Below are 57,671 nucleotides of genomic sequence, written 5' to 3'. Positions count from 1 at the left end.
ATTCGAATTGAGTTGCCGGTTTTCTGCCCGACCCGAGGGTGCCGTACCTTCATTTGCCTCCTCCCGCGAAAACAGCCAGAAAGCCTGGAAAGCCTATTGGACCAGCGGCGGAGCTGTGGATTTTGGTACTACCACCGACCCCAGAGCCAAGGAGTTAGAGCGTCGCGTGGTGTTGTCGCAGTACCTGATTAAGGCCCAGACTACCGGCAACTTCCCACCCCAGGAAACCGGCCTGACCTACAACAGCTGGTTTGGCAAGCCCCACCTGGAAATGCACTGGTGGCACTCCATGCACCACGCGCTTTGGGGCCGAGTTGATTTAATGGAAAAAAGCCTCGACTGGTACCTGCGCCCCGAAATCGTGGCCGGGGCCAAGGCTATTGCCCAGCGCCAGGGCTACGAGGGCATCCGGTGGCAGAAGATGACCGACAACCAAGGTAAGGAAGCCCCTTCCTCAGTCGGAGCCTTCCTGATCTGGCAGCAGCCCCACTTTATCTACATGGCCGACCTGGTGTACCGCGACCGGAAAAACGCCGCCACCCAGAAGAAGTACCAAGACTTAGTGTTTGCCACCGCCGACTTCATGGCTTCTTACCCCTTTTATGAGAAGGACAAGAACCGTTACATCCTCGGCAAAGGCCTGATACCAGCCCAAGAGCGCTTCAAGGCCGAAGAAACCTTCAACCCCACCTATGAGCTGGTGTACTGGAACTGGGCTCTCAACGTAGCCCAGGAGTGGCGCAAACGGGCTGGCCTGGCCCGCAACCCCAAGTGGGATGAGGTCTTGAAGAAACTCTCCAAGCTGCCCCAGGCCAATGGCGTGTACCTGGCCACCGAAAGTGCCCCCGACTCCTACACCAACCCCGAGTTCAAAACTGACCATCCCTCGGTACTAGGCGCCCTAGGCATGATGCCTGTCACTGGCCAGCAGGACATGGCCACCATGCGCCGCACCTTCGATCTAGTCTGGACCGATTGGACCTGGGACAAAACCTGGGGCTGGGACTTCCCCATGACTTCCATGACCGCCACCCGCCTGGGCCTGCCAGAGAAAGCCGTCGATGCCCTCCTGATGAAAGTGCACACCAATACCTACCTACCCAACGGCCACAACTTCCAAGACGACCGCCTGCGCCTCTACCTGCCCGGCAACGGTGGCCTACTAGCCGCAGTAGCCCTCATGTGCGCCGGCTATGAGGGTGGCAAAGACGCCAACCCCGGCATCCCCAAAAGCTGGAACGTGAAGTGGGAAGGCCTGCAGAAAATGCCCTAGGCCACTACCCGTCGCCCAGCTAGCTCCTACCTCCTCGTGCAGCTTTCTTCTTATCCCGCCTTCTGTTGACCCATGATAAAGACTCTTTGCTCCTTAGGCCTGCTCGCGCTACCCGCAATGGCTTCAGCCCAAACCGCATTTAAGCCCAACCTGCCCGCAGTAAAAACCACCTCCTTCAATGCTGATACTACCTCCATTGCCAAACTAGGGGCGCAAGCCGATGGTGTAACAATGAACACCTCCTTTATTCAGCAAGCCATTGATGCCTGCTCTCAGAAGGGCGGCGGGGTAGTGCTGATTCCGCGCGGGCACTGGCGCACCGGGCCGCTGGAAATGCGCTCCAACGTGAACTTGCACGTGGCCACGGGTGCCCTGGTGCAGTTCAGTAACCAGCGCTCCGACTTCAAGCTGATCAAAACCAACTGGGAAGGCCTGGATGCCGTGCGCAACCAACCCCTGATTTACGGCAAAAACCTGGAGAACGTGGCCATCACCGGCCGCGGCATTCTCGACGGAGCCGGGGAGGCCTGGCACATGGTGCAGAAGGGCCGCAGCCTGGAAGGCGAGTGGAAGCAACTCGTAGCGTCCGGCGGAGCCCTGAACGAGAAGCAGGACCGTTGGTATCCCACGGCTCAGTCGCTGAAGGGCACCACAGTAAAGGAGGCTGGCGTGCTGACCGAGGAAAAGCAGAACATTCAGGACTTTGAAGATATCAAGGACTACTTGCGCCCCGATTTCCTGGTGCTGGATGGCTGCAAGCGCCTGCTACTAGAGGGCGTCACGTTCCAAAACTCCCCGGCTTGGACAGTGCACCCGATGATGAGTCAGGATATCATCATCCGCAATGTGAACGTGCTTAACGGCCCCTACACGCCTAACACCGACGCGCTGGATCTGGAGTCCTGCAAAAACGGCGTGGTGGAAGGCTGCACCTTCAGCGCCGGTGATGATGCTATTTGTATAAAGTCGGGGCGTAATGAGCAGGGGCGCAAACGTGCCATGCCTACGGAGAACTTCATTATCCGCAACTGCACGGTGTACCGGGGCCACGGCGGCTTCGTGATTGGCTCGGAAATGTCGGGCGGGGCGCGCAACATCTACGCCTCCAACCTCACCTTTATCGGCACCGATATTGGCATTCGGTTTAAAACAACCCGCGGGCGGGGAGGGGTAGTGGAAGACATCTTCCTGGAAAACATCGACATGAAGGACATTCGCGGCGAGGCCATCCTCTTCGACATGTACTACATGATCAAGGACCCTACGCCCCAGGTGGCCGGCTCCAAAGAGCGGCCCGTGTCGCCAGCCAAGCCGGTGGATGAAACCACCCCACAGTTTCGCAAAATTCAGATGCGCAACGTGACCTGCAACGGTGCCCGCACCGCCATGATGGTGCGCGGCCTACCGGAAATGGCTATCAAGGATATCAGCCTGGAAAATGCCACGCTGCAAAGCGACAAAGGCCTGGTGTGTATTGAAGCTGACAACATCCGCCTGAAAAACGTGACCCTGCTACCCACCAGCACCGACCCCGTGATGGAAGTTCACAACAGTCAGAACATCACCCTCGACGGCATCCGCTACCCTGCGCAAGCCGCCGTGCTGCTGCGCGTATCCGGCGCCGAAAAAGCCAAAGACGTGCGCCTCCTGAACACCGACATATCCAAAGCCAAACAAGCCCTGGAGCTAGGCCAGAACGTCAAGAAAAAAGCCGTTACAGTTTCAAAGCGGTAAGCTTAAACTCCTGCCGTCATGTCGAGCTTGCCGAGGCATCTCGCGTGCTGACGATGCTATGCTATCTGTCATGCTGAGCTTGTCGAAGCATCTCTACCGCTGGCTAATCAACAGGCCTAGGCCACTGCAACGAAGCAGTAGAGATGCTTCGACAAGCTCAGCATGACGGGCTGTAGGATTCGTTCTAGGCCACTTTAACCACCCTAACCCCTCTCTGCTTAATGCGCAGAATCATCTGAGGAGGGGAGCTTTGTTCTACTGAAAAACGCTACCATGCTTCTTCGTTTCCGCTTTCTTCTTTGCAGCCTCTTGCTAGTGGCCTACCAGGTTTCGGCGCAACCCAAATCCAATGCGGGTAAGCCGCTTTCACAGCAGATGACTGACTCATTTATGAAGTGGTTTCCAGATTCGTTGGGGCTGGAGCAGAACAAGGCGGCGCGCTGGGGCTATGAGCAGGGGCTGATGCTGAAAGCTGTGGAGCGGGTATGGCAGCGCACCGGCGAGAGGAAGTACTTCGACTACATCGTGCGCACCATCAATTATTCCCTGCCTCCGGATGGCAGCAGTATTGCCCGCTTTAAGCTTGAAGACTACAACCTCGACAACATCAATACGGGCCGCGTGCTGCTTACCTTAAGCCAGCAGCCGGGCCTGGAGCAGCAGCGCTACCACACGGCGGCGCAATTGCTGCATAAGCAGCTGGAAGGCCAGCCTACCACTAAGGAAGGCGGCTATTGGCACAAGAAGCGCTACACCCACCAAATGTGGCTCGATGGCCTGTACATGGCGGAGCCCTTTGCCGCCGAATACAGCAAACTGTTCAACAAGCCCACCGGCTTCGACCATGTGGCCCTGCAGTTTGCACAGGTAGAAAAGCACCTCGTGGATGCCAAGACTGGCCTACTGTACCACGGCTACGATGAAAGCCGGGAACAGCAGTGGGCCAATAAAACCACGGGCCAGTCGCCGAACTTCTGGGGGCGCGGCATGGGCTGGTACGCCATGGCCCTGGTAGATGTGCTGGATTATTTCCCTAAAAACCACCCGCAGCGCCAGAACTTAATCAAGTACTTGCAGCGGCTGGCGCCGGTGCTAGCCAAGTACCAGGATCCCAAAACCGGGGGCTGGTGGCAGGTGTCGGATCAGGCGGGCCGGGCTGGCAACTACATTGAAACCTCGGCTTCCTGCATGTTTGTGTACGCCCTCCAGAAAGGCGTGCGCCTTGGCTACCTCGATAAAAAGTATGTCGCCGTGGCCCGGAGAGGGTACCAGGGCATTGTGAAGCAGTTTGTGCAGCCAGAACCCGACGGCACGCTGGCCCTTAACGGCACCGTGAGCGTGGGTGGCCTGGGCGGCACGCCCTACCGCGACGGCAGCTACGAGTACTACCTATCGGAACCCCTCAAGAAGAATGATTTTAAGGGCGTTGGGCCTTTCATTATGGCCAGTGTAGAGATGGAAATGGCGAAGTAAAAGTTAGCCAATGGGGCACTAGGCCTATTCCTAGCGACATTGCTCTGTGCTGTTAGCCGCAAGAGGGTAGTGGAGCTTTCGTACGACGGCCCCAAAAAACCAGAAGAGCAAGAGCCAGCATAATGAAGTTGAAAGGAGTGTTGCTGGCCTCCCCGCGCGATAGGTGAAAGGCAATGGCGCCTAGCTGCAGCAGGGCCAGCCCAGCAGCAGCAGCTACCGTAAGGTAAGGCCTGATGTGCGTAAGTGCTGGCAGCACAATGCCAATACCACCCACTAAATCCAGCATGCCCGTGCCGCGCAACAAGGTTGGGTATTCTCCGGCCCACGGCCACATGCCGGCCACAGTGGCAATGGGCGTACCCAGCTTGAATAGGCCGGTACCGATGTACAGGAGAGCCAGCACCGACTGGGTAATCCACAGCGCAACGCGTAGGAGCTTCGATTTCTTAGGTTGGTTGTTCATACGGCTTACTTGGTTAGGCTAACAAAGCTCCTACCTTTCCTCTTTCAAAAAGTAAGCAGTTACCTTAAAGTAAGTGGTATGATTCTGACCGAAGGAACTACGAAGCGCGTTGCCTGCATCGAGCAGATGATGCCCATTCGGGACGCCCTGGAAGTAATCAGCGGCAAGTGGAAGATGTTGATTTTGACTTCCATCATGCATGGCAACCGCCGTTTCACGGAAATACAGGCGAGCATTCCCAAAATCAACCCAAAAGGTGCTAGCCAAAGAACTCAAAGACATGGAGCAGCACCAGCTGGTCAAGCGCACTGTGCACGACGAATACCCCGTGTTGATTGAATATACTGCTACAGAGTACTCGAAGACGCTGAAGCAAGTAATGCTGGAATTACACGCCTGGGGTGTCAATCACCGCAAACAAATCCTGGGGAAATAACCCCGGATGCAAACTCACCGGTGGCAACTCATGCAACGTTCGGCCGCTAAAACAGCTCGTCTTTGGCGGGCGCAGTGTAGGGCTGGGGTGTGCTGGTAGTTTTTGGGAGACCGAAGTAGAAATACAGCGTGCGTTTAGTGGTGCCCTGCACGTGGTTCAGTTCGCCGCTGGGGCCCAAGTTCTCGGTGTTGGCGTCGATGTTCAAGGCCAGCTTTGTGCCCAGGGGTGGAATAGCGTCAAGGAAAGACAGATTACCTAGGGGAAGTGCTGGGTGAGGTTTCACGCCGGAAAGTCCGTAGAAATCGAACAGGCGCACATACAGGCCGGCGTCGGGAGTGGCTACTAAAAACTTGCCTTCCACGGTGTTCATTTCCAACCAAGCAATGTCAGCGAAGTAACCCTTGAACTCGGGGTAAATCCAGGGGGCGGCGCCGGTTTGGGTGTTATTATAGGCGTTTTCCCACACGTTTAGGCCCACGCCTTGCAGCCGGTTTTTCCAGGCCCGGTAAGGCCCTTTCCCCAGCCATTTAGCTCCGATTACGTAGTTCTCGGGGTAAGTGAAGCTGATGCCGGTGAAGGGATAATCGCCTTGCAGGGTGTAGGCGTAGTCTAGGCGCAGCCAGCCGCTGCCGTTCATCGTCCAGCGTACGGTGTTCAGGGCGCCACTGTAGCGGGCCTCTACTATTTCCTGCTGGCCTTCGCGGCGGTGGGAGAGGCCTAGGAAACTTGCGGTACCACTTACCAGCACGGGCCCGTTGGCAAAAGACAGCTTGTCGCCGTTGTTGCCCTTTACTTGGGTGATGTGGCCGTTAGTTTTATTGAACGTCACGGCAATGCTGCTGGCCGTCAGGGTAAGGGTAGAGTCGGTTTCGGTAGTTTCTACGGGCTGTTGGTCCGTCATGTCCACTATGCCATCCAGCAGCGGGGCCGGGCCGCTCGTTTTCCAGGTCCATTTGTACACCAGCTGCTTCTGCGGGTCGTAGGCTGAGAGCACCAGGGCATCGTAGCTACGCCAGTTTTTGGGTAGGTCCAGCTTGAGCTTGCCGGTAGCTGATGGCGCTACTGTGGGGCTTTTTACGCGACTTTTCTGCTGGGTGATGGCGCCCGCAAACCCGTCGGTGGGTTTGCGGAAGTTGACCAGCTCCCACTGAAAAAAGCACTGGCCTAGGTTCGTGAAATGGTAGCGGTTCTCTACTTCCACTGTGCCAGTAAACTTGGCGGGCAGCTCTTGTAGCGAAATTTTGATGGGCGAGAAAATCTCCCGGATAGCGTAAAAGCTGCCTTCCTTCTCGCGGTGCGGACCCACTACGCCATCGGGGGCATTCACGCCGTTTACGTCAATGATATTACGCTGATCGGTGCGGACCACGCCTTCATCCACCAGCGCCCAAAGGAAGCCGCCGCCCGAGCGCTTTGACTTCCAGTGCAGCTCCCAGAAATCGGAGAGGCCTACGGCACCCCCGCCATCGTCCTGGCAGTGCAGGAACTCGGTGGGCATGTAGATCAGTGAGTCTGCGAGGATTTTCTGAGTGCTGTAGTAGTTTTCGTAGTGGTTGCAGTCGATGCCGTTGTGCTGGTTGCCGGGGCGGTGGTGGGCATGAATGACGGGTCGGTTGGAGAGGTCGTACTGGGCGAAATCATCGTCGAGCTCTTTGTTGGTACCGCCCTCATTGCCGTTGCTCCAGAAGATGATGCTAGGGTGGTTGACGTCCTTTTCTACCATCTCCCGCACAAGCGGGGAGCCTGCTTTAGTGCTATATGCTTTCTGCCAGCCCGCCAATTCATCGAGCACGTAGAGGCCTAGCGAGTCGCAGAGCTCCAGAAACTTGGCGTCGGGCGGGTAGTGCGACATGCGCACGGCGTTCATGTTCATTTCCTTCAGCAGCTTCACGTCCAGCAGCTGAATGGAGTCGTTGAGGGTGCGGCCGGTTTCGGGCCACCAGCTGTGCCGGTTGCTGCCCTTCATCTTGACCTTGGTGCCATTGACATAAATCCCGTCGCCCCGCCGGATTTCAATGGTGCGGAACCCAAACTTCTCCTGCGTCTGATACAGGATCTGTTCTCCGGCCCGCAAGCTCACCCTGGCGCGGTACATATTCGGTGTTTCTGAGGTCCAGTGCAGGGGCTTGTTTAGTGTGGTCCGCACCTGAACCAGTGTGTCGTTGGAGCCTGCGGTGCCACGGGTGGTGCCTACCACTTTGCCGGCTGCGTCCAGAATATCAGCCTGCACCTGGGTAGGCTGTTGCAGGCCCCGCACGAACACATTCATGGAAAACGAACCGTTGGCCTTCGCATCGATGGCGAGGTGCTTGATAAACTGCTTTGGGTAGGCCTCCAGATACACCGGCCGAAAAATGCCGCCAAAGACCCAGTAGTCGGCCAGCCGCTCGGCGTTGTTCACCGACTTATCGGCCGACATTTTGCTGACCGTAGCTTCCAGTAAGTTGCTTTCGCCAAGCTTTAATTTGTCGGTAATATCATATTTGAAACGGTAGAAGGCTCCCTGGTGAGTTGGGCCGGCTGCTTGCCCGTTAACCTTGACGTCCGTGTCCGTCATGGAGCCCTCGAACACCAGAAAAACTTGCTTGTCTTTCCAGCTGGCTGGCACCTGAAAGGCATGCTTATAACGGCCCTGCTCGTCGGCGAAGCGGAAGTTCTTGCCGTAGGTTTTGTAGTCGCGCCCGTAGTTGTAGGCGCCAAAACCTTGCTGCTCCCAGCAGGAGGGCACCGCAATCTTGGTCCAGTAGCCGCTCTTACGTCCGCCGGTGCAATAGAAGTCCCACTGTACCGTCGGCTTGTTGTCGCGGCCCGAGAGGTAATATACCTGCTTCTGGGTGGCTGGTTGGGCCACTATGGGCATTGCCCAGAGCAACTGGCCTAGAAGGCAGCTGAGAAACGCAAACGAGCGGAGTAGACAGTAGGGCATGGGCACAAGGAGGCTGGCAGTATAAAAACTGGAACCAGCCGTTAACCTAGCTACTCTTTTTCAGGTGGCTCCCCTGTAGTTTCCTGCTCAGCCCAGGGCGCAAGTGGCCTACGGAAGCATGCACATGTACTGCGGATACAGGAGAGGAGTCCGTAGCCCTTGTCTAAAATGATCATAACAGGGGTGGTAATAGCAGCTGTCGAGCTTGAAAAACAGCCAGATAATTCCTCAGGAGGTCAGCAGAACGTTTAGTAAAATAGCTGTATAGCGCTGCCTGAGAATAGCTGACTTTTAGGGCACTTAGAAGGCGCAACGGTTGTTGAAACAAGAATGCCCGAAACCGGGCAAACGGTGGCAAAAACCGGATATTTTCGGTATCTTTGCCTACTTAGACAGTTAGCGCTGAACCTCCCGCACTATGAGTGAAACGAAAGAGACATTAGCCCCCGCAGAGTACTCCGCCGATAGTATTCAGGTACTGGAAGGATTGGAAGCCGTGCGCAAGCGGCCCTCCATGTACATCGGGGATACCGGCGTGAAAGGCCTGCACCATTTGGTGTGGGAAGTAGTCGACAATTCCATTGACGAGGCCCTGGCCGGTCAGTGTGACCATATTGAAGTAACCATTCATCCTGGCAATGCCATTTCCGTGCAAGACAACGGTCGTGGTATTCCAGTGGGCATTAACCAGAAGTTTGGCAAGTCGGCCCTAGAAATTGCCCTCACCGTGCTGCACGCCGGTGGCAAGTTCGACAAGAACAGCTACAAGACGTCAGGCGGTCTGCACGGCGTAGGTGTTAGCTGCGTGAATGCGTTGAGCACCCACACGCACGTTACCGTTAAGCGCGACGGCCATATCTACGAGCAGGAGTACAACATTGGGGTACCTGAGTACGATGTGCGTCAGATCGGGGATACTACTGAGCGCGGTACCACCGTATGGTTCCAGCCCGATCCTTCCATTTTCGACGAGACCCTTGTTTACTCGTACGAGCGCATTGCTACCCGTCTGCGTGAGTTGGCCTACCTTAACCGGGGTATCCGCATCATCTTGACGGACCTGCGTCCGGTGGAAGATGGGGGCGAGGCTGAGCCCGTTCGCAACGAGTACTACTCGGAAGGTGGCCTAGCCGAATACGTGCAGTACCTCGATAACAGCCGGACTGTGCTAATGGCCACGCCCGTGTACGTATCGACAGAGCGCGGCATTCCGGTAGAAGTAGCCTTCCAGTACAATGACTCATACCAGGAGCACATCTTCTCCTACGTCAATAACATCAACACCCACGAGGGTGGTACGCACGTGGCGGGCTTCCGCTCGGCCATCACGCGGGTCTTGAAAGCCTACGCCGAGAAGTCGGGTGAGGTAGCTAAGGCTAAAGTGGAAATCCAGGGCGACGACTTCCGGGAGGGCCTCACGGCCATCATCTCGGTGAAAGTGGCCGAGCCTAAGTTTGAAGGTCAGACCAAAGGCAAGCTAGGCAACTCCGAGGTAAACGGGGCCGTGAACCAGGTGGTAGGCGAAATCCTGAACCAGTACCTGGAGGAAAACCCTAAGGAAGCCCGCATCATCATTGATAAGGTGATTCTGGCTGCCAAGGCCCGCATTGCGGCCCGCAAAGCCCGCGAGATGGTGCAGCGCAAAACCGTGCTGGGCTCCAACTCCCTGCCTGGCAAGCTAGCCGACTGCTCCGAATCGGACCCCGAAATCTGCGAGCTGTACCTGGTGGAAGGTGACTCAGCCGGTGGTACTGCTAAGCAGGGCCGCAACCGAGCTTTCCAGGCTATTCTCCCGCTTCGTGGTAAGATCCTGAACGTAGAGAAGGCACAGGAGCACCGCATTCTGGAGAACGAAGAAATTCGGAACATGATTACGGCCTTGGGGGTAACCTTTGGGGTAAATGCTGATCCGGAAAGAGGTATCGAAGCCGACGATAAGGCCCTGAATACGGCCAAGCTCCGCTACCACAAGATCATCATCATGACCGACGCCGACATCGACGGCTCGCACATCCGGACGCTGATCCTGACCTTCTTCTTCCGCTACATGCGGGAGCTGGTTGACAACGGCTATATCTACATTGCCCTGCCGCCGCTCTACCTCGTGAAGCGTGGCAAAGAAGAGCGCTACTGCTGGACCGAAGCCGAGCGCCAGCAGGCGCAGGAGGACTTAGGCCGTGGCAAGCCGGAAACGGTAAACGTGCAGCGCTACAAAGGTCTGGGCGAGATGAACGCCGAGCAGCTCTGGAGCACCACCATGCAGCCAGCTACTCGGTCCCTGAAGCAAGTAACGGTAGACTCAGCCGCTGAGGCCGACCACCTGTTCTCCATGCTCATGGGTGATGAAGTTGCCCCCCGACGCGACTTCATCGAGAAAAACGCCAAATACGCGAAACTCGACGTGTAAGCACGAAAAGGCCCGCTGCAAAGCGGGCCTTTTTTATTTCCTTAGGCCTCATCATGCGACAGCTTATTTCTTCCGGCGCTCCTTGGGAACCCATTGTGGGATACTCGCGGGCCGTGCGCGTGGGCAACGTGGTAGAAGTGGCCGGCACCACCGCTCAGGATGGGACTACCATCACGGGCACTGATGCCTATACGCAAGCCAAACGGGTGCTGGAGAAAATAGGCCTGGCACTGCGGGAGGCCGGCGCCGACTACCAGCACGTAGTCCGGACCCGCATTTACCTGATGGACATCACCACGTGGGAAGCCGTCGGGAAAGCTCATGGAGAAGTCTTCGCCTCTATTCGGCCAGCCTCCACCATGCTGGCGGTGAAAGCGTTGATTGATCCGGGGCTGTTGGTGGAGATAGAGGCCACCGCTATTATTCCAGAATAGATTTACTACCGAGGCCATTTGCTCGTATTTTGTCTGGCCTTTCCTTCGCTTTATGAAACTCTTCAAGTCTGCCGACCTCATTCGCAAAAGCAAATACATCAGCCGCGACCTGAGCTGGCTGCGGTTTAACTACCGCGTGCTAGACCAGGCCAAAGATGCCGGCCGGTCGTTATTTGACCGGTTGCGGTTTATGGCGATTACCTCTTCTAACCTCGACGAATTCTTCATGATTCGGGTGGGGTCGTTGTATAATTATCTCGACTACGGTAAGGAGCGTGTGGACTACTCAGGCCTACGTGAGCTGCCCTTTCGCCGGAAGCTGCTGGACTTCGCGCACCGCTTCGTGAACGACCAGTCGATGACGTATTTGAATGAGCTGAAGCCCCTGTTCGAGAAGAACGGCTTCAATGTGCTCAAGATGACGGAGCTCACGGAGCTGGAGTTGAAGAAGGCCGATGGCTACTTCAAAAACACCATCTTCCCGCTGCTCACGCCCATGGTCTACGACTCGTACCACGGCTTCCCGCTGATGATGAACTCCATGCTCATCTTTGGAGTGGTAACCCGCTCAGGTGGTGGCGATGCCGAGGCGGAGAAAGGGCAGGAGCGCCTAACCTTCGTGCAGATTCCCCAGAACCTGTCCCGGTTCTTCGAGCTGACGCGTAAAGACAAGGTGATCTTCGTGCCGATTGAGGAAATCGTGCGCGCTAATCTCCCCAAGCTATTCCGTAACGTTGAAATCGTGTCGGCTGACCTGTTCCGGATTACCCGCAACGGTGACTTCACGCTGGAAGAGTCCGACGATATTGACGTTGACTTTATAAAGGAAATTCAGCTAGGCCTCAAAACCCGCAAGAAGGGCCGCGTGGTGCGCCTGGAGGTGGAACCCAATGCCTCGGCGGCTCTAACGGGCGTGCTGAAAGAGCGCTGGAACATTGACAACGGCAACGTTTTCGTCATCAACTCCCTCATTGACCTGAAAGGACTGCTGCAGATTCTGAAGCACCCCAACTTCCGCGGTAAGGGCGCCAAAACACCCGCGCCGGTACTGCCCCTTAGCTTGCCAGAGGGAGCCGATGAAAACATGTTTGAGTACCTCAAGACCCACGATGTACTGCTACACCACCCCTACAACAGCATTGAGCCCGTGGTGGCCCTGCTGGAGAAGGCCGCTGAAGACCCCCACGTGCTGGGAATTAAGCAGACCATCTACCGGCTGGCCGACGACTCCCGCGTAACGGCGGCTCTGCTGAAGGCGGCAGAGAATGGCAAGCACGTGTCGGTGCTGTTTGAGGTGAAGGCGCGGTTTGATGAGGAGCGGAACATTCGGGAAGGTGCCAAGCTCGAAAAGGCGGGTTGCTTCGTGATTTACGGGGTGAGCAAGTACAAGACGCACACCAAAATGCTCATGATCATCCGAAAGGAAGGGGAAAAGGTGACGCGTTACGTGCACATCGGCTCGGGCAACTACAATGAGCAAACCTCCCGCATCTACACCGACCTAAGCCTGCTCACCACCAACGACGTGTATGGTCACGACGTATCCGAGTTCTTTAACGTAATCACGGGCCACTCGCAGCCCGACGACTACGAATACCTGATTACGGCGCCGAAGGATATGCGCCAGCAGCTCATTTCGCTGATTCGGGAGGAAGTGCGCAACGCCAAGAAGGGCCTGCCCAGTGGCATTGTGATGAAGATGAACTCCCTGGAAGACCGGGAGATGATGGATGAATTTTACAAGGCTTCCAAGGCCGGGGTGCCTATTCGCTTCATTGTGCGCGGCATCTGCTGCCTACGACCCGGTAGGCCAGGGCTGAGCGAGAACATTGAGGTGCGCAGCATTGTGGGCGACTTCCTGGAGCACTCCCGCATGTTCTACTTCCACCAGGCCGGCGACCCGAAAGTATACGCTGGCTCCGCCGACTTAATGGTGCGCTCCTTCGACCGCCGCATTGAGGCGCTGTTCCTGATTGTGAACCCCCAGCTGAAGCGGGAGGCCATCAATATCTTGTACTTCAACCTCAAGGACAACCAGAACACTTACCTCATGCGGGAAGATGGTGCCTACATCCGGCGTCAGCCCACCGAGGACGAGCCTGTGTTCAACGTGCACAAGGAGTTCTATCAGCGCAACGTCAACATGGTGGCCGAAGCTGCCCTTTACGACGAATACCTGTGCCATGCGGAGGTGTCGGCAATCCGGGGAGCTGGAGACGGGCAGGAATCGGTGCCAGCCGATGACCGCCCCAATGCCCCTGATCCTGCCGGCTCGGAGCCGGAGCAACCTATACCGGTTGATTTAGGCGGCGAAGAGCTGCACCTAGAGGCCTAGGCCAGTAGGTTCGCATTATACCAGAAGAGTCCTCCTAACTACAAGGAGGACTCTTCTGTTTTCTAGGCCACATGCTTTACTCTATTTCGGTGGGGCGGGTCTGCACGGTGGGATGAGGGAAGCCGGGAGTGTGGTCATCTTGGGGCCGGAACTCCTCGAAGTGGTCTTCAAACAAGGTCTGCAGCATCCCGTCTTTCAACCCGATGTCCGGAACAATCATCTGGCTGATGTTGGCCCACTCCATCGCCGAGAGATAAATCTGGCCGGCGGGTACAATCACGTCGGCGCGGTCGGGGTTGAGTAGGGCCACGTTTACGCGCTCATCCATGGTCATTCTGGTCAGCTGATCCAGAATGGTAGCAATACGTCGGCGAGTAACGGGCTTGTCTACCGAGGGCTGGGCCATGCTGTAGAGCTTGTTGATGTTACCACCCGTGCCAATGGCGCGCGACACGTGGTAGCGGCGCCCGTTTTCCTTCACCCAATCCTCCATGCGCTGCCAGGTTTCGTTCTGGGCATCGGTACTGTCCAGGCCTGACTCAGCTTGCTGCATGCGCCGGATTGAACCTACCTCAAACGACTGTGAAGCCACTTTGCGGCGGTTGTGGTAAATATTGAACTCAGTGCTGCCACCCCCCACGTCAATGTGCAGGTAGTGCTTGTTGTCTTCGAGTAGGTGCTCAATTACGCGGTTGATGTACGCAGCCTCAGCTTGTCCGTCAATCACCTGCACCGTCATGCCCAGCTCCTGCTGAATGCGAGCCGCTACTTCTTTGCCGTTGCGAGCGGTGCGCATGGCAGAGGTAGCGCACACCAGGTAGTGGTTGGGAGCAACATCATGCACTTCCATCAGGAGGCGCAGGGCGTGCAGAAACTTGATAAACTTCTGCTGTTTTTTCTCTGAAATCTCGCCAGTAGCAAATACGTCTTCGCCGAGCCGGAGGGGGTAACGCACGTACTCCACGCGCTTCAGACGGTACCGGTCGCCGTAGTGCAGCACCGCCGAAATCTGGCAGCGCACGGCATTCGACCCAATATCAATGGCAGCTAATTTCAGAAGCGGATATTCCATCGGCAGAAAGGGGTAAAGAGGAAGATGGGCCAAATATAGCCTTTACAAGCAGGTACGGCAGTTTATTAGCGTACGGCTGAAAGTAACACGCCTTACCCCGAGTCAGAGTAAGGCGTGCCAACAAAAAAGCAATCAGTTAATTATCGATCCGGAAGCCCAGCCCAAACTGGATAAGGCCATTTTCCGGCGACTTTTGGTAGGACACTGACAGCGCAAACTGATCAGAAACGGGGGCGATATAAAAACCGGCCCCGTAGCCCTCGTGCCAGCCACCCGGCGAGGAGCCGTTGAGGTACACCCGGCCTCGGTCGTAGAAGCCAAATACGCCGTAAGAGAAGGGCAGGAAGGAGTTATTTACTCGGCCCAGGGCTAAACGCAGCTCAGAGTTGAGGTACAGGCTGGCGTCGCCGGTGAAGCGGTTGCGGTAATAGCCGCGCACTCCCTCACGTAGGCCTATGCTGGTGAACTTGTAGAACGGAATCTCCCGGTCGTTGCCGTAGTTCTTAGCGCCACCGCCCTTCAGCACCAGCGTAACCGGAATACCAAGTCGAGCCGTGCCGTAGTACTCTGCAAAGCCTTGGGTGAGGCCAAAGTTGCCTTTGCCGCGGTTCAGCTGCTGGTAGCTATCGTGCTGTACACGTAGGCGCACGCCCCGGCGGGCAAACATCTGCCGGTCGCGCAGGTCTAGGTCCAGCAACGCATTCAGGCCAATGAGGCGCTGGAAGGTGGTGTTAGGCGTAATGATTTCTGGAATGTTGCCGCCCGTTTCCAGCTGGCCTAAATAGCTATTGCGGCTGTAGTTGGATGTGTAGTGCTCATACGTAGGCCCAATGCGGAACACGCTACGCTGCAGAAACACGCGCTCGGTGAAGGCGCCTAACGTAAAGCCTTTGTAGCGGGCCCGGTAGAAGTTATCGTCGTAAAGGTCCTGGTCTTTGGTGGTGTTATTGCCTAAACCAAAGAAGTTGTAATACGAGAAAAAGTTGCCGTACTCAGCGCGGGCTCCAATGTCCCATTTGCCAAAGGCATAGCGGTAGCGCGAGGCCAGAGAAGTTTGGAAGTTGCCATTGCTTGACCCCCGCACATCGAAGGAGTACAACGTCTTAAAACCTGGCTTCCGGAATCCCTGATGCACTAAGTCAACGCCAGCGCCCACCCCGAAACCATCGTTCCGGTTATAAATGAGGGTAACGCGCGGCTTGTAGCTATCATACTCAAACTGCTCCCGGTCGTAGAGGTTGATGTTGGGCCGAGTAGAAAAGTGGTTGTCCGTTTCGGGTCCCGCTTTCAGGTCCGTGCCCGGCTCGTCGTATACTTTGGTAAGCGCCCGTAGGCCACCCACGCGAGAGTCATCGGCAATCTGGTCTTTGCCTTCGCCCCCAATTATGCGCAGGAGTACGCTTTTGTTTGCTGAGCCCGTGACGGTGAATATATCCTTACCGTCTAGGCCATACAGGCTGACCTCATCCGTTTCCTTGGGCGAGAAGGTACGGTCAAACAGAGGCTCCCCGTTGGGTCCGTCTCCCTCTTTGGCTTTGTCGTACATGCGCACGCGCATCTTGCCATCGGGCAGGCGGTCTACCTGAAACACTTCGGCTTTATTGGAGCCCACCACATCTACGCGCTTTGCGAGCAGCAGGTAGTATTCATCCAGGGCTTTGGGAAGCTCCTGAATGCGAGATTTTAGCTTGCGGTTCAGATCGTTGCCCGAGAGGGGCATCATCTCCGGTGGGAGCTGGGCAGTAGCCTCATCAATGGCCGCGGGCGTAATTTGGGTTTGCAGGTAACGCGCGATTTCCTGCCACTGCTCTCGGTTCAGCGACTGCAGCAGGAAGCGGTCGAGGTGACGGGCGGGCCAGTTCAGGCTTTTCATGTCATGAAACTCCGCCTGAAAATCCTCGATGCTTGGTACGGCCCATTCTCGGTTGGCCAAGTACGTAAGCTTGCCGTTCCAAAGCGTGAAAGCTTGGTCCCGGTCGCGCGGAATGGGTTTAAACGTAGTTTTCTTCCCGTCCTTATAGCCGGCCCATTTCCAGTTATCCTCGTGCTTGCCAAAGTCGGCCACCAGCATGTCAAACGCCCGCGCCCGGCCTAGGGCCACGGCATCAATTCGGTTGTCGTTGTCTTTGTAGAGTTGGCGGAAGAAGCTGAAAGAGCGACGCACGTCATCGGCACCCCCAAAACCCGGCAGGTTGGGCTTGGGGTCAACGGGGCGGTCTTCCAGGGTGCCCAGCAGGCCGGCATACTCCTCGCGGTAGGGGCCTAGCTGGTTGTTATCGGGCAGTACAAACAGACGAGGCCGGGCATGCAGAATGTCGGTTTTATCGAGCATGGAGCTGATAACCAACGCCGAGTAGGGGTGAGCGGTGGGCGTAATATCGCGCAGCACATCGGCCGCAAACGAGTTGCGCAGCTCGGGCGGCAAGATGCGCGTCACATCCTTGTCCACTGACCTGAATACATACTCCGACGAGTCGGCCGCAATCAGCTTGAGAGACGTGGTCTGGCGTCCGCCACCGCGCCCGAAGGGGCGTAGGCCACCTTTCTCGGTGTTCAGGTCGAGGGTACGCACTTGCACTGGCTGAGTCCAGGAGGTGCGGTATAAGTTGCCGAGCCAAAACCGCGAGGAGCCTGTACCCCGGTACTGAGGGCCCGGCGCCAGGGTTTGCGTAGCCTGAAAAGGAGCATCGGGTTTTACTTCTGCTACTCCCTTAGGAGCAGTAGGGCATTCTGGGATAAAGCTATTAACCGGAATGTTGGGCAGACGCGGCTCTTGGCAAGCCGATTGAAACAGCGTGGCCGCGTAGGCCTCTGTCGCGGTGGAATCACTGCCATCGAAGGTGTAAAACACCGTTTTTACGGTACCATCACCATAGTAATCAAGCCGAGTAAAGCCTTCTTTTGACTCATTGAACTGCGAGGCTCGGTTGGTGCCCACGTGTTGCTTCTCCACAAAGGAGCCCGATACTACGTGGTAGTTCTCGTCTTTGCGGGTGAGCTGCAGGCTGAAGTCGTGGGCGGCGGCGTACACGGCGCCGGGGTTCTCGCGCAGGGTGTTCAGCATTTCCTTCTGAAACTCCTGGTAGGCGGGGTTAGCCAAGTCGCGCGGGGTGCCTACATTTTGGCGGTAGGCGGCATAAATGCTGCCCCCCACCGGTGGCAGTAAGTGGCGGCTCAGGGGCATGTGCCCGCCGTATACGCCGTTGCTAAGCACCGGCTGGTGGCCTACGAGCAGCACGTTGCGGCCCTTGGTGTCATCGAGTACATCCTGCAACTGCTCCCGGAATTCCTCCTTCGTCATCGTCTTGCAGTCCGTATTGGGCGCTTCGGGGCGGTTGTAGGGGTGCGTCCACCAGGGGGAGTTGATGGCTACGAGGCGCACATTTGGCGCTACGTCTACCACCTCGGGGCCGGGGCAGCCGCCAGTAGGCACAAAGGCATTCTGGCCGGGAAGCTTGTCCTCAATGTACTTCTCTAGCCGCCGGACGCGCTTCAGACCTTCTGGCCCTGAGTTGGCCCAGTCTTTATCGCCGGGCACAAAATATAGCTTCCCGTTGGGCAAGCCCTGCACGAGAGCGATAAGCGCATCAGCCCTAGCCGTCTGGCTGCTTTGCGTTGAATCTTTCTTGCTGCCCAGGCCTTCATTCCCCACGATGTCGCCGAGGTGAACCACCGTGAAGGTACCCTGCTGCTGCTCTAAGGTGCGGCGCAGTGCCTGTAAATGACTAGCTGGCAACTCTGTAGTGGCCGTATTACCCAGCATGAATACGGTATGAGTAGGCGCCGCCGATTGCGAAAATGCCGAAAAAGTGGCTGCCAAACCAAGGCTGGTCAGGAGCACACGAGTATAGCGTAGAGGCATAGAGTGAATGTGTGGAAGCCTGTTCTACGCAGAATCAGGCTCAACGATTTAATCAGGTTTTAATTTCTGCTGACTCAATAGAACGAAACCTGATTTTTAGAAAATTTAGCCTTTCTGCAGCCGCCCAGTCAGGCGTTGCAGTAGTAATATGGCGGCGCACGGCAGCGCCACCCACAGTACTTCGCTACGCAGAACCCGCGCCGCCCATTTGCCCACGAAATTCTTCACTCCAATGGGAGAAACAGCAATAGGGCGAAAACTCAGGAAATACCGCTCTGTATGGAAAGGACTGAAAAAAGCTACTCCTAGGCCACCCGTCGTCATGGCATCGAGCAAGCCATGTGAGGCCGTAGCTAAGAACAGCAGGAGCCACACCCGACCGGTAGGTGCCGCGTTATTTGGGCGGCTGCGCAGTGCTCCTAAGCCAGTAAGGCAAGTAGCTACTACTACGGCGGCCAACAGGGAGTGCGTTAATCCGCGGTGTCCCCATAGGCTGTCGTAGGCCACGTGAAATTTGAAGCCAACAACATCCACATCGGGCAGGAACGCGCAGGCCGCTGCTACCAGCCACCACCGCCACTGGCGCTGCTCTGGCAGCAAAAGCTTTCCTAAGGTTGCACCAACCAGCGTGTGTCCGAAAATAGAGGCCATGCCGCTAATATCGGCATTGTTAGATATAATGCCATTAAGCCTTGGCAAGTAACTCCTGGGCTATGCGGGGCACGCCAGTAGAGGCCGGCTCCTGTACAAAATGCAGATTAGGCCTGGGCGAAACCGGAGGCTGATGCGGGTCGATGATGTAAACGGGGCAAGTGGCGCGGGTATAGTGCACCAGCCCCGCCGCCGGGTACACCTGCAGCGAAGTCCCTACCACTAAGAACACATCAGCCGTAGCCGCTTCCTCAATTGCGCGTTCCATCAGTGGTACCTGCTCTCCAAACCAAACAATATTGGGCCGCAGCTGATGACCTTTCTCACACTTCTCACCAAGGTGCAGAAAATTGGAGGTCAGAGGATACACTAGGTCCTCGTGCTGAGTACTGCGCGACTCCATTAGCTTGCCGTGCAAGTGAATGACGTGGCGGCTGCCAGCTCGCTCATGGAGGTCGTCTACATTCTGAGTGACAATGACTACCTCGTAGGCCTGTTCCAGCTCAACCAGGGCGCGGTGGCCCGCATTAGGCTGGGCCTCACGAGCGGCTTTGCGGCGTTGGTTGTAGAAGTCAAGTACCAGCTCCGGGTTACGGGACCAGCCTTCGGGCGAAGCCACATCTTCTACGCGGTGCCCTTCCCAAAGCCCATCGGAACCCCGGAAGGTTGCTAGGCCACTCTCCGCACTAATGCCCGCGCCGGTGAGCACTACCAGTTTCTTTTTCATGAGTTTGCTGCTGGTGATTGCAGTAGAGACGAAGCACAGCCTGCTTGCGTTGCGAAATAGCTGTTTTCTAATGTTCCTAAGCAGTGCCTGCTATACTTCTTACTGGCCTAGGAGGGCTGCTTACTCAAACCGTTTTAGCTCATCCCGGCCGAACGTCCACTCGGGCGTGACCACTTGCTCCCGGTTGGCATCAAGTGTAAACCACGCCCCAGAAGTAGGCCGCTGGCCACTTTTCAGCACGTGCACCTGCTGAGCCGGCATGTAGCTCTGGCCCAGCAAGACTACGCGCTGCCCCGAGCTCTGGTGTACCGCCACATCTAGTACCAGCACCGCGTGCCCCGGCGAACCACCCCGAATGAGAACGTCGCCGGGCTGCACCTGGCCTAGCGGCACTGCCACCAACTCCCGGCTCAACGACAGCGTGCCCGCGTATGTGAAGATCTGATCCAAGTACCGTCGAAAAACCGGGTGAGTAGGGGCCTCTATGGGTTTAGTTGCCGGTAGCACATCCTCACCCACTACCCGAAAGGTGCGGCCTTGAAGCCAATCTTGAAATCGAACGTCGTTACCACTGGTGAGGTGGAAGTGCACTTGGTTAGGGTTCTGGCTGAATAGGTATTCTCCCCGGAGCCGAATTACGGCGTCGGCACACTGCTGCAAATCCCGCGTACCAGTATCCATGTTCAGCACGGCAGCGTGCACATCCTGCCGGCCCTTCAACTGCCCGTTATATAAATGCACTGGGGTACCTGCCGGCAGTAGAGGCAAGTATCGCAGCCACTCCCCAAAGCTACCGGCTGCCAGTTTAGTACGCTCATAACCCGCCGGAGCCGGAAAACGGGCTGCTAGGCTTTGCTGAGCATTGTACTTGCCCTGTGGCAACCACTGGTAGTGGCCTGTACCAAATGCAGGCGCTACAGCCGAGGGCGTATGCGCTGCAGTAGCAATGGCAAGTGCACACCCCACGCTTACTAGGCCTAGGAGTGAAGATAGATAGGTCATACTAGGAGGTCGCTATTAGAGCTTCAAAAACGATATAGCACATTCAATATTTTAGTAAGCACAAAAAGGCCCCAACCGCAATGGCTGGGGCCTTTTTTATGAGCATCTGCAGAAGGAAATTTACTTCGCTTTGGTAGCGGCTTTCTTGGTAGCAGTGCCAGTAGCTTTTTTAGCTGCTGGCTTCTTGGTAGCAGCTTTTTTGGCGGCTGGTGCCTTCTTAGCGGGCTTGTCAGCAGTTTCCTCCGCTATAGCAGTTGGGGCTTTCTTCGCACCGAAGCGGCCACCCTTAGCGGGCTTATCTGGGGTAGCAGCGGCTAGTTCCAGACAACGTTCTAGGGTAAGCTCTGTGGGCTCTTCGCCCTTCGGAATTTTTACGTTCTTCTTGCCCACCACAATGTACGGTCCGAAGCGGCCGTTGAGCACCTGAACCTCGGGGTTCTCCGCAAATTCCTTGATCAGGCGCTCGGCATCAGCTTTGCGCTTGGCTTCAATCAAGTCAACCGCTTCCTGCGCCGTAATGGTATGTGGGTCTTGCTCCTTGGTAAGCGAGTAAAACTTGCTGTCGTGACGGATGTACGGACCGAAGCGACCGAGCGCGGCCGTCATATCCTTGTCCTCAAACTGGCCTACAATGCGAGGCAGCTTAAACAAATCCAGCGCCTCTTCCAGAGTAATGTTCTCAATGAACTGACCCTTGCGTAGGCTGGCATATACAGCTTTCTCTTCAGAGCCTTCCAGCGGTTCAATCTGCACGTAAGGGCCAAACCGGCCTAACCGAGCCGTTATCTTCTGGCCAGTCTCGGGGTGAGTGCCGATAACGCGGGTGCTGCCCAGCGTGCTGCGCTCAATATCCTGGCCCCGCTCCACCGTTTCATGGAAAGTGCCGTAGAAGCCCGCCAGCATATCGGTCCACTGCTCGTGGCCGTTGGCAATCTGGTCAAACTCATCCTCTACTTTGGCCGTGAACTGGTAGTCCACAATTACGGGGAAGTGCTCTACCAAGAAGTCGTTTACCACCATGGCAGTATCCGTGGGGAACAGCTTGGCTTTGTCGGCTCCGTAGGTCTCGGTTTTAACTTCCGTCTTAACCGTGTCGCCTTCCAGCGTCAGGACGTTGAATTTGCGCTCCTTGCCTTCGCGGGAGTCTTTCTCCACGTAGCCACGCTTCTGAATGGTGCTGATAGTAGGAGCGTAAGTAGATGGGCGGCCGATGCCCATTTCTTCCATCTTCTTTACCAACGAGGCCTCCGTGTAGCGTGCCGCCGGTGAAGCAAAGCGCTCCGTCGCCCGCAACTGCTGCAACGGCAGCGCCTGGCCTACCGATAGCGGTGGCAACCCCCGGGAGAACGTAGACTCCGTTGGCGTTTCGTCCTGCACTTCTTCGTCTTTTGACTCCGAGTAAGCCTTCAGAAAGCCTTCAAACGTGATAACCTCACCCGTAGCTGTGAGCATGGTGCCGGGCTGGGTGCTGATGCTGATGGAGGCTACTGTACGCTCAATAACTGCATCGGCCATTTGCGAAGCCATAGCCCGCTTCCGAATGAGGTCGTAGAGGCGCTGCTCCTGCGAGTCAGCGCCCGCTTTTACCAACGAAAAGTCAGTAGGCCGGATGGCTTCGTGAGCTTCCTGAGCCGAGGCAGACTTCGTCTTGAATTGGCGCGTTTGGGCATATTCTGCGCCATAAGCCCGACTGATTTCATCTTTAGCGGCGGCTAGTGCATCCTGCGAGAGGTTCACCGAGTCCGTCCGCATATAGCTGATTTTACCGGCTTCGTAGAGCTTCTGTGCTACGCTCATGGTCTGCGCTACCGAGAAACCCAACTTTCGCGAGGCCTCTTGCTGCAGGGTGGAGGTAGTAAAAGGCGGTGCCGGGCTGCGTTTGCCGGGCTTCTTCTCTAAGTTCTCAATTGAGTAGGTAGCCCCCACGCAACGCTCCAAGAAGGCTTGCGCCTCTTCATTTGTCTTGAAACGGGTGGGCAATTCTGCCTCTAGCACTGCGCCACGGCCAGCATCAAACTTAGCTACTACGCGGTAGGCCGAGGATGTCTTAAACTGGTTGATTTCCCGCTCACGCTCCACCACTAACCGTACCGCCACCGATTGTACTCGTCCGGCCGAAAGTCCAGCCTTCACCTTTTTCCACAATACCGGCGAGAGTTCAAAGCCAACCAAGCGGTCTAGCACCCGGCGAGCCTGTTGCGCATTCACTAGGTCCAGGTTTATCTCCCGGGGCGTGTCAATGGCGTGTAGAATAGCATTCTTGGTGATTTCCCGAAACACAATCCGACGGGTCTTGTCGTTGCTCAGGTTGAGCGTTTCCGACAGGTGCCACGAAATAGCTTCACCCTCCCGGTCATCGTCACTGGCTAGCCAAACCATTTCAGCCTCCTTCGCCAGCTTCTTCAGCTGGCTGATTACCTCCCGCTTATCTGCTGAAACGACATACGTAGGCTTGAATCCATTGGCAATATCAATGGCATTATTGTCCTTCGGTAAGTCGCGGACGTGACCGAAACTGGATTTGACAACGAAGTCCTTGCCTAGATAACCTTCAATGGTTTTGGCCTTGGCGGGGGACTCTACTATGACTAAATTTTTGACCATACAAGGGGGCAAGTGACTGCTAAGGCTAAAGCTGTATAGAGAAGAAAACGGCAGCCACGGCGTAAAGTTGAATTTTGCCGCAAAGATGCTGGAATAATCCGGTGCACCGCTGCCGTTGTAGCAAATTGATCTACCCAGGTATACTATAAGGAGTAAAAGGGGGAGTTGGTTCAACCACTAATTGAACGCAATTTGTTAAGTATCCGCGACTTAGTGTTTTTGTGGAAGTTTTTTGCTGTTTAGGCGGCTGAAAAGCTGCATTTGCTACCTTTGTAAGTCTTGGAACTCGTCCACCCGTAGTTCCGTTTGTGCACCGCCTCATCTCAGAGGTTTCGCCACTACTCCTCGTTTATGGCCTCAGCTAAGATGCCCAAGAACACCCGTCCGGAAGCCGATGCCCCGGAGACACTAGATACGTTGGCTTCTGCGCCAACTACAAACGGCTCCCAGCCGCCTTCACGCTTGTCTGATAACTCCACGCGCAAACGTGGTAGTAGCCCTCAATTGAATTCAGCGGCTGATTCTGACTACGTGAATGAGCAGCTCAACCGTGTGCTGTACGCGCTTGACGCTTTTAAAAAGGGCGACGTATCGGTGCGGCTCACCAAGCAGAACGACGACATCTTCGCGGAAATAGCCGAGGCCTACAACTCAATGGTTGAGATGATTGGGGGCGTAGGAGGAGAAGTATCGCGCATTTCAAAAGTGGCAGGGGTAGAGGGTAACCTCAAGGCTCGTGCCTCGGCTGACAATGCCGCCGGCTTCTGGCGCGACATGATCAACAACATCAACGGCTTGGTGGATAGCATTGCCGTTCCGGTACTGGAAGTAGGCAAAGTGTTGAAGAACATCAGCAAGGGCAACCTGGATGAAACCTTCCAGATTCCCGTGTCCGGCGACTTCAAAGTGATGGCCGAAACCATCAACAAAACGATTGACAACCTGAACCTATTTGCTGGCGAAGTAACCCGTGTAGCGCAGGAAGTAGGTACGGAAGGAAAGCTGGGTGGACAGGCCTCCGTACCGAACGTCGGCGGTATCTGGAAAGAATTGACGGACAACGTAAACTACATGGCCTCGAATCTGACCCTGCAGATGCGAGACATTGCCAATGTGGCCATTGCCGTAGCGAAGGGCGACCTGACGCAAAAGATTACGGTGGACGTGAAGGGTGAGCTGCTGCAGCTGAAGCAGAACCTGAACCAGATGGTGGACTCGCTCAACCTGTTTGCCGGCGAAGTAACCCGCGTGGCGCAGGAAGTAGGTACCGAGGGTAAACTGGGCGGCCAGGCCGTAGTACCAAATGTGGGTGGGGTGTGGAAACAACTCACCGACAACGTAAATACGATGGCCTCCAACCTAACCTTACAGGTGCGAGACATTGCCAATGTGGCTACGGCCGTAGCGAAGGGCGACCTAACGCAGAAGATTACGGTGGATCTGAAAGGTGAGCTGCTGCAGCTGAAACAGAACCTGAACCAGATGGTGGACTCGCTCAACCTGTTTGCCGGCGAGGTAACGCGAGTAGCCCAGGAAGTAGGTACCGAAGGTAAACTAGGCGGCCAAGCGGTGGTACCGAACGTGGCCGGTGTATGGAAGGAACTCACCGACAACGTAAACTACATGGCCTCGAATCTGACCCTGCAGATGCGAGACATTGCCAATGTGGCTACGGCCGTAGCGAAGGGCGACCTGACGCAAAAGATTACGGTGGACGTAAAGGGTGAGCTGCTGCAGCTGAAGCAGAACCTGAACCAGATGGTGGACTCGCTCAACCTGTTTGCCGGCGAAGTAACCCGCGTAGCTCTCGAAGTAGGTACGGAAGGAAAGTTGGGCGGCCAGGCCTCCGTACCAAACGTGGCTGGCGTGTGGAAAGAGCTGACGGATAATGTAAACTACATGGCCTCGAACCTGACCTTGCAGGTGCGAGACATTGCCAATGTAGCTACCGCCGTAGCCCGCGGCGACTTGAGCCAGAAGATGACGGTAGACGTGAAGGGTGAAATCCTGGAGCTGAAGAACATCCTGAATCAGATGGTGGACTCGCTCAACATCTTCGGTGACGAAGTAACCCGCGTAGCCCGCGAGGTAGGTACCGAGGGTAAACTAGGTGGCCAGGCCAATGTGCCCCGCGTAGGTGGAACTTGGAAGGAGCTGACGGACAACGTAAATACAATGGCCTCCAACCTGACGCTGCAGGTGCGAGATATTGCCAACGTGGCTACCGCCGTAGCGAAGGGCGACCTGACGCAGAAGATGACAGTGGATGTAAAAGGCGAGATTCTCGACCTGAAGAACATCCTGAATCAGATGGTGGACTCGCTCAATATCTTCGCTGGCGAAGTAACCCGCGTAGCCCGCGAGGTAGGCACCGAAGGTATTCTGGGTGGTCAGGCCAATGTGCCGAGCGTATCAGGTACCTGGAAAGACCTGACGGACAATGTAAACACAATGGCCTCGAACTTGACTTCTCAGGTACGAGACATTGCCAACGTAGCTACCGCTGTAGCTCGCGGCGACTTGAGCCAGAAGGTAACGGTAAACGTACGCGGTGAGCTGTTGCAGTTGAAGGAAAACCTCAACCAGATGGTGGACTCGCTAAACACGTTTGGTGATGAAGTAACTCGGGTAGCTCGCGAAGTAGGTACCGAAGGCCGCCTTGGTGGACAGGCCGTAGTACCGAACGTGCGCGGCACTTGGAAAGACCTGACCGACAATGTAAACACTATGGCCGCCTCGCTAACCTCTCAGGTGCGAGACATTGCCAACGTGACCACCGCCGTAGCTCGCGGTGACCTAAGCCAGAAGGTATCCGTTGATGTTAAAGGCGAACTGCTCGACCTAAAGGACAACATCAACCGGATGGTGGACTCACTCAACATCTTCGCTGGTGAGGTAACCCGCGTGGCGCAAGAGGTAGGTACGGAAGGCCGCCTCGGTGGTCAGGCCAATGTGCCAAACGTATCGGGGGTATGGAAAGACCTGACCGACAACGTAAACACGATGGCGGCCAACCTCACCACGCAGGTGCGTGGCCTAGTGAAAGTAGTAACGGCTGTATCGCAGGGTGACTTGACCCAGAAGCTTACACTGGACGCGAAAGGCGAAGTAGCCGATCTGGCCGAGACCATCAACCGAATGGTGGATGACCTGAACCGTCTGGCCGTGGAGGTTAGCCGTGTGGCAAAAGTAGCCGGTGTAGAAGGTAAGCTGACCGAACGGGCGACCGTAAGTGACGTGAGCGGTTCCTGGAAAGAGCTGGTAGATACGCTGAACGCCCTGATCGAGTCGATTGCCTCGCCAGTACTGGAAGTGAGCCGCGTGGTACGGGCCATTTCGGAAGGTGACCTCACGCAGCAGGTTGAGATCCAGACGGCTGGTGATATTTTGGCCATGTCGAATGCCTTGAACCTAGCCGTAGACAACCTCAACGAACTGCTCGGCGAAATCAATGAGTCGTCGCAGATTGTGGGAGAATCTTCGGAGGAAATGGTGGTGAAAGGGCAGGAGATGAGCCGCGTTACAGTTGATGTAGCCTTGGCTATGCAGCAAATGGCTGAAGGTGCTCAAAACCAAGCTCTCAAGACCGACCAAGCCTTTAAGCTGATTGAAGAAATCATGCAGGCCACTAAGGAAACGGCAGGCAAGGCTGATGTGGGTATCAAAGCAGCTATTCTGGGTGAGCAAACCTCACAGCTGGGTCTGAAGACGGTAGCGGAAGTGGTGAAAAACATGGAGGAAATCAGCAGCGCAGCTGCCCAAACCTCTAAGACCATTGAAGTACTGAGCACGCGTTCTGGGGAAATCAGCAAGTCGCTGGGTGTTATCACCGACATTGCTGCGCAAACCAACCTGCTGGCCCTGAACGCAGCCATCGAAGCAGCCCGCGCCGGTGAAGCTGGTCGTGGTTTCGCGGTAGTAGCCGAGGAAATCCGGAAGCTAGCTGAAGGCTCCCGCAAATCGGCTAACGAAATTGCCACGCTCGTTGAGGACGTTCGAAAGGATACTACCTCCGCTGCAACCGCTATTTCGACGATGGAAGGCCGGGTACTCAAAGGCAAGAACGCTACCTTCGAAGCTAGCTCAGCCTTTAAGAACATTGCCACCAGCAGCGGTGAAACCCTGCGCACCTCTCGCGACATTTTGACGGCCACGGAGATTCAGAAGACCTCTATTGGCGACGTAGTAAAGTATGTGGAGGAAGTAGTAGCTATTGCCGAGCAAACCGCAACGGGTACGCAGCAAGTAGCCGGTACGGCCAAGCAGCTTTCTACTTCCATGCAGGAGCTCACCACCAGCAGCCAGAATCTAACGGATATTGCCGACGACCTGCAGCTAGGCCTATCGGCCTTCCAGCTGATGGAGGATTTAGAGCCCGAGCCCGAGCCGGAGCCCATTCGGCGGATGACGCGCCGTGGCGCGGCAGTAACGCCAGCCGCTCCAGTGGTTCCGGCCACTACGCGGCAGTTGCGCCGCACCGCCACTACTGTGGTACCGGCTCCCGAGCCAGAACCTAAATCAGCGGTTCGTAGAGCCACTTCTCGCCGTAAGGCTACCACAACCCCTGCACCCGACACAGCGGCCGCTGCTCAGGAAGCCAAGCCTAACCGGAAGCCCTCACGCCGAGCTGAAAAGCCTGCCGCCGTGGAGAATGGAGCAGCAACTCCCTCTGCAGAGAAGCCACGGAAGTCCAAAAGCAAAGCCAAATAAACTGTTCAACTAGTGATTGACGGCGCCGGGTGCTACTATAATATAGTGCTCGGTACTGCTCACTCGTTTTAGGTATGCCCGAGACCGAAAAAAACGCCAAGCAAGAAGCGGTTATCCAGCTTATCGTCTTCCGATTAGGAGATGAAGAGTATGGTATTCGTATTGAGCAAGTGAAGGAGGTGACCATCACCCCGGAAATTGCTCGCATGCCCAAGACACCTTCCTTCGTGAAGGGTATTGCCAACCTGCGGGGTGATATTATCACGATTATTGATTTGGAAGAGCGGTTTCAGCTACGCCCTGCTGGGGAGGAGCTAGTAGCTACCACCTACACGTTAGCTATAGAGGCTAAAGATTACACCATTGGCATAATGGTGCGCGAGGTGCCTCAACCACTTTCTATTCCGGTGTCCATCATCGAAAAAGCTCCGGAATTCATTCAGGATATTAATATCCAGGATAAATACATCGAAGGAATTGCCAAGATCAATGGGCGTATCGTGATAGTCTTGGATATGCTAAAGCTGCTCACCCCAGCTGAAATCATGCAGTTACAGCCAAAAGGAGAATCTTCCGCTGCGGCATCGCGTACAAAGGCCTAGTTTAAGCCATTGTTCAGCTTCCTTCTCCTTCTTTTGATAGACTTCTTCTCTTATGAAAAACCGCATTCTCATCGTCGACGATTCTTTTTACATGCGCACGATGCTCAAGAATATGCTTACCGACGCCGGCTATGAGGTGGTGGGAGAGGCGGCTAACGGGCAACAGGCCCTGGAGCTAGCCACCCAAACAAAGCCCGACCTGATTACCCTCGACGTAATTCTGCCCGACAATACTGGCCTAGATGTGCTGAAAGGCATTCGTCAGGAGCAGCCTGATGTGAAAGTAGTAATGTGCTCGGCCGTAGGCCAGGAGGTAATTGTAAACGAGGCGCTGGAAAGCGGCGCAACAGCTTACATCGTGAAGCCTTTTTCTGAGGAGAAGGTGCTGGAGATTGTTGGAAGCGCATTGCAGGATTCGGAATCAGCCCAATCATAACTCAGGTTACTTCCGTTTGGCGTTGTTCTCGCAAGAGGTAAGCGCCCATTTTATCTGCCCTTTTTCTCTCCGTGCTTAACTTATCTTCCACTCTCACCTTATTGCTCGGGAACCTGCCCACCTTTGTGGCTGCAGAGCTCACCCGGTTGCTGCATACCGACCCTACAGTACGGGTGGTAGGCACAGCTGTGGGGAGTGATGACTTGGCACGTCAGGCGCGTCGGCTGCAGCCTGGGTTGGTGATTGTAGGGGAAAGCCAGCTACTGGGTCTGGAACAGCTCCGACACCACTATAGTGGTCCAGTGCTGCTTTATACCACGCAGCCGCCCTTACCAGGTATGCTGCGGGAGGTTGCGCGTTTAGGTGTTTATGACTACTTGTCTGCCGCGCCTATGCACGATGGACAACGGCTGGCAGAATGGGGACGACAGGCAAAACGGAAGGTACAGGCAGCCCGGCCTAGGCCTGCAGTAGCCACACCGCTGGCCGATGTTGCCCGTCGTACAGCGGCTCCATTGCCTCCACGCGGGGTAGTAGTTATTGGAGGGTCCACGGGCGGAGCCCAAGCCGTAGAAGAAGTACTTCGCGCGCTTCCTGTTGACTTTTCATGGGCGGTTCTGGTAGCAGTGCATTTACCAGCTTCCTTCACCGATACGCTCGTTGAACGGTTGCGTCGGGCTTCTGTACTGCCCGTAACAGCTGCTTCAGAGGCCGTAACATTGGAAGCAGGCAAAGTACTTGTGGCGCCTGGTGGTTTCAACTGCATAATAAAATCCATTGGCAACTCTCCTTGGTTAGGTTGGCAAGTAGGGTTTATAAACGAAACGAGCCTGGAGATTCCTTCCGTTGACCTGCTTATGCAATCAGCAGCCCGCGTAGTTGGGCGCAATGTTGTAGGGGTAGTATTAACTGGCCTAGGAAACGATGGTACTGCCGGTGCTCGAGCCATCCGGGAGCAAGGAGGCGTAGTGGTAGCACAAGACGAAGCTTCATCTGCCGTGTTTGGTATGCCTAAGTCGGTGATTCGGGCGGGGCAAGCTAATGCTGTGCTTCCCTTGGCTAGTATTGCTGACTTCGTACTGCGCCATGTGTTGCCGCGCTCAGGAGCCCGGCTCGGCTTTATTTCTGCTACTCAACCCCTTTCAAGATGAAATCGAGGGAGCAGGAGTACCGCGAAATATTTATGGCTGAGGCGCTCGAATACTACGACGCCATGAGCCGCCACATCAGCGAGCTGGAACGTAACCCCGCTGATGAGCCTGCCCTGAATGAGCTGTTTCGGCTCATGCACAACCTCAAATCGAATGCCCGGGCAATGGGCTATACCCAGATTGGGGAAGCTGCCCACCACATGGAAACCATTTTTGGTCTGATCCGCAGCAAGGATATGACCTTTACGGGGCCCGTGGTGACGGTGCTGTTTGACGGGATAGATACCATCGGCGAAATGATTCGGGCGGTGGGAGCTGACCAAGAGGCTTCTGATATTTCATTCCTGCTTGAGAATCTCGACCGTCTGGTGAGAGGAGAATCTCCCATACTGGAGGATACTCAGGAGGAAGAAGAAGCCAACCGTAAGCTCGAACTATCAGATCTGGTATACATTCAGATCAAAAAGCTTGACCACCTGCTCAACTTGGTAGGTGAGCTAATCATTGACCGTGACCGAGTGCTGACCCTGAGTCAGGAAATTGGTAACCCAGCCCTTATGGCAGCTGCGGCCCATTTCTCGCGCATTGCCGATGATCTGCAGTATAGCGTTATGGATGCCCGCCTTGTAGGCGTTGGTTCATTGTTCAACAAATTCCCCCGGGTGGTGCGTGACGTAGCCGCCGCTGAGGAGAAAGATGTGGAACTGACCATTGTAGGGGAGGACATTCAGATAGACCGCAACATCCTGCAGATCATTACCGATTCCTTGCTCCACTTGGTGCGAAATGCCATTGGGCATGGCCTAGAAACTCCTGCTGAGCGTATTGCGGCTGGTAAAACAGGGCAGGCTCACCTAACTCTATCAGCCCAAACTGAGCGCGACGATGTTCTGATTCAGGTGATAGATGATGGCCGTGGCATTGACGTCGAGAGTGTGCGTCGTAAGGCTGTTGAGCGAGGCCTGGTAGCTGCTGAAACGGCTGCCACGCTCGACCCTGATGCGGTTCGCTCCTTCTTGTTTGAGCCAGGTTTCTCCATGGCCAAGCAAGTCACCGAGATTTCGGGCAGAGGGGTTGGGCTTGATGTGGTAAAGCTCGCTATTGATTCTCTGGGCGGGCAGCTCCGCGTAGACTCCGTTATGGGCCAGGGTACTACATTTACCCTGGTACTGCCCACCTCTATTGCCGTAAAAGGTGCGCTGTTGTTTGTGCTGGATGAGCGTAACTACGCCATTCCGCTCATGCACACCGATTCGGTAGTGTCGTTGATGCCCGATGATTTTCACGTGGTGGGCGGCATGCTGCTAGCACGCGTGCAAGACGAGAATTTGCCGGTGGTGCCCCTGCGCCGCCTGCTCCATAACGGTGATGGCCCTCTGGCACCAGCTAGCAAAGCAGAGCTGAATGGCCGCCAGGATATCATTATTGTAAATTACAGCAACCGCAAGCTGGGCCTTATCGTTGATCGTTTCCTGCGCCAGCAGGATATCGTGATCAAGCCCATGAGCAAACCGCTGGATACCATTGATTTGTTTGGCGGCGTTACGCTGCTGGGCAGCGGGCAAGTGTGTCTGGTACTAGATGTACCTGCGCTTACCCGCTTGTTCTTAGCTCGCCGACCTTAACTACCCTAATGCAGACCTCCGGTTATTAGCCTAGGCCAGTAACCCCACCAATTGAATAACTCCTATGGATTTGCACATGACGGAACTGGAGCGGGACATTATCCGCGAAATCCTGAACATCGGGTTGGCTCGTGCCGCCGATTCGTTCGCGGTTATTGCCCAGGAAAAGGTGCTGCTTGAGGTTCCCAACCTGAATATTGTCTCGGGCCGTAGCATCTTAGAAAAGGTGCGCGAACTCCAGGAGCAGCATGTGATTATCCAGTCTGATATCCGCGGAGAATTCAATGGGACTACGCTCATGTTTTTCTCAGGTCAGCACGTGCAGCGTTTGTCGCGCGTGTGCTTACGTATGAACACTTCTGACTCAACTCAGATTGATGAGATGCAGGAGTCGCTGCTGCTAGAAATCAGCAACATCATCACGGGGGCATTGGTAACTCAGCTGGCTAACATCTTGAAGGCCAATATCTACGGTGCTCCTCCCGTGAACCCCCGCGATGACATGGCTAAGGCTTTGCAGAGCTTGATGCTTGACCGGCCCATGGTGCAGCCTCTGATTTTCAGTGTTATCACGCAGTTTTCAGATAAAGCCAACTCCGTGGAGCTCCCTCTGATGATCTTCTTTGATCGGGATACTTTCGAGAAGATCCTCGAAATCATCCGCACCTACGACTTTATGGGCGGACAGCAGCCCAGCTAATGCCTTTTACAGGCCGCTAGGCCTCTCCGTACGACCGTGGCCTCCGGTGTTAAGGCAGAGCTAATTGTGCTCTGGCTTAGCAATGCGGAGGCCACGGCATTTGTTACTTTCTCTTCATTTTCTCTCTTTCCTATGACTGATTCAGCAAAATCTTCTCTGGAACAGAAGCTTGCCAACTTCGATCCTAATGCCCTGGGTGACTCCGCGGGGGGCATCTACGGCCTGCCCTTTACGCCTGAAGAAGCCCAAGTAGTAGTGGTGCCCGTACCGTGGGAAGTTACCGTATCGTACCGCGCTGGTACTGCTGAAGGACCCGCTGCCATTCGTGAGGCTTCACTGCAGGTTGACCTCTACGACCCAGACCTGCCCGATGCTTGGCGCATGGGCTTGGCCATGGAAGAGCCCGATGAGCAGATTGCGGCGCAAAGCCTAGAACTGCGACCTACTGCCGAAGAGTATATTGGTTGGCTGGAAGATGGTGAGCCGGAGGAAACCCACGCTACATTCTCAGAAGTACCGGCTCGCATTGGTGTGCAGGGAAAAGCGTTGCTGGAATGGCTAAAGGCTAAGACCGGTGCCCTACTTGATGCCGGTAAAGGCGTAGTAGTGCTTGGTGGTGACCATAGCACCCCCCTGGGCTACATGCACGCCCTAGCAGAGCGGCACGAGGAGTTCGGCATCCTGCAGATTGATGCGCACTGCGACCTGCGCCCCGCGTATGAAGGCTTCGAGTACTCGCACGCCTCCATCATGTACAACGCCCTGAAGTTACCTCAGGTGAAGAAACTGGTGCAAGTAGGTATTCGCGACTACTGCCAGCAGGAAGCTGAGTTTATTGAGCAGAGCAATGGCCGCGTAGCCCTGTTTGCCGACCGTTTTCTGCAGGCCGAAATGCTAGGCGGCAAATCCTGGAAGAAGGAGTGTAAGAAGATTATTGCCCAGCTTCCTTCTAAAGTGTACGTAAGCTTTGATATTGACGGCCTTGACCCTAAACTATGCCCCGGCACGGGTACACCCGTACCAGGTGGCCTAGAGTTCGAGCAGGCGCTCTATCTGCTGCGTATGGTAGTACGCTCGGGTCGTACTATTATAGGGTGCGACTTGAACGAGGTGGCGCCCGGCGACACAGAGTGGAACGCTATTGTGGGGGCCCGCTTGCTCTACCATATGGCTAACTGGATGGGGGTTTCACAAGGTCGCCTGAAGGCTCGACCCACGGAGAAATAAGGAGGAGCCAACGCAGGCCGCGCTTTTGCGTATCGGAGTATAGGCTTATTCTTATAAGCTTAGTAACTCTCTCCTCACTCCAACCCTACACCTAATCATGGGATTTATTCTCAAGTTTCTGCTCTCAGCCATTATCACGTATGTGTTGGCCAAATTTCTGCCCGGCTCGCATATCGACGGCTTTACTGATGCTATCATTCTGGTAATTGTACTGGCTATTCTGAACGCAGTGGTTAAGCCTATACTTAAAATCATTGGCTTCCCAATTACTATTCTGACTCTAGGCCTGTTCTTATTGGTTATCAATGCCTTGATCGTCATGATGGCCAGTTACCTATTGTCAGGTTTCGAAGTCGATGGTTTTGTATCAGCTTTAATATTTAGCGTTGTGCTTTCGCTGGTTACTGCCGTGGTTGATTTAATTGTTGACTAAGTAGAAAGAAGCCTAAAACTAAAAAGCCCCACCAGTTGCAACTGGTGGGGCTTTTTTGATAGTTGTGGCCTAGGCTTCGGTTTCTAGCTGCGCCCGGCGGCGTTGGCGCCAAGTCCGGACGGCAACAAAGCCTAGTGCCCCTAGCAACAGTAGCGGCCAAGCTGTTACAAGGGCGAGCACTAGGCCAGTTAACAATTCCCAGCCACTGTAAAACGCCTGAGTAAATCGACTCGCAAACGAGAGAACAGGTGCCTCGGGCCGGTTAAGTGGTAGCGTCTGGAAATACGTGAGTGTGATGGTAGAGTAGCCGATTTGGTCGTTGAGGGTTTTGAGCCGGCTTTCCGTAGATTCTATTTCCTCCCGTACTTCCCCAATCTTTTCTTCAATGGCCAGTATATCGGCAATCTTCTTGGCCTGTGAGAGGAGCGCTACATAGCGTTGTTCAACGGCCCGTTTGGTCCGGAGCCGCGCCGATACATCGGCATGCTCAGAGGTCACATCATCGGTGCTAAGCGTTTTTGATTGCAGAGTGCCCAAGCCATTGAGGCTGTTCAGCAACTTCTGAAACTGGCCAGGCAGCACCCGTATCTTCATCTGATGCTCCCATTGCCCTTCCTGCCGCTCCTCAGAGGCATCGGAGATGTAAGCACCGTAAGCGTGGGTGAGGCTGTCCATCCGGGCATTGGTTTTCACCAGGTCTTCCACTTTCACCCGCACGTCGGCGTGATAGATGATTTTGCGGGCTGAGGCAGGGGCAGCAGTAGGAACTGAGCCATTGGCCGGTGGGCCCGGTTGGGGATCCTCTGGAGCTGGCGGAGCTTCGGGTGGAGGCGGTGCAGCAGCTACGTCGTGTTGCTTTAGCTCAAGCGCCGGAGCTTCCATCAGGACGTTTTCCTTGAGTATCTTATCTTCTATAATTGTGCTTTCCTGCTTACCACAAGCGCTCAGCAACAATACACTAATAGCAAGTATGTTACATAAGGCAGTCCTCATAGGTGTAAGTATATAAAGGTGAAATGCTAACTCGCTATTTCTATATATCAATTCAACGGCAAGTATTGCTGTATTCGTATACTGATAAATAAAAGCCTGCCCTCAGAAGAGAGCAGGCTTTTATTTCCCTAAGAGGCTTACGCTTAGAGGCGGCGGATTTGCGCACCCAGCGCCGTTAGGCGCTTATCGATGTACTGGTAGCCACGGTCAATCTGCTCTACGTTTTCGATTACGCTACGACCCTCTGCGGAAAGAGCTGCAATCAGCAGGGCTACACCCGCCCGGATATCGGGGGAGGTCATCGTGATGCCGTGGAGGCGGTTGCGCTGGTCGAGGCCGATAACGGTGGCGCGGTGTGGGTCGCAAAGGATGATTTGCGCGCCCATGTCGATGAGCTTATCCACGAAGAACAGGCGGGACTCGAACATCTTCTGGTGAATAAGCACCGTGCCTTTGGCTTGGGTAGCTACTACCAGAATCACGCTCAACAGGTCAGGGGTGAGGCCCGGCCACGTGTGGTCGGAAATGGTCAGGATGCTGCCGTCGAGGTAGGTAGAAATCTCGTAGTGGTCTTGAGCGGGTACATAGATGTCGTCGCCGCGGAACTCCAACTGAATGCCTAGCTTCCGGAAGGTGTCCGGGATGAGGCCTAGCTCCTGAATCTGGCAGTCTTTGATCGTAATTTCGGAGCCCGTCATGGCCGCTAGGCCAATGAAGGAGCCAATCTCAATCATGTCGGGCAGCATACGATGGTCGGTGCCTCCTAGACGTTCCACACCTTCGATGGTCAGTAGGTTAGAGCCAATGCCGTTGATTTTGGCGCCCATGCGTACCAGCATTTTGCAAAGCTGTTGTAGGTAGGGCTCACAAGCGGCATTGTAGATAGTGGTGATGCCCTCAGCCAGCACCGCGCCCATTACAATGTTAGCAGTACCCGTTACGGAAGCCTCGTCCAGCAGCATGTAGGCGCCGTGCAGGCGACCCTCAGCGCTAATCCGGTAGAAGTCGTTGCCTTCTAAAGTGAGCTTACCCCCTAGTTTCTCTAGGCCTACGAAGTGGGTATCCAGGGGACGACGACCAATTTTGTCGCCACCGGGCTTAGGAAGTTGGCACTTGCCGAAGCGGGCCAACATGGGCCCCAAAATCATTACCGAGCCACGCAGCGCGCGACCTTGAGCCACAAATTCAGGGGTGTCGAGATAGTCCAGGTTTACGGCATCGGCCTGAAAGCGGTAAGTGTCTGATGCCAGCTTGCCTACTTTCACACCCATATCGCGCAGTAGCTCAATAAGCTTGTTGACGTCGCGGATATCGGGGATGTTGCTGATGGTGACGGGCTCATCGGTGAGCAGCACGGCACATAAAATCTGGAGCGCTTCGTTTTTGGCGCCCTGGGGCACGATTTCGCCTTTCAGCGCTTTACCGCCAATTACTTCAAAAGAGGCCATGTAGGAGAGAAGTTAGGGGCTAGCAGGTAGCAATGAGAACCTAGAAAACGTATGGTTGCGTATGCTCTGGCTCTCTGCTACCGCTTGGCTCCTGCAAAGAAAAATTACTGCGGGGGTTGTTGTGGTTCTTGACGGCCTTTCTTGCCACCGCGGCGCTGCTTGTCGCGCCGGTTATTGTTGCCAACGGAGCTACCGCGCCGATTCTCGCGCTCTTGGCGCGGCTGAGGTACAATGAATGGCGCCGGGCGGCCTCCGGGGGAGGTAGTAAACTCAAATAGGTTTTGCGCATCTACCTGCGCGGGGTCAAGGCTAAGCTTGCCCGCTGAAAGCTCCTTGAGGTGCTTCAGGATGGTGACATCCTTCGCGTTTTCCTTGTTATGTGAGCGGTACAGAAACTTCATGGTGCGCCCAATCACAATAGTGGCTTGCTCGCGCTCCGCGGGGTCCTCAATGGCAACGGCTTGCTCAATGAGTTGCTCTACGGCGCGGCCGTATGCCCGCAGCTTAGGGCCTTTGCTGGGGTAGGCCACCCGACCCGGTTTGGTCTGGTTGGCGGGGGCAGCCAGCGGGAAGGGGCTGTCTACATCCAGCTCGCCGTCGGCCATTTCAAAAAGGTGGTTCCACACTTTCTGCTGGCCATCGGGCTGGTCGCGGAGGCTGGGCTGCAGCCGGAAGATAAGTTGCACGATCTGCTGAGCCCGGCGTGTGCGCTCGGCCCGGTCCTCGATGTCGCGGAGCTGCTGGACGAGCTGAAAGGTGCTCTGGCCGTACTCGCGCTGGAGGAGTTCGTGCTTATGAAGAGAAGGAAGAGTCATAAAGAAACAGAAGGCAGAAGTATCCTGCCGGACAAATATACGCCAATCCGCACCCGTAGGCCTATATGCGCGTAAGTGCAGCCAGGGCTAGCAGAGGAGGGAGGGAATTGTGGAGGTGAAGTTGAATAATTTTTAAGACTTATGAGGCCTTTATTCCTGATCTGCCAATGTAGAGGGACTAAAATGACGCCCTAGTCTCCATCATACATACGTTAGCAGCCTGAGAACTTGCTAAACTCTCTCGGCACAACCAGCTAGTTGTGCAGTAAGACGCAGGTACGCCAAATTTGTTTAGGGAGCCAGTTGGGAGCAATCTAAGCAAGGCGAGGAACATGGGAGTGGCCTAGCACCTACCCATATTCCTCGCCCTACTCAGATAAGCTTGAAAGCGGTTATACAATTCGCAGCTTAGCGAAGCTCAAGAGCAAGGTTTTCTCACCCACTTCCTCAAACTGAATGATGGCCTTAACGGAGCCATTCTGGTTTTCTAGCTTGGTCACTTGACCGAACCCAAACTTTGGATGCTCCACGCGCTGCCCATGCTGCAGGTTAGAGGTATCGGACGGCTGAAAGTCGGAGGGAGCTACGTATCTAGTGGCAACCGTTTTGCGCGGCGCAGGCGGCACGAGGTTGCTGCGGCGCTCTAGCACGTGGCCGAAAGGCGAATCCATGGCTCCGCCGGCGGGGCTGGCAGAAAACTTGAAATCGACGTATTGCGGGTCAATCTCGTCCAGGAAGCGGCTCTTCTCGCAGCTGCGGAGGTTGCCCCACTGGTAGCGTGAAGTAGCATAGCTGAGTGTCAGCTTCTTCTCGGCCCGCGTGATAGCCACGTAAAACAGGCGGCGCTCTTCTTCCAGGTCGGCGCGCGAGGTAATCATCATCTGCGAGGGGAAGAGGTTTTCTTCCATTCCCACGATGTAGACATTGCGAAACTCCAGGCCTTTGGCCGAGTGTATCGTCATCAGCGTTACCTGCTCGCCTTCGCTCTGCGCGTCTTTGGTGTCCGCATCAGTTACAAGGGCAATGTCCTGCAGAAAGGCGCTCAAGGATTTGTCTTCGCGCTCAGGATCTTCGGTGTAGGCTTTCACCCCGTTCAGAAGTTCCTGAATGTTCTCGTAGCGCGAGAGGCCCTCAATGCTCTTGTCGGCATAAAGCTCCTCAATCATGCCCGAGTTTTTGGCAATGAATTTGGCTGCCTCAAATGCGTCTTCCTTGGCGGCCACGGCGGTATAGGCCTTGATCTTCTCCGCGAAGTCAACAATGGGGTTGGCTGTGCGAGCTGGCAAAAACTTGTCGGCGTTGCTAACAACCTCCCAAATCGTGTGGTTCGACTCCTCGGCGGCGCTGATAAGTTTGGCCAGCGTAGTATCGCCGATGCCGCGCTTGGGGTAGTTAATCACGCGGCGCAGAGCCTGCTCATCGTTGGGGTTCACGGTAAGCCGCAGGTAGGCCACTAGGTCCTTGATTTCCTTACGCTGGTAAAAGCTCAGGCCGCCCACAATCTTATACTTGATATTGAGCTTGCGGAGAGATTCTTCCATGGCCCGGCTCTGGGCATTGGTGCGGTACAGAATGGCAAAGTCATCGTAGGAGAGATGATGGTTCATCTTGTCCTCGTAGATGCTCTGGGCCACTAGCTTACCCTCCTCGTTATCGGAAGCAGCCTTTAGTACTTCAATCAGCGGGCCGTCTTCGTTATCCGAGAAAACGTCTTTGCGCAGCTGGGCCTGGTTGTTCTTGATAACCGAGTTGGCCGCCCACACGATGTTCTTGGTGGAGCGGTAATTTTGCTCCAACTTAAATACCTGCAGCTCAGGATAGTCCTTCTCGAAGTTCAGGATATTCTGAATATCAGCGCCCCGGAAGGCGTAAATGCTCTGCGCATCGTCGCCTACCACGCAAATGTTCCGCTCCTTGGCCGCCAGCTTCCGCGCAATCAGGTATTGCGAGTAGTTGGTATCCTGATACTCGTCGACCATTACATACTTAAAGATGTTCTGGTACTTGTTCAGTACATCGGGGTGGTCTTTGAATAAGACGTTGGTCTGGTAGAGCAGGTCGTCGAAGTCCATGGCGCCGGCCTTGAAGCAGCGCTGCTGATACTGTTGGTAGAGCACGCCAATCTTAGGGCGAAGTGCGGCCTCATCGTCCTGCTTAATTACAGGGTCGTTGAGGTACTGCTGCACCGAGATGAGCTTGTTTTTGGCCGCCGAAATCCGGCCTAGCACTAAGCCGGGCTTGTAGAGCTTATCATCCAACTCCAGCTCCTTCACGATCTGCGTGATAAGCGTTTTGGAGTCCTGGGTATCATAAATAGTAAATGAGCGGGGGAAGCCTATTTTATCGGCTTCGGAGCGTAGAATGCGGGCAAAGATGCTGTGGAAGGTACCCATCCACAGATTCTTGGCGTTCGGGCCTACTACCTTCTCAATACGGGCACGCATTTCCTTGGCCGCCTTATTGGTAAAGGTGAGAGCCAGGATATTATACGGATCTACCCCTTTTTCGAGCAGGTTGGCAATTCGGTAGGTGAGTACCCGCGTTTTGCCGGAGCCGGCACCGGCTATAATCATGCAGGGGCCGTCAATTTGCATCACGGCGGCGGCCTGCGAGGGGTTCAGTAGAGAAAGATAATCCAGTCCCATTCGTCAGTTAATCGGAAACTAAGCTTTTTGGCTTGTTAGCAAAGGTAGGGCTTTGGGAGGGGAAAGCCGAAGCTCTACCAGGTAGAAGTGAACTCCAGCCACTTACTAACTTTAGGAAAACCAACAGGCTGGCGCTTTATCAGCATGACTTACCAGTGGCTCCCTAGAAATAACCCCATTCTGCGCGGATTCGTTGCCGTGCTAGCCTATTACATAATAGGTTTTGGAGTAGCCGTAGGCTTGGCACACTTCATGCCTGTTGGCGACGCGTGCAACATAGGGGTGCCTTTAGTGGTAGCGGAGTTGGTAACAGCACTAGGTATGGGATGGGGAATATTTGGGTGCCTTGCTCTGCTTACGAGTGAGCGGAGTCCATTTCTTTTGGGGAACTGCCTTGCTCACCTGCTGCTACTTGGCACAGTAGGAGTGCTTATTACTCTATAAGCCTAGGTTTATTCGGTTGAGTGGCCTAGAGTAACCAAGAATACGCTAACCCCGCCAGCGCGCTCACGCCAATCCAGAGAATCAGGTTGACCTTGCCCCAACGCAGTGCCAGAATCGAAAGGGTTACCCATACTAAACAAAACCAATCGGGCGCAGTGCGTATTCCCTGAGGCCATACTACGGCTTGACCCAGGTAGATGCCCAAGTTAAGGATGACGCCCACCACTGCACCCGTTACCACGCTCAGTGCCGCTTTTACACGAGCGTCCTGGCGGGTACGTTCTACCAGCGGAGCGCCCACAAAGATGAAGAAGAAGCTGGGCAAAAAAGTGTAGAACGTGGTGAGCAGCAGCCCCGCCGCACCCCAGCCCACAGAGTGGCCGCCGTGCTGCCAGGCACCCATAAACCCTACAAACGTAAGCACCATAATTAGCGGGCCAGGAGTCGTTTCTCCCAAGGCCAGCCCATCCACCATTTGCAGGCGAGTTAGCCAGTGGAATTGCTCTACAGCAACCTGCGCCACGTAGGGCAGCACGGCGTAGGCCCCACCAAACGTGACCAAGGCGGCCGTGCTGAAAAAGCGCGTCAGCTGCCACCAGAAGGCCCAGTCGCCCGTAAAAAGCCCTGCCGCTACCACGGGAATCACCCACAGGCCTAGCGCCACTATCAAGGCCTTGCCGATATACATAGGCCAGTGGCGGCCACCAGCTGAAGCCTTCGCAGGAGTGACACCAGGTGAATCAGACGTCGGCAGGCCCAACCCAATAGGGCGCCAGCGCTGCACTACCAATCCCAGCAGCAGTGCTCCAAATACCACCACCGGAAAAGGTAGGTGGCCTAGAAATAATGCCAGAAAGCTCAGGCCCGCTACTGCAACGTGCAAGGGCGTCTTGAGTGCTTTTTCCCCAATCTTTAGCAAGGCCCCGAGCACGATGGCTACTACGGCTGGCTTCAGGCCGTAGAGCAGTCCGGCTATTGCCGGAACGGTGCCGTACGCTACATAAGCCCAGCTCAGCCCCAGCAGCATGCATACTGAGGGCAGCACAAACAAGCTGCCTGCCACTAGGCCACCCCGCACCCCGTGCAGCAGCCAACCAATGTACGTGGCCAACTGTTGGGCCTCGGGCCCGGGTAGCAACATGCAATAGTTTAGGGCGTGCAGAAACCGATCTTCCTCCAGCCAGCGCCGCCGCTCCACCACGTACTCGTGCATGATGGCTATTTGGCCGGCCGGACCGCCGAAGCTGATGAAACCGAGCTTGAGCCAGAAGCGAAACGCCTCACGGAAGGAAACAGGCGCCGCCGCAGGAGCATCGGCTGAAGCAACAGGTAAAGCTGATTCCATAGGGTATGAGAGGAGTGAAGGTGCTAGGCACCTGCTACAGGTGGCCTAGAACAATCATTCCGAGTCAAGCGAGGAACCTGGCACTCATAAGAAGCTAACCCAGGTTCCTCGCTTGGCTCGGAATGATAGTTTTGGTGGCCTAGTTTTCTCTAGACTGACCTAGGCCAGTACTTGAATAACGGCTTCGGAGAAGCGCTCCATTTCCTCCAGTTGCGGACTGCACTGGAGCAGGAACAGGTCTACGCCTACCGCTTCAAAGGCGGCAATGCGCTCGGCCACTTGGTCCGGGGTGCCGGTTAGGCCAGAACGGAGGCCCCGATTCGAAACGGAGTAGTCCTGCAGCGATACTTGGTTTTCCAGCTGGGTGCCGGCCAGCCACTGCTGGTAATTTTTGTAACCAGCCGCCGAGCCCTGCACGTTTGTGATGCGCTCCAGCTCTTTTTTCACCTCCGCATCGGTGTTGCGCACGATGGAGTACGCCGCCACCCCAAACTTCATGGGGGGCAGGCCTAGCTTCTCGCGGCGCTGGCTCAAATCCTGAATGCGGCGGCCGATAGCCTCGGGCTCGTCGCCGTGCATCACGTAGCCATCGCACTGAGCAGCAATCATGTTCTTGGCCGCTTCCGACTCGCCGCCAGCGTAAATAAACGGCCGCGGGCGCGATACGGGCTTGGGCTGCAGAATGGAGTCAGTTACCTTATAGAACTTGCCTTCAAAGGAGAAGTGGTCCTGCTTCCAGAGGTTGTCTACCACGTGCAGCCACTCAGCAGTGCGGGCGTAGCGGTCATCATGCTGCTCAAAGTGCACCCCGTACTTCTTCGCCTCATCCTGCCACCACGACGATACTACATTCAGGGACAGACGGCCGCCGCTGATGTGGTCGATGTTGGCGGCCTGTTTGGCCAGCAAAGCCGGGGAGTGGAAGGTCGGCCGCACGGCCACCATCAGCTCTATCTTTTTGGTGACGGCCGCCAGGGCCGCCGCCGTGCTCCACGCATCCAGGGAGGGCGCTTCTTCCCCTTTAATGTCGTTGAGGTTTAGCTCGGCAATAAGGGAGAGGTCATAGCCGAGGTCTTCGCTACGCTGGGCCAGGTTCTTAACGTAGTCCCAGTCGGCGCGCATGTTTTCGTCCTCCACGTTGCGCAGCCACCCGCCAAATACGGGCATCCAATATCCGTATCTCATTACACTACAGCCGTTTCAATTTTAGAGGTAGTTGCAGCCTGGGGAGCAGCAACGGGAAGTTGGGTTTGCAGGTAGTCCACGAAGCGGGCATAGGGGTCGAAGCCGACTACGTTCACGGCATCGGCCACGAAGTTGGAGAGGGCGTTGATGTCATAGAACAGCACGTCGCCGGTGCGGTCGTCAATGAGGTACTCAATGCCGCCTACGTCAATCTTGGCCGCGGCCACAATGCGCTCCACGGCTTCAATTACTTCTGCCGGAGGCGTAAAGGCTTCTACCTGAATACCTTTCTTAGGGGCTTCAGTGAGGCAGAACTCCGCCGACTGCTCCTCCGGAATCTGGCAGATTTCGGCGGGGCAGAGGTTGAAGCTTTCGCCAGTCGTGTACACCTTCATAGCGTACAGAAACTTGCCGTTTAGCGTCTCCACACGGTGAATGTTGCCACCACGAGGCGTTACGTACTCTTGCACCAGAGCCGTTTGGTCGATGCCAAGATCAATCTGGCCAGCAGCTACGGCGGCCTCTACCCCCTCAATGGTATCAAAGCGAATGATGCCCGCACCACTACCACCAATGTTCACCTTCACCACAATGGGGAACTGTAGCTGCCGAGCCGCATCTGGTACGCGCGAAGCGTGGTTTATCACGAACGACTTCGGGAATTTCAGGCCTAATGAAGCGAACAGGGAGAGCTGACGGGCCTTGTTTGTTTCGATGCTGGTAGCTACCGAGCCGTTGATAATGCGGGTGCCAATGCGCTCTAGGTGAGTAGCGTAACCAGCTGTGTGGAAAATGCCCTGGCCATGGCCACGCAGGTAGGCCGAGGAGCTCATGCGGTTTACTACCAGTGAATAGCGGCTCTCTTTTTCAGAAGGATCGAAGAGGTGATGAGCGGCGTCAATTTTCTCGTAGGCCAGTCCGCGGCGGTCTAGCTCGGCGAAGAGCGGCTTAAACCACTCGGGATGTTCGAAATAAATGCCAATTGGCTTTGCAGCGTGAGCCATGAGAAGAAGAAAGTAATGGAAAAATGAGAGGAGTGAGCAGAATAGCACCGCTGCTACCGGAGGGGTAGATGCGGCGCAATTCTTAAAGCCAAAAGGTTATTGCTAGAATGCGATGATTTCCCGAACAATGGGTTAGCCAAATTCGTGTCCTGCCGAACGCTGGAAAATCCTCAAGCTCAGGCATAAGCCGGCGGTACTAGACGTGCTTAGCGCAACAACAGGAGCGGCTACGCGTTGAAGCTTGCGGCCCTTGAATGGCAAGAAGAAGGAACGACAGGTAGCCGCGAATTTGGCCTGAGGTGGCCTAGGGAAGAGTAGCGCTTACCAACAACAACAAGGGCCCGCCATAGTCGCATGTACGGACAATGCGCGCAGTGCGCGGAAAGCCGATTGCGGAGCAACGTGAGCAGCAGAGAAAGCGAGAAAGTTGTTGGTAGTAGCCACGGCAACTTGTTTTTATATGGTCAGGACTTGGCACCGTTCCAGTATCTGGGGGTTGCCGGCGTTTCATAGAGCCTGTCTCTCCACGCCTCTGTATAAAAACAATCCTTTGGTCGAAAAGAATTGGTAGGGCGAAGGTAATGTGCAAGAATTGAAACTTCCAAATTCTTGGTTTCAGCCGTAGTAGCCTGCGGTTGTTATGGGCTCAATTGGAAGGCAGGAGTGGGGCTAGCCCAAAATCTTTTGCTTGTCATACCTCGTCACTCCGTTATTTCGCGTTCAGTTTTAGCAAGCAGTTGTCGTCCATGAACACCGGAACAGGAGGAGGTAAGCAATCTGAAGTGGCGCGTGCCCAAGTAGTACCCTCTACTCACCTTGGAGCGGCGCCGCGGCCAGCATTAGCTATCCTGTGCCTCTCTGACAGTCTGGGTGGCCTAGAGATTAACACTATTAAGTTTTCTGGCTGGATGCGGGAGCGGGGCTGGCCAATTACGTTGCTGGTGCCGCCACACTCTCCCTTGGCAGAGTGGGCCTCGCGCGAGCAACTGGCCTACATAACCGTTGCTGCCCGCCGTAAGTCTCTAGCAGTAGTAACTGCTTGGCGACTTGCACAGTATCTGCGGGCGCATAGCATCCGGATACTACTGGTCACGCAGAACAAAGATTTGGGATTCGTGGCCCTGCTCAAGCTGCTAATGGGGAAAGAGTTGCGCGTCGTGTATCAGCAGCACATGCAAATTGGTATTCCTAAGCGTGACTGGTTTCATACCCAGCGGTTTGCTATGCTGGATGCGTGGCTCTCGCCCCTCCCTGGCCTAGCCCGGCAGGTAACGGAAATGACCCGCTACAATCCTGCGCGTGTACATGTGGTGCCATTAGGAATTGTTTTGCAGCGTTTTATACAGCCAGGCCTTACGCAAGCCCAGGCTCGAGAGCAGCTCCAGCTACCCGCCGGAACAGCGCTGTTAGGCGTGTTAGGCCGCTTCGATGACGGCAAGGGGCAAGACTTTGTACTGGATGTGCTGCATACGCTGCGTACGGAGCATCAACAACCAGTGGAATTGGTGCTTATGGGCGAGCTGACGCGCAATGAAGGCGACGCCTACTGGCAGCAGCTCCAGAGCCAGATTCAACAACTAGGCCTGGAGCAACAGGTGCACATCCGGCCCTTCAGCCCCCAAACGGAGGTATTCTACCGCGCCATTGATGTATTTGTGTTGGCTTCAGTGAGCGAAACCTACGGCATGGTAACCATTGAGGCTATGGCTGCGGGCTTGCCAGTAGTAGCTAGCGCCACGGGCGGAACCCTGGAGATTGTGCAGGATGGGCAGACTGGCCTACTATACCCCTTGCGCAACGTTGAAGCTTGCGTGCAGCAAGTTCTCAAATGCCTGCAGCAGCCCACTTTCCGGCAGGAGCTAGGCCAGTCGGCGAGCCGCCGAGCGCAGGCAGAGTACTCGCACGTGCGGCAATGCGACCTGACTGAGCAGATTCTACTTGCGCTGGCCTAATTCCGGTATCTTTGTCGCTTTGTTTCCTACAGTGAACCGGGCCGGTAGCGCACGTGTTGGCTTAGTCATTTCGCTACCTAACGAGAACCAGGAAGCACCTTTCGGCGAGCAAACCACGACATGATCATCATACAAAATACCGTCATCTCGGATGACGTGCGGGACAATTTCTTCGTCTGCAACCTAGAAGCCTGCAAGGGAGCCTGTTGTGTTGAAGGAGATTTAGGTGCCCCCTTGGAAGAAAAGGAGCTACAGATTCTAGAACAGGAATATGCGGCCATTAAACCCTTTCTCACCGAAGCAGGCCAGCAAGCTATTGAGCAACAGGGGCTCTACATAAAAGATTGGGAAGGCGACTACAGCACTACCACCATTAATGACCGGGAGTGCGCTTATGCCCTTTATGATGAGCGGGGCATCCTGAAATGCGGTATTGAGCAGGCGTATTTAGCAGGCGCTACCAGCTTCAAGAAGCCCATCAGCTGCCACTTATACCCCATCCGCATCACCAAGTACGAAGACTTCGACGCGCTGAATTACGACCGCTGGAACATATGTAATCCAGCTTGCTCATTTGGTGCGAATTTAGGCGTTCGGATCTATCAGTTCCTCAAGGAGCCACTGGTACGCAAGTACGGCGAAGAGTGGTACGGTGAGCTAGTGCACGAAATTGAGCACGGCTCCCCGGAATAGAGACTGGCCTAGGAGGCTCAGGCTACTACCGATTGCTTCAGCTACAAAAAAGGGCTACCCATAATTAGGTAGCCCTTTTTTGTAGCTGAAGCAATCGGTAGACATCCTAGTTAGGCACCCACACTGAATAGCTGCGGGCCTGCACTGGGAAATTACCGTAGCCATTGGCGTCGGTGGTAATGGTGCCGCTGTAGTTGCCGGTTTTATCAGTTAGCGTGGCGCTTTTGAAGGGAGAGGTAATGCCTTTGGTACGGGCGCTGCTACCGTCATTCAGAATCATCATCAACCCTTTGTGAGTACTGTCACCAGCACGGGAGTATGCGTAATAGTCGGCGTCATCCACACTGGTATACTCATAGGCCGAGCCATAGGCGTTGGCTTTCCGGATTTGCATGAGGCGGCTGATTTGCGTGCCGAGGTTGTAGTTATAATAGTCCTTATAGAACACGCAGGGGTAGCCCTTCTCGCGGGTCAGGATGTAGGCGTAGGCCAGCATCTTAAGGTTAATAACTGGCGAGTACAGTCCCCCGCCTTGTTGGTCGGTATCGTGGTTGTCAACGAAGGATACCGAGAGCGGTCCGTTGGCTTCTGTAAAACCAGCAAACTGCAGTCCGCGCATGTCCCAGGCTCCGTTACCGCTGCTCATGTCCTGGAACGTATAGTGCAGTGGAACATCAAATAAGCTAGTGCGGCCTCCAGTAGCCGATGCATAGTTATTCAGATCGGAGAGGTTTCTAAACCAGGCCTCACTCACCGCAAAACGGCCGCTAGTACCTTTCACTGCATCCAGCCACTCATTCACGAAGGAGGTTTGTATGTGCTTAGTGGCATCCAATCGATATCCATCCAGGCTCAGCTTAGTGGTAATCCAGTTGCCCCAGTTCTTAGTCTCCGTCCGTTGGTTTACATCGGCGTACCGGATTTCTGAGCCCAGCAGGTTATCGTACGCATCGCCATTAGCGTAGGGCTGGAAGTCCCAAGCATTCCATTGGTACCAGCCGTTATTAGGCGCTTGCTGCGTACCATTGAAGTTGTAGTAATGCCACTTAAACGTGCTGTACGTGTTGCCCCGGCCCGGATAGGTGAAGCTGGTGTACACGTTGTAGTTGGTGCCATTATAGCTGAATTGCTCTTGCGCATCAGCAGAGGTAAGATGGTTCATGACCATATCCTCGTACACCTGAATACCCCGCCCATGCAGCGCCGTAATTGCCGATTGAAGTTGCGCTAACGTGCCGTACCTAGTAGGTACAGTACCCTTCTGGTTAAACTCGCCCAAGTCGTAACGGTCATATACGCCGTAACCTACATCATACACGCTGCCACCTTTATAAGCGGGCGGCAGCCACACAGCGGTGAAACCAGCCGTACTAAATTCAGCGGCTTTGCTGCCGAGTACCTGCCACCAGGTGCCTTGCGTGTTGCTAATGGGCACATCCCAATAAAAGCCCTGTAGCATTACGCCATTGACAGCTACAGCATTTTGTGGAGCGGGGGCGGCTGCCGGAGTGGGTGAGGAGGGAGCTAGGTTTTCTTTGGAGCACGATGCCGTAAGCAAGGCTCCGCCCAGCAGCAGGCCTAGAATAGGCCTCTGAAATGAGGTTGACATGATGTGGGAGTTTTGGTTGTGGAGGTATTAGGAACGTTACAATAGTAGTATCTTTCTCACGGTATTATTCAATATTATTTTGTTAATCCTATGCTGTATTGATTCTGCAATGGTGCTATAGTAGCAGGTTTTTGCTTTGACTGAATATATATACCAATTAGCCTGTAGTTAAGCTATCATATTGAGTGAGTACTCACCTTTGCGTGAAACTGAAAGCACGTTCAGCTTACACCTACATAAACAAAAAGCCCAGCCTGTATAGGCTGGGCTTTTTGTTTATGTAGGTGTAAGTGGCCTAGAGTTCCGAGAAGTCAAAAGACGTTTCAAGGAACTTCGTAGTGAAGTCACCATTCTTAAAGTTTGCGTTGTCCATCAGCTTCAGGTGGAACGGGATGGTAGTTTTAACACCCTCTACCACGAACTCCGATAGAGCACGCTTCATCTTCACGATGCACTCCTCGCGTGTTTGAGCCACAGTGATGAGCTTGGCAATCATCGAGTCGTAGTTCGACGGAATCTGGTAGCCGGCATATACGTGAGTATCTACGCGTACGCCATGGCCACCAGGGATATGCAGCACCGTAATTTTACCGGGTGAAGGACGGAAGTCCTTCGTGGGGTCCTCGGCGTTGATACGGCACTCCATCGCGTGCATACGAGGGTAGTAGTTGTCGCCCGAAATTGGGATACCGGCGGCTACCTTGATCTGCTCCTTGATGAGGTCGTAGTTAATGATTTCCTCCGTCACGGGATGCTCCACCTGAATGCGGGTGTTCATCTCCATGAAGTAGAAATCGCGGTTCTTGTCCACTAGGAACTCGATAGTGCCTACACCTTCGTAGTTGATGGCCGAGGCACCAGCAATGGCGGCCTTACCCATCTTCTCACGCAGTTCTTCCGTCATGAACGGTGAGGGTGCTTCCTCCACCAGTTTCTGGTGGCGGCGCTGGATAGAGCAGTCACGCTCGGAAAGGTGGCACACGCGGCCGAACTGGTCGCCGCAGACCTGAATCTCAATGTGGCGGGGCTCCTCCACAAATTTCTCCAGATATACTCCGTCGTTGCCGAAGGCTGCTTTGGCCTCGGTGCGGGCGTCGTTCCACGCTTTCTCAAATTCCTCTTCGGAGTTGATAATACGCATGCCGCGGCCACCGCCACCAGCCGTAGCTTTCAGAATAACGGGATACTTGATCTTAGCGGCTACTTTCTTGCCTTGCTCTATTGATTCAAGCAGGCCTACGGAGCCAGGGATACAGGGTACACCCGCCGCAATCATGGTGGCTTTGGCCGAAGCCTTGTCGCCCATCTGGTTGATCATTTCGGGTGAGGCCCCGATAAACTTTATGCCGTTTTCCTGGCATACGCGCGAGAATTCCGCGTTTTCCGAAAGGAAGCCGTAGCCAGGGTGAATAGCATCGGCGTTGGTGATTTCGGCCGCTGCAATCAGCGTAGGAATGCTAAGGTAGCTCTGGGCCGAAGAGGGAGGACCAATGCACACAGCTTCATCCGCAAACCGAACGTGAAGGCTTTCTTTGTCAGCGGTAGAGTAAACGGCCACCGTTTTGATGCCCATCTCCTTGCAGGTACGAATAATGCGCAACGCAATTTCGCCCCGGTTGGCAATCAATATTTTTTTGAACACAGCGCTGGGGTAGAAGTGAGAAGTGAGAGCCTGAAACCCAGGCAGGCCTAGGGGCGCTGCTCATCTGAGTTCCAAGCTCTCACTTCTCGGTTCTTAAATTACATCGGCTCGATAAGGAACAATGGCTGGTCGTATTCAACCGGCGAAGCATTTTCCACCATAGCTTTCACGATACGGCCCGATTGCTCAGCCTCAATCTCGTTGAACAGCTTCATGGCTTCAATAATGCAAATCACTTGCCCCTTTTCTACCAAGTCACCGACCTGCACGAAGGCGGGGCTATCGGGGCCGCTGCTACGGTAGAACGTACCGATCATGGGCGACTTCAGCGGAACGTGGTTACCACTGCTGGCTGCTTCAGCCGCCGGGGCCGCCGCAGCGGCAGGCGCTGCTGCCGGAGCAGATGGGGCTGGAGTAGCAGCTGGTGCGGCAGCAGGAGCTGCGGCCGTTGGCGCCGACATGCTTACCACTGGCTTATAGCTAGGGTCGCGCTGAACCGAGATCTTGAACTCCTCAGTCTCGATGTTCACTTTGTTCAGACCCGACTTAGCAATAAAGTCGATCAGTTCCTGTAGTTCTTTGGCTTTCATGGCGGCGGGAGAGGGCTTGCTGGACTGCTTATTTGACTCTTTCGACATAGGAGTAGTCGCTGGTCTTGATGCGGATTTTGGTATCGGTATCAATAAACAGAGGCACCTGTATACGGGCTCCGGTTTCTACAATGGCGGGCTTCAGTGTGTTGGTAGCCGTGTCGCCTTTCAGGCCGGGCTCAGTGTAAGTTACCACTAGTTCTACCGTCGTGGGCAGCTCGGCGGTGAGGGGCTGCTCGGTTTCGGCGTGGAACAGGATGGTTGCTACTTGGCCTTCCTTCATCAGGTCGGCGAAGGGTACCATAGCCTCGGGCAAAACGACCTGCTCAAACGTCTCATTATCCATGAACGTGTAGCCATATTCGTCCTTGAACAGGTACTGGTGCGGGCGCTGCTCCACGCGGGCCGTTTCAACTTTTACGCCCGCGTTGAACGTGTTGTCAATCACGCGGCCGGTTTTGATGTTACGGAGCTTGGTGCGTACGAAGGCCGGGCCTTTGCCGGGCTTCACGTGCTGAAATTCGGTGATGACGTGCAACTCGCCGTTGTAATTCAAAACGAGCCCGTTGCGAAAATCTGCGGTCGTGGCCATGGTGGGAAAGAAGATGTTAAGAGGGAAAATCAGGCTGAAAGCAGCGGAATTAGCTGATCTAGGCCTGTTTTTCTACGTTCAGAAAATGTATAAACAGGGGTGGAAACGCAACGTGCCGCCCCGGAAAGATGGCGGGGCGGCACGTCGGGAGTGCAAGTATAGAGGTTTTCTGGTTTCGCGCCGCCGGAATTAAGCAGCGGAAGGATCAGGCTTGGGGTCGTAGGCCCATTTCAGGTACAGGGAGCCCCAGGTAAATCCGCCTCCAAAAGCAGCAATAATTAGGTTGTCGCCTTTACGAAGCTTCTGCTCGTAATCGGCCAAGCACAGCGGAATGGTACCGTTAGTAGTGTTACCATAGCGGTGAATATTCAGCATCACCTTCTCAGGGCCAATACCTACACGGTTGGCTGTAGCGTCAATGATGCGCTTGTTAGCTTGGTGCGGAACCAGCCAGTCAATCGTATCGGCGGTGAGGCCGTTGCGCTCCGAAACTTGCGCGGCTACATCGGCCATGTTTTTCACGGCGAACTTGAATACAGCTGCTCCTTCCTGATATACGTAGTGCTCGCGCTTGGCAACAGTTTCCGCAGATGGCGGACGACGAGATCCACCAGCCTTCTGGTGCAGATACTGCTCGCCGTGGCCATCCGAATGAAGTTCCTGATCCAAGAGGCCTAGGCCATCAGTATTTGGCTCAAGCAGAACGGCGCCGGCGCCATCACCAAAGATGATGCAGGTGGCGCGGTCGGTGTAGTCGATAATGCTCGACATCTTGTCGGCGCCCACTACCACCACCTTTTTGTAAGTGCCAGTAGAGATGAACTGGGAGCCAGTAGCCAGCGCGTACATGAAGCCTGAGCAAGCAGCCTGCATATCGAAGCTGAAGGCTTTTGTAGCGCCTACTGCGGCGGAGATGATGTTGGCGGTTGCCGGAAAAACCAGATCAGGAGTAGTAGTAGCGCAAATAAGCAAGTCAATATCCGAGGCAGCTACACCGGTTTTAGCCAGCAGCTGCTCTACGGCTTTGATGCCCATTACGGAGGTGCCCTGATCTTCGCCCTTAAGAATGTGTCGCTCCTTGATCCCTGTTCGGCTCATGATCCACTCGTCGGTTGTATCAACCATGGTTTCGAGTTCCTGATTCGTGAGCACGTAGTCGGGCACGTAAGAGCCCACTCCAGTAATGGCAGCGGTAATCTTCATTAGAGAGGAGACGAAAAAGCGCGGCAAAGAAAAGTCCGGCTAGCGGCCGGACTTTGTCGCTTAGGACTTGAAGGTGTTTTTTATCTGGTCGGAGATGCCAGAGCTAGCCATTTGGTAGCCTTGTTGCAGCATGTTGCAAATGGCAGTAGGCGTGCTTACTCCGTGCCCGATAATGGCGTTGTCGTTGATGCCCAGGATGGGGGAGCCACCCACGGCTTCGTAGTTAAATTTATTGAAGAACGGGTCGTCCAGCATCTGCTTCTCAGCCATGATGTCGTAAATCGACTCGGCCATTTTCAGCATTACATTGCCCGTGTAGCCGTCGCATACAATTACGTCGGCTTTGTCGTTAAACAGGTCACGACCCTCGATGTTGCCGATAAAGTGAATATGGGGGTTCACCTTCAGCAGCTGATGCGTAGCCTGGGTGATGGCAGTGCCTTTGCCTTCTTCTTCTCCCAGGTTCATGAGGCCAACCTTTGGGCGGTCGATGCCCAACACGTACTGCGCGTAGAGCGAACCTAGCTCGCCAAACTGCTCCAGCATTTCGGGCTTGCATTCGGCGTTAGCCCCCACGTCTAGCAGAATCCCTAGGCCACCATGCAGCTTCGGAACGAAGTTAGCAATAGCGGGGCGCATTACGCCAGGTACGGGTTTCACGCTGAACATGGCACCCACAAGCATAGCACCCGTGTTACCAGCCGAGCAGAAGGCTTCTACTTCTCCGGCGTGCAGCATCCGGTAGCCCACGGCAATACTGGAATCCTGCTTTTGCTGGTAGGCTTTAGCCGGATGCTCACCCATTTCGATAATCTGCGAAGCAGATACCAGAATCAGGTCTTCGGCGTCGGCGCCGTGTTGCTGAAGCAGAGGGCGTACAGCATCTTCCTGGCCGATGAGCACAATCTGCGCCTTGCCTGCCAGCGCTTTCGCCGCTAGCACAGCTCCATCGACGGCAGCCTGAGGGGCAAAATCACCCCCCATTGCGTCCAGGGCTATCTTCATGAAAGAGGTATCAAAGAGGTCCGGGAGAATTCCCTAGGCCACCCTCGTTGCTTAGCTTCTCGCAGCGGCCTTCGCCAAACCGTGAGAAGCTAAGCAACTAAAGAAGCGTATCCGAGGGGGATATAAGCGCTAGAGCGCTACTATTCTTCGTCGTTGTCGGTAGCAACAGGGGCTGCTACGGGAGCGTAATCTTTGATAGCAACTTTGCCATTCAGATACAGGTCGCCGTCAACAACATAAGCTTTGTGACGCAGGTGCAGCTCGCCGGTGTTAGAGCAAATGCTGATAGCCTTGGGGGTCAGCTTATCGTGGGTGCGACGCTTGTCGCGGCGGGTCGAGGATTGGCGGCGCTTAGGATGTGCCATGGGTCAGGTAATGTTGAGTGTTGAAAGTTATTATTTGCAAGGGTTCAAGCGACCCAGGGCGCTTAGTTCAAGTTGCGTAGCGCGTTCCAGCGCGGGTCCGTGTCGTCGCTGTCATCATCATCATCGCCTTCCTGGCGAGTAGTGAAGATGAGCTTGGCTTCGGCATCGGGGTTTTCATCGGGCTCGTTCTGGAAGCGCGGGTGCAGCTTCTTCATGGGCAATGCCAAGCCGATGTAATCAAACAGGTGCTGAGCAATTGGGAGCGTCTGGGTGTCGGGCGTGATTTGCAGCACGTTGTCGTCCAGCTCCAGGTTCTGGTCGCCGTAACGCACCAGCAGTTGCTCCTGAGCATCCACTTCCTGGTCGTACTCGTCCAGGCTCCGGTCGCAGATCTGGCGCACGGTGCCGTGCAGATCAAAGTCCAGGGTCAGCAGACGGTCCGTTTTAGTGAGCGTCACATCCGCATGGACCTTGCCATCCGGAATGAGCTCCTGGTCAAACTGCTCAAAAAAGGCACGGTCGAGCTCAAACGCGAAATGGTGCGTTTTATCTGCCAGCTTGGCGATATTGAGGTCGTATTGAGAATCCTTTTTCACAGGGTGAGTTTGTAGCAGGGGGCAAAAGTAGAAAGTTTTCCCCGTTATATAAAAGCAGCTGAAAGGTAGAAGAAGGGGCTAGGCGTTCTTCAGAATAAAATCTGGAGGAATACCGAGTCGCTCATACAGCCGTTTAGCTAAATCCAACGTCACACGGCGTTTGCCGCTCAAAATCTGCGAAAGTCGGCCCGCAGGCACTTCCAACAGCTGGGCCAGCTCCTTCTGCTTGAGGCGCATTTGCTGGCGCTTCAGCTCAATCATCTCCGCCAGTGAGGTTGGCAAGTTCGGAATGGGTAACAGGCCTAGCTTGCCCTCATAGGTATCTAGTGCCACCACTAATTCCTGAAATTCCGCCTCCAGTGCAGCATTACCCTCGAAGCCAGCAGCTACCAGTGCGTCGAGTCGGCGCAGGGCGGTGCGGTAGTCAGCGGGAGTGTGCAGCGTCATGAATAGAGAAGAGAAAGTCTGGAATGGGGAAGAACTATGAAATAAGAGGGTGCAAACTTACTAGGTTTGTTTTAAAAGAGCAAACAAAGTTTCGTTTTTGGAAATAATGTTCTGTTTATGAATAGAACAGCTGCTGCTAAATGAGGTTTGCTAACTGATTTAAACACAACAGCTGACGCTCTTTGCAAAGCGTCAGCTGTTGTGTTTAGAAAACGAGTCCTATTTAATCAGTATCCTATTCGTAACGGCCACCACGCGGGGCAGGCCCCGGAATTAGGGGCTTTATTTCCGCCAACGCTTTCCGCTGCTTTACCATGTCGCAGGCCATATACAGCGCTTCACGGAAAGAGGTAGGATCAGCTTTGTACTGGCCTGCTATACCGTAGGCTGTGCCATGATCAGGCGAGGTGCGAATTACCGGCAGGCCCGCCGTGAAGTTAACGCCCCGCTCAAAGGCAATGGTTTTAAAGGGAATCAGACCTTGATCGTGGTACAGCGACAGCGTGGCATCAAACTGGCGAAACTGGCGGGTACCGAAATAGCCATCGGCCGGGAAGGGCCCGTAGGCCAGGTGGCCGTCCTGCTGAAACTGCTGGAGTACGGGCGTTACTACATCAGCCTCTTCGCTGCCTAGCAGGCCGTTTTCGCCGGCGTGCGGGTTGAGGCCTAGCACGGCTACGCGCGGCTTCTCAATGCCAAAATCCTGCTTCAAGGAGTTAATTAGGATGCGCAGCTTGGTAGCCAGCAATTCCTGCGTGAGGCGGCCGGGCACATCCTTGAGCGGAATGTGGCCCGTGACGGTGGCTACGCGCAGGTCTTCGGTGGCCAGGAGCATGAGGCTTTCGGGAGCCTCAAAGAAAGTAGTAAGAAACTCGGTGTGGCCGGGGTAGCGGAAGTCATCAGACTGAGTATTCTCTTTGCTGATGGGCGCTGTCACAAGGGCATCGAGCAGGCCGGCTTTCAGGTCGCGGGAGGCGGCGAGCAGGCTCTGGCGGGCGGCGGTGCCACTAGCCTGGGTGGGCTGGCCAGGCGTAAGGTGAAAATCATCGTCCCAGCAGGTAACGGCGTTGTGCTTGCCGGGGGCAATATCGGCCGCTTCGCGTACCTGCCGGAAGGTGAGGGGCTCCGCCTGCGGGTCCACCGGAAACTCATCAAAGAGTACGGTAGCGGTGCCGTAGACCACGGGCGTGCAGAACTTAAGCAGCCGCTGATCAAGGAAGGTTTTGTAGATGATTTCCGGGCCGATGCCAGCAAGGTCGCCGACGGATATACCAATGCGTGGAAGCATTCTGTAAGGTGCTGATGAATGGATGGGCAAATGGGCTGCCTACTGAAAGCAGTGGCCTAGCCGGGCTTACTACACGGCTAGGCCACTGCTTGTTTGGGCAGGGCTAGGCTTTGCGCTTCAGGAAGTCGTAGGTGAGCCGCACGGCAGTGCCAGTACCACCTTTGCCCCGGTACGAGTCGGGGGCGGTGAGGAAGGCGGGACCGGCAATATCAAAGTGTACCCAAGGATAGCCTTCAATGAAGCGCTCCAGGAATTTGCCCGCCGAAATAGCGCCGGCTTCGGCTTTGCCCAGATTGGTGATGTCCGCCACGCTGCTCTTGATGTGGTCAGCGTACTCATCCCACAGCGGAAACTCTACCAGGCGCTCGTGCGTGCGGTTACCGGCTTGCTTCAGCTCCGTGAGAATTTGCTCGTCGGCGGTGCCCATGCACACAATGCCCTCGATGCCAATGGCGCGGGCCGCGGAGCCGGTTAGGGTAGCGTAATCCAGCACCAACTCGGGATCATACTTCTTGGCGAAAGCCAGGGCGTCGGCTAGAATCAAGCGGCCCTCGGCATCGGTGTTCAGTACTTCCACGGTCAGGCCGCTATACATCGTGATAACGTCGCTGGGAGCCAGGGCGGGGCCGCCGGGGCGGTTATCGGTGGCGGGCACCAAGCCAATCACGTGCAGCGGAACCTTGTTTTTGGCCAAGGCCGTGAGCACGCCGGTTACTACGGCAGCGCCAGCCATGTCGCACTTCATCAGGTCCATGCTGTTGGGCGTAGGCTTCAGGCTGAGTCCGCCCGTATCGAACACCACGCCTTTCCCGACCAGCACGTAGGGTTTAGCGTTAGTGGCACCCTCCGGCTTGTACTCCATGATAGTGAACGTGGGCGGCTCGGGGCTGCCCTGATTCACGGCAAGTAGGCCACCCATCCGCAGAGCCTCAATACGCACGAAGTCCAGGATTTCGGTAGTGAAACCAGCCTCTTCGCCAGCGGCTTCCATCTGGTTGGCCAGCTGGGTAGCGTTGAGGTGGCTGTAGGGCATGTTTACCAGGTTACGGGCCAGATACACGCCTTGCAGCACTCCATCCAGTTCCTGCACTTTCTCGGCGCTGAGCTCGGGGCCAACCAGCGTAAGTAGCTGCAGGTCGGGCTGCTTCTTCGACTTCTCGTCCGTTTTGTAGCCTTCAAACTGGTAAGCCGTCAGGGCAATACCTTCGGCCACCGGCAGAGCACCATTGGGCGTCAGGTCGTTGATGAACAGCTCCGGGATTTTGTCGGCTTTCAGCTGAGCGTGAAGCTTATGGCCTGCTTTGCGCAGCGATTCAGCTAACAGGTCAGTGGTTTTTTTCTCCTCCGCTATCACGTAGTAGTGGTGATGGGTGTACTGGTTGATGCTGATCAGCTTTTCGCCGGCGGCAAGCTGGTCGCTAACGTACTGGCGAACTGGCTGGGGCAGGTCGGCGGCGGCGCTAATGGGGAGCTCCAGTGTGCCGGCAGGGAGAATAAACACGGTATCCGCGAAGGAGGGAAAATCGG

General features: G+C 55.2%; 44 protein-coding genes and 1 riboswitch (2 of these 45 only partly in view). Of the genes, 18 read left to right on the top strand and 26 right to left on the bottom strand.

Annotated elements, in window-relative coordinates:
* The 3 genes from EU557_RS12945 to EU557_RS12935 all read left to right on the top strand — a co-directional run.
* On the top strand, positions 1 to 1,273 hold the 3' portion of the coding sequence (locus tag EU557_RS12945; RefSeq protein ID WP_135530859.1) for a hypothetical protein. Its footprint begins 872 nt before the window's first position; the window shows 1,273 of its 2,145 coding nt (coding positions 873-2,145); its start codon lies off the left edge, out of view; it ends in the stop codon at positions 1,271 to 1,273.
* Positions 1,274 to 1,345: 72 nt separating this feature from the next.
* Positions 1,346 to 3,007 carry a glycoside hydrolase family 28 protein gene (locus tag EU557_RS12940; RefSeq protein ID WP_135530858.1) on the top strand — a complete coding sequence of 554 codons (1,662 nt, stop codon included), beginning with the start codon at positions 1,346 to 1,348 and terminating at the stop codon, positions 3,005 to 3,007.
* Positions 3,008 to 3,280: 273 nt separating this feature from the next.
* Positions 3,281 to 4,480 (top strand): glycoside hydrolase family 88/105 protein, encoded by a 1,200-nt coding sequence (locus EU557_RS12935; protein ID WP_342588243.1) that lies wholly within the window; start codon positions 3,281 to 3,283, stop codon positions 4,478 to 4,480.
* Between the two features lie 52 nt (positions 4,481 to 4,532).
* On the opposite strand, the gene EU557_RS12930 is transcribed toward EU557_RS12935, so the two are convergent.
* Entirely contained in the window at positions 4,533 to 4,943 is a 411-nt protein-coding gene (locus EU557_RS12930) for a DoxX family protein (RefSeq protein ID WP_135530857.1), read from the bottom strand.
* 78 nt (positions 4,944 to 5,021) lie between these two features.
* Between EU557_RS12930 and EU557_RS26100 the strand changes: the two genes are divergently transcribed.
* Both EU557_RS26100 and EU557_RS26045 read left to right on the top strand, forming a co-directional pair.
* Positions 5,022 to 5,282 carry a winged helix-turn-helix transcriptional regulator gene (locus EU557_RS26100; protein ID WP_425351939.1) on the top strand — a complete coding sequence of 87 codons (261 nt, stop codon included), beginning with the start codon at positions 5,022 to 5,024 and terminating at the stop codon, positions 5,280 to 5,282.
* Complete coding sequence (locus EU557_RS26045) at positions 5,224 to 5,379, top strand: winged helix-turn-helix transcriptional regulator (protein ID WP_342588241.1); 156 nt, start codon at positions 5,224 to 5,226, stop codon at positions 5,377 to 5,379. The genes EU557_RS26100 and EU557_RS26045 overlap by 59 nt, the downstream gene beginning before the upstream one ends.
* Before the next feature lie 46 nt (positions 5,380 to 5,425).
* On the opposite strand, the gene EU557_RS12920 is transcribed toward EU557_RS26045, so the two are convergent.
* Positions 5,426 to 8,305, bottom strand: a complete 2,880-nt coding sequence (locus EU557_RS12920) for a glycoside hydrolase family 2 protein (protein WP_210116036.1) — start codon at positions 8,303 to 8,305, stop codon at positions 5,426 to 5,428.
* Between the two features lie 418 nt (positions 8,306 to 8,723).
* Between EU557_RS12920 and gyrB the strand changes: the two genes are divergently transcribed.
* Genes gyrB through ppk1 form a run of 3 tightly spaced genes read left to right on the top strand, consistent with a single transcriptional unit; the run spans position 8,724 to position 13,481 of the window.
* Entirely contained in the window at positions 8,724 to 10,712 is a 1,989-nt protein-coding gene (gene gyrB / locus EU557_RS12915; RefSeq protein ID WP_135530856.1) for a DNA topoisomerase (ATP-hydrolyzing) subunit B, read from the top strand.
* 53 nt (positions 10,713 to 10,765) lie between these two features.
* Entirely contained in the window at positions 10,766 to 11,146 is a 381-nt protein-coding gene (locus tag EU557_RS12910) for a RidA family protein (RefSeq protein WP_135530855.1), read from the top strand.
* Between the two features lie 52 nt (positions 11,147 to 11,198).
* Entirely contained in the window at positions 11,199 to 13,481 is a 2,283-nt protein-coding gene (ppk1, locus tag EU557_RS12905) for a polyphosphate kinase 1 (protein WP_135530854.1), read from the top strand.
* 76 nt (positions 13,482 to 13,557) lie between these two features.
* Here the strand turns inward: ppk1 and EU557_RS12900 are convergent, their stop codons facing one another.
* From EU557_RS12900 to topA, 6 genes are all read right to left on the bottom strand, one after another.
* On the bottom strand, positions 13,558 to 14,553 hold the full coding sequence (locus EU557_RS12900) for a Ppx/GppA phosphatase family protein (protein ID WP_210116035.1): 996 nt from the start codon (positions 14,551 to 14,553) through the stop codon (positions 13,558 to 13,560).
* Between the two features lie 136 nt (positions 14,554 to 14,689).
* On the bottom strand, positions 14,690 to 18,415 hold the full coding sequence (locus EU557_RS12895; protein WP_135530853.1) for a ShlB/FhaC/HecB family protein: 3,726 nt from the start codon (positions 18,413 to 18,415) through the stop codon (positions 14,690 to 14,692).
* A gap of 105 nt (positions 18,416 to 18,520) precedes the next feature.
* Positions 18,521 to 19,066 carry a metal-dependent hydrolase gene (locus tag EU557_RS12890; RefSeq protein ID WP_135530852.1) on the bottom strand — a complete coding sequence of 182 codons (546 nt, stop codon included), beginning with the start codon at positions 19,064 to 19,066 and terminating at the stop codon, positions 18,521 to 18,523.
* A gap of 34 nt (positions 19,067 to 19,100) precedes the next feature.
* The gene (locus tag EU557_RS12885; RefSeq protein ID WP_135530851.1) at positions 19,101 to 19,793 is read right to left on the bottom strand and encodes an SIR2 family NAD-dependent protein deacylase; all 693 of its coding nucleotides are present in this window, start codon (positions 19,791 to 19,793) and stop codon (positions 19,101 to 19,103) included.
* Between the two features lie 120 nt (positions 19,794 to 19,913).
* Positions 19,914 to 20,795 (bottom strand): DUF4846 domain-containing protein, encoded by an 882-nt coding sequence (locus EU557_RS12880; protein WP_135530850.1) that lies wholly within the window; start codon positions 20,793 to 20,795, stop codon positions 19,914 to 19,916.
* A 120-nt stretch (positions 20,796 to 20,915) separates the two neighbouring features.
* On the bottom strand, positions 20,916 to 23,399 hold the full coding sequence (gene topA / locus EU557_RS12875; protein WP_135530849.1) for a type I DNA topoisomerase: 2,484 nt from the start codon (positions 23,397 to 23,399) through the stop codon (positions 20,916 to 20,918).
* A gap of 351 nt (positions 23,400 to 23,750) precedes the next feature.
* On the opposite strand from topA, the gene EU557_RS12870 reads away from it, so the two are divergent.
* From EU557_RS12870 to EU557_RS12835, 8 genes are all read left to right on the top strand, one after another.
* Positions 23,751 to 28,109, top strand: coding sequence for a methyl-accepting chemotaxis protein (locus EU557_RS12870; protein WP_245326255.1), 4,359 nt, complete (start codon positions 23,751 to 23,753; stop codon positions 28,107 to 28,109).
* Between the two features lie 74 nt (positions 28,110 to 28,183).
* Entirely contained in the window at positions 28,184 to 28,711 is a 528-nt protein-coding gene (locus EU557_RS12865) for a chemotaxis protein CheW (protein WP_135530848.1), read from the top strand.
* Positions 28,712 to 28,763: 52 nt separating this feature from the next.
* Positions 28,764 to 29,147 carry a response regulator gene (locus EU557_RS12860; protein ID WP_135530847.1) on the top strand — a complete coding sequence of 128 codons (384 nt, stop codon included), beginning with the start codon at positions 28,764 to 28,766 and terminating at the stop codon, positions 29,145 to 29,147.
* 71 nt (positions 29,148 to 29,218) lie between these two features.
* Entirely contained in the window at positions 29,219 to 30,298 is a 1,080-nt protein-coding gene (locus EU557_RS12855) for a chemotaxis protein CheB (protein WP_135530846.1), read from the top strand.
* Positions 30,295 to 31,923 (top strand): chemotaxis protein CheA, encoded by a 1,629-nt coding sequence (locus tag EU557_RS12850; protein ID WP_135530845.1) that lies wholly within the window; start codon positions 30,295 to 30,297, stop codon positions 31,921 to 31,923. The genes EU557_RS12855 and EU557_RS12850 overlap by 4 nt, the downstream gene beginning before the upstream one ends.
* Before the next feature lie 64 nt (positions 31,924 to 31,987).
* Positions 31,988 to 32,623, top strand: a complete 636-nt coding sequence (locus tag EU557_RS12845; RefSeq protein ID WP_245326254.1) for a chemotaxis protein CheC — start codon at positions 31,988 to 31,990, stop codon at positions 32,621 to 32,623.
* A 132-nt stretch (positions 32,624 to 32,755) separates the two neighbouring features.
* Entirely contained in the window at positions 32,756 to 33,850 is a 1,095-nt protein-coding gene (locus EU557_RS12840) for an agmatinase family protein (RefSeq protein WP_135530844.1), read from the top strand.
* A gap of 97 nt (positions 33,851 to 33,947) precedes the next feature.
* The gene (locus EU557_RS12835) at positions 33,948 to 34,283 is read left to right on the top strand and encodes a phage holin family protein (protein ID WP_135530843.1); all 336 of its coding nucleotides are present in this window, start codon (positions 33,948 to 33,950) and stop codon (positions 34,281 to 34,283) included.
* Positions 34,284 to 34,352: 69 nt separating this feature from the next.
* Here the strand turns inward: EU557_RS12835 and EU557_RS12830 are convergent, their stop codons facing one another.
* The 7 genes from EU557_RS12830 to EU557_RS12800 all read right to left on the bottom strand — a co-directional run bounded on the left by EU557_RS12830 (position 34,353) and on the right by EU557_RS12800 (position 44,162).
* Positions 34,353 to 35,276, bottom strand: coding sequence for a DUF4349 domain-containing protein (locus tag EU557_RS12830; protein WP_135530842.1), 924 nt, complete (start codon positions 35,274 to 35,276; stop codon positions 34,353 to 34,355).
* Between the two features lie 143 nt (positions 35,277 to 35,419).
* Positions 35,420 to 36,724: a UDP-N-acetylglucosamine 1-carboxyvinyltransferase gene (murA, locus tag EU557_RS12825; protein WP_135530841.1), complete on the bottom strand. Its 1,305-nt coding sequence runs from the start codon at positions 36,722 to 36,724 to the stop codon at positions 35,420 to 35,422.
* Between the two features lie 104 nt (positions 36,725 to 36,828).
* Positions 36,829 to 37,539 (bottom strand): DUF4290 domain-containing protein, encoded by a 711-nt coding sequence (locus EU557_RS12820; RefSeq protein WP_135530840.1) that lies wholly within the window; start codon positions 37,537 to 37,539, stop codon positions 36,829 to 36,831.
* A 392-nt stretch (positions 37,540 to 37,931) separates the two neighbouring features.
* Positions 37,932 to 40,178, bottom strand: a complete 2,247-nt coding sequence (locus tag EU557_RS12815) for an ATP-dependent helicase (protein WP_135531033.1) — start codon at positions 40,176 to 40,178, stop codon at positions 37,932 to 37,934.
* Between the two features lie 475 nt (positions 40,179 to 40,653).
* Positions 40,654 to 41,973 carry a chromate efflux transporter gene (gene chrA, locus EU557_RS12810; RefSeq protein ID WP_135530839.1) on the bottom strand — a complete coding sequence of 440 codons (1,320 nt, stop codon included), beginning with the start codon at positions 41,971 to 41,973 and terminating at the stop codon, positions 40,654 to 40,656.
* Positions 41,974 to 42,132: 159 nt separating this feature from the next.
* On the bottom strand, positions 42,133 to 43,158 hold the full coding sequence (locus tag EU557_RS12805; RefSeq protein ID WP_135530838.1) for an LLM class flavin-dependent oxidoreductase: 1,026 nt from the start codon (positions 43,156 to 43,158) through the stop codon (positions 42,133 to 42,135).
* Positions 43,158 to 44,162, bottom strand: a complete 1,005-nt coding sequence (locus tag EU557_RS12800) for an ATP-grasp domain-containing protein (protein WP_135530837.1) — start codon at positions 44,160 to 44,162, stop codon at positions 43,158 to 43,160. The genes EU557_RS12805 and EU557_RS12800 overlap by 1 nt, the downstream gene beginning before the upstream one ends.
* A gap of 453 nt (positions 44,163 to 44,615) precedes the next feature.
* Positions 44,616 to 44,705: riboswitch (SAM riboswitch) on the bottom strand.
* A gap of 203 nt (positions 44,706 to 44,908) precedes the next feature.
* Between EU557_RS12800 and EU557_RS12795 the strand changes: the two genes are divergently transcribed.
* Together EU557_RS12795 and EU557_RS12790 are read left to right on the top strand one after the other, a co-directional pair.
* Entirely contained in the window at positions 44,909 to 46,114 is a 1,206-nt protein-coding gene (locus EU557_RS12795; RefSeq protein WP_135530836.1) for a glycosyltransferase family 4 protein, read from the top strand.
* 120 nt (positions 46,115 to 46,234) lie between these two features.
* Entirely contained in the window at positions 46,235 to 46,807 is a 573-nt protein-coding gene (locus tag EU557_RS12790) for a DUF3109 family protein (RefSeq protein ID WP_135530835.1), read from the top strand.
* Positions 46,808 to 46,913: 106 nt separating this feature from the next.
* Here EU557_RS12790 and EU557_RS12785 read toward each other — a convergent pair whose 3' ends face one another.
* The 11 genes from EU557_RS12785 to EU557_RS12735 all read right to left on the bottom strand — a co-directional run.
* Positions 46,914 to 48,416 carry an alpha-amylase gene (locus EU557_RS12785; protein ID WP_135530834.1) on the bottom strand — a complete coding sequence of 501 codons (1,503 nt, stop codon included), beginning with the start codon at positions 48,414 to 48,416 and terminating at the stop codon, positions 46,914 to 46,916.
* Positions 48,417 to 48,711: 295 nt separating this feature from the next.
* On the bottom strand, positions 48,712 to 50,058 hold the full coding sequence (gene accC, locus EU557_RS12780; protein ID WP_135530833.1) for an acetyl-CoA carboxylase biotin carboxylase subunit: 1,347 nt from the start codon (positions 50,056 to 50,058) through the stop codon (positions 48,712 to 48,714).
* A gap of 98 nt (positions 50,059 to 50,156) precedes the next feature.
* Positions 50,157 to 50,648 (bottom strand): acetyl-CoA carboxylase biotin carboxyl carrier protein, encoded by a 492-nt coding sequence (accB, locus tag EU557_RS12775; RefSeq protein ID WP_135531032.1) that lies wholly within the window; start codon positions 50,646 to 50,648, stop codon positions 50,157 to 50,159.
* A gap of 28 nt (positions 50,649 to 50,676) precedes the next feature.
* Complete coding sequence (gene efp / locus EU557_RS12770) at positions 50,677 to 51,240, bottom strand: elongation factor P (protein WP_135530832.1); 564 nt, start codon at positions 51,238 to 51,240, stop codon at positions 50,677 to 50,679.
* Between the two features lie 189 nt (positions 51,241 to 51,429).
* Positions 51,430 to 52,443, bottom strand: coding sequence for a beta-ketoacyl-ACP synthase III (locus tag EU557_RS12765; RefSeq protein ID WP_135530831.1), 1,014 nt, complete (start codon positions 52,441 to 52,443; stop codon positions 51,430 to 51,432).
* 60 nt (positions 52,444 to 52,503) lie between these two features.
* Entirely contained in the window at positions 52,504 to 53,448 is a 945-nt protein-coding gene (plsX, locus tag EU557_RS12760) for a phosphate acyltransferase PlsX (RefSeq protein ID WP_135530830.1), read from the bottom strand.
* A gap of 140 nt (positions 53,449 to 53,588) precedes the next feature.
* Positions 53,589 to 53,813, bottom strand: coding sequence for a 50S ribosomal protein L32 (rpmF, locus tag EU557_RS12755; RefSeq protein ID WP_135530829.1), 225 nt, complete (start codon positions 53,811 to 53,813; stop codon positions 53,589 to 53,591).
* Positions 53,814 to 53,875: 62 nt separating this feature from the next.
* A complete protein-coding gene (locus EU557_RS12750) occupies positions 53,876 to 54,409 on the bottom strand; it encodes a YceD family protein (RefSeq protein WP_135530828.1) in 534 nt (177 codons plus the stop codon).
* Between the two features lie 78 nt (positions 54,410 to 54,487).
* Positions 54,488 to 54,856 (bottom strand): helix-turn-helix domain-containing protein, encoded by a 369-nt coding sequence (locus tag EU557_RS12745; protein ID WP_135530827.1) that lies wholly within the window; start codon positions 54,854 to 54,856, stop codon positions 54,488 to 54,490.
* Positions 54,857 to 55,091: 235 nt separating this feature from the next.
* Complete coding sequence (gene pdxA, locus EU557_RS12740) at positions 55,092 to 56,144, bottom strand: 4-hydroxythreonine-4-phosphate dehydrogenase PdxA (protein ID WP_135530826.1); 1,053 nt, start codon at positions 56,142 to 56,144, stop codon at positions 55,092 to 55,094.
* A 103-nt stretch (positions 56,145 to 56,247) separates the two neighbouring features.
* Positions 56,248 to 57,671, bottom strand: partial view of a leucyl aminopeptidase family protein gene (locus EU557_RS12735; protein ID WP_135530825.1) — the 3' portion only. It continues 25 nt past the right edge of the window; the window shows 1,424 of its 1,449 coding nt (coding positions 26-1,449); its start codon lies off the right edge, out of view; its stop codon occupies positions 56,248 to 56,250.

This window comes from Hymenobacter wooponensis, from assembly GCF_004745865.1.
Lineage (GTDB): Bacteria > Bacteroidota > Bacteroidia > Cytophagales > Hymenobacteraceae > Hymenobacter > Hymenobacter wooponensis.
This window is presented reverse-complemented; position numbering and strand designations above follow the sequence as displayed.

Excerpts from the sequence above, each read along its gene's own strand:
- EU557_RS12935 (WP_342588243.1), top strand. The coding sequence starts at position 3,281 with ATGCTTCTTCGTTTCCGCTTTCTTCTTTGCAGCCTCTTGCTAGTGGCC.
- EU557_RS26045 (WP_342588241.1), top strand. The coding sequence starts at position 5,224 with ATGGAGCAGCACCAGCTGGTCAAGCGCACTGTGCACGACGAATACCCC.
- EU557_RS12845 (WP_245326254.1), top strand. The coding sequence starts at position 31,988 with ATGGATTTGCACATGACGGAACTGGAGCGGGACATTATCCGCGAAATC.
- EU557_RS12745 (WP_135530827.1), bottom strand. The coding sequence starts at position 54,856 with ATGACGCTGCACACTCCCGCTGACTACCGCACCGCCCTGCGCCGACTC.
- EU557_RS12785 (WP_135530834.1), bottom strand. The coding sequence starts at position 48,416 with ATGTCAACCTCATTTCAGAGGCCTATTCTAGGCCTGCTGCTGGGCGGA.
- EU557_RS12870 (WP_245326255.1), top strand. The coding sequence starts at position 23,751 with ATGGCCTCAGCTAAGATGCCCAAGAACACCCGTCCGGAAGCCGATGCC.
- EU557_RS26100 (WP_425351939.1), top strand. The coding sequence starts at position 5,022 with ATGATTCTGACCGAAGGAACTACGAAGCGCGTTGCCTGCATCGAGCAG.
- EU557_RS12830 (WP_135530842.1), bottom strand. The coding sequence starts at position 35,276 with ATGAGGACTGCCTTATGTAACATACTTGCTATTAGTGTATTGTTGCTG.
- EU557_RS12890 (WP_135530852.1), bottom strand. The coding sequence starts at position 19,066 with ATGGCCTCTATTTTCGGACACACGCTGGTTGGTGCAACCTTAGGAAAG.
- accB (WP_135531032.1), bottom strand. The coding sequence starts at position 50,648 with ATGAAAGCCAAAGAACTACAGGAACTGATCGACTTTATTGCTAAGTCG.
- EU557_RS12800 (WP_135530837.1), bottom strand. The coding sequence starts at position 44,162 with ATGGCTCACGCTGCAAAGCCAATTGGCATTTATTTCGAACATCCCGAG.
- EU557_RS12910 (WP_135530855.1), top strand. The coding sequence starts at position 10,766 with ATGCGACAGCTTATTTCTTCCGGCGCTCCTTGGGAACCCATTGTGGGA.
- EU557_RS12940 (WP_135530858.1), top strand. The coding sequence starts at position 1,346 with ATGATAAAGACTCTTTGCTCCTTAGGCCTGCTCGCGCTACCCGCAATG.
- EU557_RS12820 (WP_135530840.1), bottom strand. The coding sequence starts at position 37,539 with ATGACTCTTCCTTCTCTTCATAAGCACGAACTCCTCCAGCGCGAGTAC.
- EU557_RS12860 (WP_135530847.1), top strand. The coding sequence starts at position 28,764 with ATGAAAAACCGCATTCTCATCGTCGACGATTCTTTTTACATGCGCACG.
- pdxA (WP_135530826.1), bottom strand. The coding sequence starts at position 56,144 with ATGCTTCCACGCATTGGTATATCCGTCGGCGACCTTGCTGGCATCGGC.
- topA (WP_135530849.1), bottom strand. The coding sequence starts at position 23,399 with ATGGTCAAAAATTTAGTCATAGTAGAGTCCCCCGCCAAGGCCAAAACC.
- chrA (WP_135530839.1), bottom strand. The coding sequence starts at position 41,973 with ATGGAATCAGCTTTACCTGTTGCTTCAGCCGATGCTCCTGCGGCGGCG.
- EU557_RS12790 (WP_135530835.1), top strand. The coding sequence starts at position 46,235 with ATGATCATCATACAAAATACCGTCATCTCGGATGACGTGCGGGACAAT.
- EU557_RS12795 (WP_135530836.1), top strand. The coding sequence starts at position 44,909 with ATGAACACCGGAACAGGAGGAGGTAAGCAATCTGAAGTGGCGCGTGCC.
- rpmF (WP_135530829.1), bottom strand. The coding sequence starts at position 53,813 with ATGGCACATCCTAAGCGCCGCCAATCCTCGACCCGCCGCGACAAGCGT.
- gyrB (WP_135530856.1), top strand. The coding sequence starts at position 8,724 with ATGAGTGAAACGAAAGAGACATTAGCCCCCGCAGAGTACTCCGCCGAT.
- EU557_RS12885 (WP_135530851.1), bottom strand. The coding sequence starts at position 19,793 with ATGAAAAAGAAACTGGTAGTGCTCACCGGCGCGGGCATTAGTGCGGAG.
- efp (WP_135530832.1), bottom strand. The coding sequence starts at position 51,240 with ATGGCCACGACCGCAGATTTTCGCAACGGGCTCGTTTTGAATTACAAC.
- plsX (WP_135530830.1), bottom strand. The coding sequence starts at position 53,448 with ATGAAGATAGCCCTGGACGCAATGGGGGGTGATTTTGCCCCTCAGGCT.
- EU557_RS12895 (WP_135530853.1), bottom strand. The coding sequence starts at position 18,415 with ATGCCTCTACGCTATACTCGTGTGCTCCTGACCAGCCTTGGTTTGGCA.
- ppk1 (WP_135530854.1), top strand. The coding sequence starts at position 11,199 with ATGAAACTCTTCAAGTCTGCCGACCTCATTCGCAAAAGCAAATACATC.
- EU557_RS12805 (WP_135530838.1), bottom strand. The coding sequence starts at position 43,158 with ATGAGATACGGATATTGGATGCCCGTATTTGGCGGGTGGCTGCGCAAC.
- EU557_RS12765 (WP_135530831.1), bottom strand. The coding sequence starts at position 52,443 with ATGAAGATTACCGCTGCCATTACTGGAGTGGGCTCTTACGTGCCCGAC.
- murA (WP_135530841.1), bottom strand. The coding sequence starts at position 36,724 with ATGGCCTCTTTTGAAGTAATTGGCGGTAAAGCGCTGAAAGGCGAAATC.
- EU557_RS12840 (WP_135530844.1), top strand. The coding sequence starts at position 32,756 with ATGACTGATTCAGCAAAATCTTCTCTGGAACAGAAGCTTGCCAACTTC.
- EU557_RS12865 (WP_135530848.1), top strand. The coding sequence starts at position 28,184 with ATGCCCGAGACCGAAAAAAACGCCAAGCAAGAAGCGGTTATCCAGCTT.
- EU557_RS12835 (WP_135530843.1), top strand. The coding sequence starts at position 33,948 with ATGGGATTTATTCTCAAGTTTCTGCTCTCAGCCATTATCACGTATGTG.
- EU557_RS12850 (WP_135530845.1), top strand. The coding sequence starts at position 30,295 with ATGAAATCGAGGGAGCAGGAGTACCGCGAAATATTTATGGCTGAGGCG.
- EU557_RS12880 (WP_135530850.1), bottom strand. The coding sequence starts at position 20,795 with ATGACCTATCTATCTTCACTCCTAGGCCTAGTAAGCGTGGGGTGTGCA.
- EU557_RS12900 (WP_210116035.1), bottom strand. The coding sequence starts at position 14,553 with ATGGAATATCCGCTTCTGAAATTAGCTGCCATTGATATTGGGTCGAAT.
- EU557_RS12920 (WP_210116036.1), bottom strand. The coding sequence starts at position 8,305 with ATGCCCTACTGTCTACTCCGCTCGTTTGCGTTTCTCAGCTGCCTTCTA.
- EU557_RS12930 (WP_135530857.1), bottom strand. The coding sequence starts at position 4,943 with ATGAACAACCAACCTAAGAAATCGAAGCTCCTACGCGTTGCGCTGTGG.